This is a genomic window from Desulfobaculum sp. SPO524 (assembly GCF_044987625.1).
Classification (GTDB): Bacteria; Desulfobacterota; Desulfovibrionia; order Desulfovibrionales; family Desulfovibrionaceae; genus Desulfobaculum.
On record NZ_JBJDSB010000002.1, the window covers coordinates 680,341 to 737,214 of the forward strand.

A 56,874-nucleotide genomic window follows, 5' to 3' on the forward strand; every position below is an offset into this window, starting at 1 on the left:
AAGATAGCAAGGAGTAAGAGGCCTATGTCTGATTCCAAGATGAGCCTGCCACCGGAATTGTGCTGCTCCTTCTGCGGCAAAAGCCAAGAAGAGGTGCAGCGGCTCATCGCCGGCCCCGACGTTTACATATGCGACGAGTGCGTTTCCCTGTGCAATGAAATTATTGCCCAGGAGAGTCTCACCGAGGATGTTGAGGACGGCAAGCTCCTCACCCCCGAAGAGATCCGCAACCTTCTCGACGACTATGTGATCGGTCAGCACCAGTCCAAGAAGACCTTGGCCGTGGCCGTTCACAACCACTACAAGCGTGTGTTCTTTGCTGGCAGCCAGGCTGGCGATGTGGAGCTGGACAAGAGCAACATTCTGCTTATCGGACCCACCGGTTCGGGCAAAACCCTGCTCGCCCAGACCCTCGCACGCGTGCTTAAGGTGCCGTTCGCCATTGCGGACGCCACCACGCTGACCGAGGCGGGCTACGTTGGTGAAGATGTGGAAAACATCCTCGTCCAGCTGTTGCAGAATGCCGACTACGACATCGAATCCGCCTCCAAGGGCATCATCTACGTGGACGAGATCGACAAGATCGCCCGCAAGGGCGACAGCCCGTCCATCACGCGTGATGTGTCCGGCGAGGGCGTGCAGCAAGCGCTTTTGAAGATCATTGAAGGCACCGAGGCGAACATCCCCCCCAAGGGTGGCAGAAAGCACCCGCAGCAGGAATTCATCCGTCTGAACACGGGCAATATCCTGTTCATTCTGGGTGGTGCGTTCATCGGGCTGGAGAAGATCATCCAGCAGCGCGAAGAGGGCGGTGGCCTTGGCTTTGGCGCCAAGGTTGCTTCCAAGAAGGAGAAGGACTTCTCCACCCTTATCAGGGACGTGCACCCCGTGGACCTTATCCGCTATGGTCTCATCCCCGAGTTTGTCGGCCGTATCCCCATCGTCACCTCCCTTGAGGAGCTGACGGAGGACGATCTGGTCCGCATCCTCACCGAACCAAAAAACGCGTTGGTGAAGCAGTACAAGAAGCTCTTCGAGCTGGACGATGTGCAGCTGCGCTTCACCCAGAACGCGCTCAAGTCCATCGCGCGGAAGTCGCTGGAGCGCAAAACCGGCGCCCGCGGCCTGCGAAACGTGCTTGAGAACATCATGCTCGACATCATGTACAAGCTCCCTTCACTGACAGGTGTGAAAGAGTGCGTTGTCAATTCCGCCGTTGTGGATAGCGGTCAGGAACCATTGCTGATCTTCCGGCAGGAAGTGAAATCAGCCTAGCCAATACCGATATTCGCTGCGCCCCGCTCGGTCCCGACCAGCGGGGCGCACATGAATCGGACATTGGCGATTGACAATCCACGATACGGAGTTAGGTTGAGAAGAGTCCCATCCGTCCCGGATGGAGCAAGACCCTGTTGCCGAAACGGAGGAGTGCATGTCCGATTTCCCGATGGTGGATAACGATCCCCATTCCGCTCATATACAACTGCCTCTCATGTCGCTGCGCGAGGTGGTCATGTTCCCCCGATCCATCGTACCGTTGTTCGTTGGACGGGAAGCCTCTGTCAAAGCCATCGAGACCGCGCTGTCCGATTTCAACAAAAAGATTTTTCTCGTCGCGCAGGAGTCGCCGGAAACGGAAAAGCCCGAACCGGCAGACCTGTACGAAGTTGGTACCGTCAGCAAGATTCTGCAACTGCTGCGCCTGCCCGACGGCACCATCAAGGTGCTGTTCGAGGGGCTGTACCGCGCCCGCTGGTCCCGCGAGAAGGGCTTTGAGCCGCTCCCCGAGGACTTTCTGGAAGACGACGATGACGTGACGTTCCCGCTGGTGTCCGTCTCCCGCGTGCAGGAGCAGGCGGAGAGCACCTCCGGCGGCGAGGCGCTGGTGCGCGCCATGCACGAGTCCCTTGACGAGTACGGCAAGGTCAATAAGAAGCTCGCTTCCGAGACCATTATGGCCATCTCGTCCCTGGCGGACCCGGGCCGGCTGGCCGACGCCGTTATGCCGCACCTCAAGGCGGACTACGTCAAAAAGCAGACCCTTTTGGAAGAGCTGGACCCGGTCAAGCGTCTGGAGGAGACCTATACGCTCCTGCAGGGCGAGATTGAGATCGCCTTCCTTGAAAAGAAGATCAAATCCCGCGTGAAGTCCCAGATGGAAGGGAACCAGCGCGAGTATTATCTGAACGAGCAACTCAAGGCCATCAACAAGGAAATGGGGCGCGAAGAAGACCCCATGGCCGAGGTGGACGAGATTGAGCGCAAGCTGGCCGAAAAGGAGATGGCGGAGGAAAACCGCGAAAAGGCTCTCCGCGAGGTCAAGAAGCTCCGCCAGATTCCCCCGTCCTCCGCGGAATACACCGTGGTGCGTAACTACGTGGACTGGATTTTGGACCTGCCGTGGAACGTCTACAAGAAGACGGACCTCGACATCGACAAGGCCCGCGGCATCCTTGAGGCCGAGCATTACGGCCTGAAGAAGCCCAAGGAGCGCATCCTTGAGTACCTTGCCGTGCAAAAGCTGGTGGATACCATCAAGGGCCCCATCCTGTGCCTTGTTGGACCTCCCGGCGTTGGCAAGACGTCGCTGTCCAAGTCCATCGCCCACGCCACGGGCCGCGAGTTTGTTCGCCTGTCCCTTGGTGGCGTGCGCGACGAGGCCGAAATTCGCGGCCATCGCCGGACCTACGTTGGCGCGCTGCCCGGCAAGATTATTCAGGCGCTCAAGCGGGTGAAGTACAACAACCCGGTGTTCTGCCTTGACGAAGTTGACAAGATGAGCACGGATTTCCGGGGCGACCCGTCCGCCGCGCTCCTTGAGGTGCTGGACCCCGAACAGAACGGCACCTTCAACGACCACTATCTGGACATGGACTACGACCTGTCCAAGGTCTTCTTCATCACCACGGCCAACAGCCTGCATTCCATCCCCCTGCCGCTGCAGGACCGTATGGAAATCATCCAGCTGCCCGGCTATCTGGAGACGGAGAAGAGCAAGATCGCCAAGCAGTTCCTTGTGCCCAAGCAGGTGAAGGAACATGGCCTCAAGGACGACAACGTGGTCTTTTCCGACAACGCCATCCTTGAGATCATCCGTCGCTACACCCGCGAGGCGGGTGTGCGTAATCTGGAGCGCGAAATCGCCGGCATCTGCCGCAAGACGGCCATGAAGCTGGTGGAAGAGAAGGACCTTGAAAAGTCCATGCGCGTGACCATGCAGACGGTGTCCAACTTCCTTGGCGTGGCGAAGTACCGCTACGGCGAAAAGGAAGAGAAGCCGCAGGTCGGCGTCAGTTCCGGCCTTGCGTATACCGAACTCGGCGGCGAGATGCTTATGGTGGAAACCGCGCTTATGCCCGGTTCCGGCAAGGTGTCCATCACCGGCAAGCTCGGCGATGTGATGCAGGAGTCGGCCAAGGCCGCCGTCTCCTACCTGCGCTCCCGCTCCGACCTGTTCGGGCTGAAGTCGGATTTCTACAAGTGCATCGACATCCACGTGCATGTGCCCGAAGGCGCCATCCCCAAGGACGGTCCCTCGGCAGGCATCACGCTGGCAACGTCCATCATCTCCGCTCTGTTGAACATCCCGGTCTCCAACGACCTCGCGATGACGGGCGAGATTACCCTGCGCGGACGCGTGCTGCCCATCGGCGGCCTGCGTGAAAAGCTCCTTGCGGCGCACCGCGGTCTTATCAAGACCGTCATTATCCCCAAGGACAACGCCAAGGACCTCAAGGACGTGCCCGGCAGCATCCTGCGCGACCTCAAGATCATTGAAGTCGAAAACATGGATGAGGTGCTTGAGCATGCGCTTATCTGCCCCGACCCGGAGCAGATATTCAGTGGCCGGGGCGACAACGTCGGCCCCATCTCCCAGACCCTCATGAAGGAAAACTGTGAGAACGGTCACGCCCACTAACCGCCGCGCGCGGTAAGCGTCTAGCCAAAGCAAAGGGCCGGAACGAGAATATCGTTCCGGCCCTTTTTCTATGCGCGATGCGTGCTGGGCTTCCTCCTGAGCCAAAGAGTCGGGCGGATCGATAAGGCGATACGCCCGACAAGGCGGTGGAGCCGAAATGCAAAGGAGCGTTGACCGGCTGGCTCTGTGTGTGTTGGCGGTGGACTGGCCCCGCGTCGGAGCGTGGAGGTCTTGGAGCGGTGTGGTTATTTGGGCTGTGCGTCGTCGCCGGAGTCCGCACGTCGGACGCGCGGCAGGTGCATATTGGTGCGCATGGCAAAGATGCGCAGCGCGGTGGCACTGACGATGGTGCCGGTCACCTGTATGGATTCGCCAAACCCGGCCGCGCCGAGGGACAGAAAGACAAGGCTGCCGAGGATGGCGGCCGTGGCGTAGAAGTCCGTGCGGATAATGGCCGGTACCTCGCCCGCCAAAATATCGCGGATGGCGCCGCCGCCGACGGCGGTCAGGGTGCCCATGAAGACGATGCCCATGGGCCCAAGGCCGTAGTTTGCCGCTTTGGCCGCGCCAATGGCGGCAAACACGCCAAGGCCGAGGGCGTCGGCGGTCATGACCATATTCCATCGCCGCGCAACATAAGGCGCAACAAGGATGACAATCAGCGCGCCGGCCAGACAGGTAAAGAGGTACACCTCGTCGTGGAATGCCGTCGGTGGTGTTGCGCCCAGCAGCACGTCGCGGATGATGCCGCCGCCCACGCCAGTTGCCACGGCAAGGACCATGGCCCCGAGAATGTCGAGGCTGTTGCGCGAGGCTTTGAATGCGCCGGAGATGGCAAAGACAAAGGTGCCGAATATGTCGAGAGCGTAAAGCATTGGCGTCTCGAAAAGGTTGGAGTTCATACAAAAAAGCCCTGCGCCGCTGGTGGAGCGGCACAGGGCTTGTACGTGAAATGCGTCTGGTGTGCAATAACGGTTAATACGTGGTCAGATCAATGGTGTCCGGTCCCTGCGCCATGGAGTCCGGCACGATGAGCGGGGTTGGGCGGCGCGTGGTCTGTACATCGCCGGAGCGCAGAATGTGGGTCTCCACAGACGGCCTGATGCGGCTCATTTCCTCGCGCGCGTCCATATTGAGCAGTTCCGCCACCTCGTGGGTGAGGGGAAGGGTGGCGCTGGACATGGCCAGCACTTCGTTGGACGGGGTGTGGATAAGGCGCACATTGAAGCGTACGTGCTTGCTGGTGCGGGAGTAGGTCCCCGTCAGCATCACGGCGCTGTGCACGTAGCGGTTGTCCGCCAGTTGCACGTCGCGCGTCAGCAGCATTTCGCCGCGTCCGGGCTTGAGCAGGATGTATTTGCCCTTGCGGATTTCCTGCACCTTGTAGCCGGAGCCGACAAACCATGTTGCCAATTCCTCGGCGAGCTGGCGGGCGAGGGGCGAGCTTTGCTCAAGGTCGTCAAGGTTGGCGGGAGTGGTGACGATGAGCGCCGTGCCGCGCGCGGGGCCGTGTTCCAGACCAAGGCGTTCGGCCAGCTGGGCGTCCAGCGTGGTGGCGAGCGTGTCGGCGGTCTGCGGGATGCTTCCGGCCAGCGCCGGAGTGGCAAATATGCAGAGCGCGGCAAGTATCAGAAAGATGTGTCGCATGATGGTGCCGTCCTATCGTCTGGTTCTAATGAGCCTGTCGGTTGTTTCAATTTCTTCCGTCAGGGCGGCGCGCATGTCCTCGCGCTGCGCTGCGGCAAGCCCCTGCAGAAAAGTTTCGCGCGCCAGTTCAAAGCGCCCCTGTCCCTGATAGTCCCGGCCAAGGGCAAGGTTGCGCAGGGCCAGTTCATTATAGGGCAGGGCGTCGGCGCGGGTGGTGTCGATGAGCGGCGAAACCCCGCCCAGCGAACACCCGCCAAGCAGGACCCCGGCGGTCAGTAGTATGGGAAGCAGTCGTTTCATCTCATTCCTCCAGGGCTAGTGCAGGTCGTCCTGCTCCAGCATGAAGCCGAGGCTGGTCTTGTCCTTCATCTCGTCATAGGAGCGCATCTCCGTCTCCGCCGTGCGCAGTTGGCGCGCCGCGCTTTTGGCGAGCATCGCCTTGGTCAGCGGCGTCTGCTGGATAAGCGAAGATGCCGTGCGCGCCACCACGCCGTCCGTCGGGCGGAACAGGCGGGCGTTCACAAACAGCGAATTTTCGTCAAAGTAGTAGGTTCCGGCAAGGACAAGGCCCGGCTGAACCTGCGGGGCGGCGCGTTCCATGTCGCGGGTAAGCACAAACTCGCCGTTGGCGGGATAGGTCGCCACCGTGGGCATGGTGCGGTATTCGCGTACGGGGATGCCGCGCCGGGACAGCTCGTGGAACATCTGCTCCGCCACAAAACGCCCAAAGGACGAGGTGCGCATAAAGTTGTCCTGATTGACGAAGGAGACGGGAATGGTCACCGCTCCGCCAAGGTCAGGGCCATCGGCCAGCAACTGCGCCGCCAGCTCGCGGATTTTCAGCCGCAGTTCCTGCGCGGCGGCCACGTGCTCCGGCGGGGCGGACATGGGGTCGTTTGAGTGCAGCCAAATATAGCCGTCTTTGCCGTCGGAGACGAGCACGCCGGGATGGATGGTGCCTTGGTTGCGCAGGCCGTGGGTTTCCCCATCCTTATGGATGACGCCACCGAATTTGGAGGTGACGCCACTGCCCGGACCAAGCGTATGCTGGCCCGATGACGCGAGCATCTGCTCGCCCGGTGTCGGCGTCTTGTCTTCCGCATGAACTGGAGGTGTGGCCACGAGTAAGCTCAGCGCGGCCGCGAGTATCACATGTCTTTTCATCAGGTCCTCTCCTGGTGACGCCTGTTGGAAAAAGTGCATCGTAGTATCTAGATGCCCTATCGGACCCGTGCTGGATTTCTTTAGGATAGTTGAGGATTTTGGTGCCGGACGCGGCGGCAAAAGGTGAATGGTCGGGGGCGGATGCGCGCATGGGGAGAAAGTGAGCGTCAATGCGGCGCGGCGGCGCGCAAGTGCGGCTGGAGGAGGGCGCATGCCACTCGTGGGGGCAGGGGCCGCCCGGTGAGCAGGACAGGGGCGCAGGGCGCGGGCTGGGCGTGCAGGCGTGATTTTTTGCCGCGCGGCGTGGAACAACGAAGGGCGGCAGAGGGGCGAAGATGCTGGAGAGTGTGTGTCGGCTGACGGACAGGGCGCGCCAAAGGCGCAAGAAATCGTCGGGGCAGGCCCCTACGGGAGGAATTGTCGTGTATGCTGGCGGGTGACGAGCGTGGGCGACGTCAGATGCGATCGAAGGGCACGTTGGCCATGAATTCTTCGATTTGATCAAAGAATTCCATGTATTCTCCGAGGGCGAAGCGTCCGCCGCAGGTGTCGCAGAACATGTAGACTTCCTTGCAGGCGCGGATGACGCGGAGCGTGCCATTGCACGATTTGCACGTCATTTGGGTATTGGCTTCACGCGGGGCGTTGGTGAACACCGGCTGGTCGTGCATCAGGAGCTATCCTCCGTTTCGGTTCGAGAACGTGGCGCGGGCCGTTTGGCCGACGCAACAGGGTGAACCACCTTGTGCACCATTCTCGCGCCGAGGGCAACCCCGCTTTTGTCCGAGCGCCGCCCGCACAGGGCGCAAACCCGCGCCGGTACAGCTTTGCTTGCGATAATCGCAATCATGTGTATCCTTTGAAGAGTCGCCCATTTGGGCGAGAGCGCCGCCCGGCGCTTCTTTTGCGAAAACGAGCGGGGCACGCACCCCGCGGCATGGTCCCAATAGGAGGAAACCACATGCTGAGTGAAAAAATGGAAAAGGCGCTGAATGCGCAAATTAAGTGGGAGTTCTACTCCAGCTATCTCTACCTCTCCATGTCCAGCTACTTTGCGGACAAGGGCCTGCCCGGCTTCAGCCACTGGATGCGTACGCAGGCGCAGGAGGAGCTCTTCCACGCCACCAAGTTTTACGACTACGTGCTGGAGCGCGGCGGCAAGGTTGAGCTGCAGAGCATCGACCAGCCCCCGTCCAAGTGGGACGACACCCTTGATGTGTTCAAGGAAACCCTCAAGCACGAACAGCATGTCACCAAGCTCATTAACGAGCTGGTGGACACCGCCATCAGCGAAAAGGACCACGCCTGCAACATTTTCTTGCAGTGGTTCGTTGAGGAGCAGGTGGAGGAAGAGGACAGCGTGAACAACGTGCTGGACCGCCTGAAACTGATGGGCAAGGAAGGCAGCGGCCTGTTCATGCTTGATCAGGAACTCGGCAAGCGTGTGTTCACGCCGCCGACGACGGCGCAGTAGCGCGTCGTACAGGAAGGAACCGCCCGCAGCATGGGAGGAAAACGCCATGCATGACCGGACCACAATGCTCGACACCATCATCGAGATGAACAGGAAAAGCGCCGTGCTCTACGACAGAGCCAGCGCCGCCTGTAGTGACCCGCTCGGCAGTATGATGTTTGCCTTTCTCCACCGCGAGAAGGAAACATCCGTCTGGCGCGCTCATGTTGCCAAGCTGTCCCTGCGGGGAGAGCTGTGGACGGCGGCTCCTGATCCTGTGGGGGGCGGTGTGCCCCCGCGCGTTCTTTTTCGGCGGTTGGCGGCGCGGACTGAGCCCGCGCCGCCCCCGCTTGAGCGCGAGCAGGAGAGTGTGGAGCTTGCCCTTGATATGGAAAAGGCCGTCGTCGGCTATTATAGCGGACAGTTCGAGGCTGCCGCGCAGGATGAGGAGCGCCGGTTTATTGAAACAATGATCGCCTCCGGACAGGAAGTCATCCTGCTGCTTACGGATTTGCAATACTATTTTAGCGACCCGCACGGGTGGGTCAAAGCCGCCGAGACCGAAGGAATGGACACCGCCTGAGCAAAGCCCACCGCTTTGCCAACAAGGAGGCACTATGTCTGAACGGTTCGTAAATGTCGTAATTGGCGGAGCCGCCGGGCAGGGGCTTGTCACCATGGGCCAGCTCCTGGCCAAGAGTGTGGCCCGCGCCGGGTATCAGGTCGCCGTCACGCAAGTGTACATGTCCCGCGTGCGTGGCGGGCACAATACCTTTGCACTGCGCATGGGCACCTCTCCGGTTCCGGGACCGGATGAGGATATTGACCTGCTGGTGGCAATGAATCAGGAAACCGTCGATCTGCATGCTGCGCGCGTGCGGGCCGGCGGTTTTGTGATTTTGGGCGAGGGACTCTCCTCGGACGAGGCCGCCACCCTGTCCATGCCCCTTAAGGAGCTTGCGCCCAAGCCCATTTACTACAATGTGGTGGGCCTTGGCGTGCTTGGGGCGGTGCTGGGCATTGGGCGGCAGGTGATTGCCGACCTGCTGGAGCAGACCTTTGGCAAAAAGGGCGAAAAGATTGTGGCCCAAAACCACGAGGTGCTGGATGCCGCCTACGCCTGGGCCACAGAGCACAAACCGGAATTTGCCCCCCTTGGCGACGTGGGCGGCGGCAAGGACCAGCTACTGATGAACGGCAACGAGGCCATCGCCCTTGGGGCTATGGCCGCCGGAGCCAATTTCTGCTCCTTCTATCCCATGACGCCGGGGACCTCCATTGCGCAGAACCTCATCACCAAGGGCAAAAGCCTTGGCGTCGTGGTGGAGCAGGTGGAGGACGAGATTGCGGCCATCAATATGGCCCTCGGGGCGTCCTACGCCGGTGGCCGGGCCATTGTACCCACATCGGGCGGCGGATTCGCCCTGATGACCGAGGGGGTCAGCATGGCCGGAGTGGGCGAGTTGCCCGTGGTCTGCGCCATTGCCCAGCGTCCGGGACCAGCTACAGGCCTGCCCACCCACACCGAGCAGGCGGACCTGAACCTCGCCCTGTACGCCGGGCATGGTGAATTCCCCCGCGCCATCATGACGCCCGGAACCGTGGAAGAGTGCTTCCACCTTGCCTACCGGGCTATGGATCAGGCCGAACGCTATCAGACGCCTATCATTATCTTGACAGATCAATACCTTGCGGACTCCCTGCGCACCATCGCGCCCTTTGACCTTGAGGCGCTGCCCGAGGTGGCGCGCCCCGCGCGCCATGACGAGGTGCCGGAGAAGTACCAGCGCTATGCGGAAACGCAGACTGGCGTCTCTCCGCGCCTGTTGCCGGGATTCGGCGAGCATGTCGTTGTGGCGGATTCTCATGAGCATTTGCCGGATGGGCATATTACGGAGCGCCCGGACGTGCGCAACGCCCAGAATGAAAAGCGCCTGCGTAAGGAAGTGGGCCTTCGGGAAGACGCCGTGGCCCCCAGCTTCTACGGCGACGACGCGCCGGATTGCCTGCTGGTGTGCTGGGGCTCGTCCGTGGACGCCACGCGCGAGGCGGCGGAGGTCTTCCGCGCCCGTGGCGGCAAGGTTGGCGTGCTGCACTTTTCGCAGGTGTGGCCCCTGCGCCCCGGCGATTTCAAAAAGCGGATGCAGGATGCCAAGATGGTCGTCTGCATAGAGGCCAATGCCACCGGCCAGTTTGCCGCGCTGCTGCGCAAGGAAACTGGCCTTGTGTGCGACGCGCTGGTCCTGCGTTACGACGGTCTGCCGTTCACGGCGGAATTCATCGTGGGGCAATTGGAAGAGCAGGGGTGCACAGGCGAGAAGAAGGAGGGCTCCCATGGTTAGCGTTCAGGACTTTGGCGACGTTGAAACGGCGTGGTGCCCGGGGTGCGGCAACTTCGGCATCATCAAGTCCGTAAAGCAGGCCTTGGCGGAGGAAGGGTATGGCCCGCATCAGGCCATTATCGTCTCCGGCATTGGACAGGCGGCAAAGCTGCCGCACTATATGCGGGTGAATTTCTATAACGGTCTGCATGGGCGCTCACTGGCTTCGGCGCAGGGCGTGCGGCTGGCCAATCCGGAGATTCCCATTCTGGTCACCAGCGGCGACGGATGCAGTTACGGCGAGGGCGGCAACCACTTTTTGAATGCCCTGCGCCGGAATATGAATCTGACCCTCATCGCGCATGACAACCAAATCTATGGCCTGACCAAGGGCCAAGCCAGCCCCACCACCATGCTGGAGCATGTGACCAAGGCCCAGCCGTGGGGCGTGGCGGCCGAGCCGTTCAACCCCGTGGCCGTGGCCATTGCCATGAACGCCAGCTTTGTGGCGCGTGGTTTTTCCGGAAACGGCGAACACCTGACCAAGCTTATCCGGCAGGGTATGAACCACAAGGGCTTTGCCCTTATTGATGTGCTCCAGCCCTGTGTGTCGTTTAACAAAATCAATACCCATGCGTGGTACAAGGAGCGGTGCTACGAGTTGCCGGAGGACTATGACCCAACGGACCGCGCTGCGGCTATGGACAAGGCCTTGGAATTCGGCGACCGCATCCCCCTCGGGGTGCTGTACATGGTGGAGAAGCCCAGCTTTGACGAACGCTTGCCGCACTTGCACGGCGCGCCCCTTGGTGAGCAGACCGTGGACCGCGAGGCCCTGCGCGAGGTCATGATGTCCTACGCGTAGAATGGATACCGCGTGTAAAACAGGAGCCGGACCATTGGTTCGGCTCTTTTTTTGTGCGCTGTCTGTGGTAGAATAGCCCGATGAGAACAGGCTATTCCCCGGATTGCATAAAGAGCCGCCAGCGGCTTGTACGGTACGGTATATCCGTGCTGTGCGTTGCGGTGTGCCTTTGCGCCGCGCTGTGGATGAGCGCGCCGGCTTGTGCTGGGACGGGCGCCCTTGCGGCACCGGCGGGGCATGTGCTGGAGGGGAACCAGCCTACGCAAGCGGCCCTTGATATGGCTCGCATTTGGGAGACCTTTGCTCTGTTTGGCGAGCCGGACGCCCTGCACGGGACGGCGTCGCACCGTGTACCACAGACGCGGCTGCGGCATCTGGCGGTTGTTTTCTTTGGCATATTTGTGGTGCTTGGTTTCTTTCTCTTTACCCATTACCGCGCCGCACGCATCCGGCGCGAGGTGGAGGACCGTTTGCGGCGGCGGGAGCGTGAATATCGGGTGCTGGTGGAGAATATCCCCAGCGTTGTCTACCGCTGTGTGAATGACGAGGACTGGACCATGCGCTACCTGAGTGACCGCGCGGAGGCACTCACCGGGTACGCGGTTGCGGATTTGCTGGGCAACGTGCGGCGGAGCTTTGGCTCCATCATCCACCCGGACGACAGGCAAGCTGTGGCGGATGGCGTCGCCGCTGGCTTGGAGTATGACGGACGCTTTACGCTGGAGTACCGCATAATTACGGCCTCTGGCGGTGAAAAGTGGATATATGAGATTGGGCAGGGTGTTCGCGGAGATGACGGCGAGTACAGTGTGCTGGTGGGCACGCTTACCGACGTGACGGACCGCAAGCTGGCGACAGCGGCCCTGCAACGCAAGGCGCAGGAGTATGCCCGTGTTGTGGAGGAGCGTGAATTGCTCCTCAGCTCCATGCGCGATTTTGTCTATCGGCATAACCGCGATGGGGTGTTTGAGTATGTGTCCCCAAGCGTTGAGGCTGTGCTGGGGTACAAGCCTGAGGAATTTCGGGTGCATTACAGGCAAACGCTGACGGACAGCCCGCTGAACGCCAAGGTGGAAGAGCAGACAAGGCAGGCGCTGACCACAGGCATTGCGCAGCCGCCGTATTTGGCGGAAATGGAGCACAGGGATGGCTCCCGGCGCGTGATGGAGGTGAGTGAGCGGCCCATTATGCGTGATGGGGTGGCCATTGGAATGGTTGGTGTTGCGCGCGACGCAACGGAGCGCGTTCACGCGGCCAACGAGATTGAACGTCTGCGCAAGTTGCTGGCGAACATTGTCAATTCCATGCCTTCGGTGCTTGTTGGAGTGGATGGTGACGGCGTGGTCACGCAGTGGAACCGCCAAGCGGAGCGCGAAACCGGCACCAGTGCGGAAGAGGCCATTGGGCAGTCCATTGAGGCGGTGTTCCCGCGTATTCAGCGGCAGATGGACCGGGTGCGCAAGGCCCTGCGCGAGCGCGAGGTGCAGGCGTCCACCAAGACGGCCAGCATCTTCAACGGGCGTACCGTGTACGAGGATGTGACGGTGTATCCGTTGGTGACCAATGGCGTACAAGGGGCGGTTATTCGTATAGATGACGTGACCGAACGTGTGCGCATAGAAGAAATGATGATTCAGACGGAGAAGATGCTGTCCGTTGGCGGGCTGGCGGCGGGCATGGCGCATGAAATAAACAACCCGCTGGGCATCATCCTTCAGTCCGCACAGAATTTGGAGCGGCGGATGAGTCCGGACCTGGCGAAGAATATGGAGGTGGCGCTGGAATGCGGCGTGGATCTAGCCGCCGTGGAGCGCTATATGATGGAGCGCCGCGTGGATACGTACATTGCGGCAATCAAGGAGGCGGGGCAACGCGCCGCGCGCATTGTCCACAATATGCTGGACTTTAGCCGCAAGAGCGAGTCCGCCCTCGCGCCCTGCGATATCAACGCCCTGCTCGACCGGGTGGTGGAACTGGCTTCCAGTGATTACGACCTCAAGAAGCGCTATGACTTTAAGCTCATCGAGATTGTGCGCGAGTATCAGGAGGGTCTGCCGGACATCGTCTGCACGCAGACCGAGATTGAGCAGGTTATTTTGAACCTTTTGAAGAATGCGGCGCAGGCCATGGCGGAGACAACGGACGGACGCCAACCCCGCATCACCCTGCGGACGCGGCTGGAGGACGATACCGTCCGTATTGAAGTGGCGGACAACGGACCTGGGCTCAAGAAGGAGCACCGCAAGCGCGTGTTCGAGCCGTTTTTTACCACCAAGGCGCCGGGAGTTGGGACGGGACTGGGGCTGTCCGTGTCGTATTTTATCATCAGCCAGAACCATTATGGGACCTTTCATGTAGAGTCCACGGAGGGCGGGGGCGCGACCTTTGTCATCTGCCTGCCACGGGATAGGGAGGCCATGGCCCGGCGCATGAAGGACGCGAGGCCGCCGCAGAATATGTTTGGCGAGGGAGATGACGACTCGGCATAAAAAAAGCCCCGGCGAACCGGGGCTTTTGTGTATTTGTCATCAGCGCCGCATGGGCTGGTGGGGACGACGGACTAGTCGTACTTCACCGAGGAGAAGCGCATCAGCTTGTTCCAGCTGTGGGAGGCTTCAATGTGGCGGATGGTTCCGGTCTTGCCGCGCATGACCAGCGAATGGGTCGTCGCGCCGCTGCCGGAGTAGGTGACGCCCTTCAGGAAGGTGCCGCCGGAGATGCCCGTTGCGGCAAAGAAGGTGTCGTCGGTCTTCACCAGCGTACGCACGGTGAAGATTTCGCGGACGTCGATGCCGGAGTCCATCAGGGCCTGCTCTTCCTTTTTGGAGCGCGGGTCCAGACGGGCAAGCATTTCGCCGCCCATGGCGCGGATGGCGCAGGCGGACAGTACGCCCTCGGGGGTGCCGCCGGTGCCCATCATGCAGTCAACCTCAGAGCTGGGGTTGATGGCCATGAGGGAGCCAGCCACGTCACCGTCGGTGTGCAGCTGGATGCGTGCGCCTGCGGCGCGGATTTCCTGAATAAGCTGCTTGTGGCGGGGCTTGTCCAGTACGAAGACGACGAGGTCGTCCACGTCCTTGCCCAGCGCCTTGGCAATCTTGGTCAGGTTGTCTTTGACCGGGGCGTCGAGGTGAACGACGTCCTTGGCCGGTGCGGGGACGACCAGCTTCTGCATGTAGTAGCTGGGACCGGGATTGAACATGGTGCCTTCCGGCGCCACACCAACGACAGAGATGGCGTTGGGGCGGCCAAAGGCCAGCAGGTTCGTTCCTTCCACGGGGTCCACAGCGACGTCAACGCCGATGCCGCCGCCGGCGCCCACCTGCTCACCATTATAGAGCATGGGGGCTTCGTCCTTTTCGCCTTCGCCGATGATGACGGTGCCGTTGATGGGCAGGGCGTTAAAGGACAGGCGCATAGCATCCACAGCAGCCTGGTCCCCGGCCTCTTTGTTGCCTTTGCCGAGCCAACGACCCGAGGCAAGGGCCGCCGCTTCCGTGATGCGGACCAGATCCATTGCGAGATTGCGTTCAGGGGCTTCCACTGTGACTCTCCTTTCTAGCGCCGTATTCGGTTAGCCGAGCTTTTCGGTGATAATGCGGGACAGGTTCTCGGGAGTAAAGCCATATTCCTTGGCGAGTTCACCCGCGGGGGCGGAAGCGCCGAAGTGGTCCATGCCGTACACGATGCCGTCAATGCCTGCATACTTGTACCACAGCGCGGTGGAACCAGCCTCCACAGCCACGCGCAGGCCGCCGCCGAGAACGGCGTTTCTGTACTCTTCGGGCTGCTCGTCGAACAGCTCGTGGCAGGGGATGCTGACGATGCGGACCTTGCGGCCGGCCAGTTGCTTGGCGGTCTCCATGGCGAGGGAGACTTCGGAGCCGGAGGCCATGATGGTCACGTCGGGTTCGCCTTCGCAGTCCTCAAGGATGTAGCCGCCCTTGGCCGGGCCGTCCACCACGGAGGGGTAGGAGGCCGGAGCCAGCACGGGCAGACCCTGACGGGTCAGCAGCAGGGTGCTGGGGCGATCGGTCTGCGTGAGGGCGATTTCAAGGCTGGCACGGGTTTCGTACGCGTCGGCGGGCCTGAAGACCAACAGGTCCGGAATCAGGCGCAGGGAGCTGGCGTGCTCCACCGGCTGGTGGGTCGGGCCATCTTCGCCAACGTAGAAAGAGTCGTGCGTGAAGACATGCAGGACGGGCAGCTTCTGCAGGGCGGACATGCGCAGGGCGTTGCGTTCGTAGTCGGAGAAGACGAGGAACGTGGCGCCAAAGGGAATCACGCCGCCGTGTGCAGCCATACCATTGAGGATGGCGCCCATGGGGAATTCGCGTACGCCGAAAGAAAGGTTCCGCTTGCTGTGGTCGTCGGCGCAGAACACGCCCACGGTGTCGCGGAACTTGGCAGTCTGGTTGGAGGGATCGAGGTCGGCGGAGCCGCCAGCCAGCAGGGGCAACTGGTGCATGATTTCATTCAGGCATGCGCCCCAAGCCTTACGGGTGGCAACGGAGGAGCCGTCCTCGAACTCGGGCAGGTTCAGCTTCAGGTCGGTGCGTTCGGCGGTCACGCTGGCCCACAGGGCGTCGAAGTCGGCGTCGTTTTCGCGGCGTTCGACAATCTTGCGGCTCCACTTCTTGGCCTCGGCCTCGTAGAAGCCGAAGTTGGACTGGAAGTGGGTGAGCACCTCTTCGGGCACCTGGAAGTCGGCCTTGGGATCGAGGCCCCACTTTTCCTTGGTGGCGGCGATTTCCTCGGGAGGCAGCGGCGCGCCGTGGGTTTCGTGGTCGCCTTCGCGGGTGGCAGTGCCCTTGGCCATGACGGTGTGGCCGATGATGAGCGTGGGGCGCGAGCTGAGCTGCGCGTCGCTGATGGCCTTGCGGATGGCGGTGTGGTCGTGGCCGTCAATGTCGATGACGTTCCAGCACATGCCTTCAAACACGGCCTTGTAGTCGATGCAATCGCAGCGGTCGGTGGGACCGGCCAGCTGGACGTCGTTCTTGTCGTACAGCACGACCAGCTTGCCAAGACCCCACAGGCCGGCCAGAGAGGCCGCGCCAAGGGCGACAGGCTCCTGCAGGTCGCCGTCGGAGGCCAGCACGTAGGTGTGGTGGTCCACGGCGTCCTTGCCGGTTTTGGCGCGGAGCATGGCTTCGGCGACAGCTTCACCAACACCCATGGCAAAACCCTGGCCCAGCGGACCGGTGGTCACTTCCACGCCGGGAATTTCAATCTCGGGGTGGCCGGGGGTTTTGCTGCCAAACTGACGGAAGGCCTTCAGGTCCTCGATGTCGAGGTAGTCACAGAAGTGCAGCAGTCCGTACAGCAGGGAGGACTCGTGACCGGCAGACAGAATGAACCTGTCGCGGTTGAACCAGTCGGGATTGGTGGGGTCGAAGCGGAGAAAATCCTTGAACAGAATGTAGGCCATATCCGCGGAGGACATGGGGCCGCCGGGATGACCGGAATTGGCTTTGCGGGTGGCGTCCATGACCAAAGCCTTGAGGACGTTCACGGCCTTGGCATCCAGAGCGGGAATCACCTCGGTCTTCATGGTCTATTTTCCTTTCCGCCGGGGAGGCGTTTGGGTTTGTATCCGGATAAGCCGGAGAATCTTGCGATTAGCTCTTTTCAATGAGGTCGATGCGGCGCTGGTGGCGTCCGCCTTCGAACTCGGTGTCGATGAAGATGTCGAGAATCTGCTGCGCCGCGCCGGGACCGGTGACGCGCTCGCCAAGGCACAGGACGTTGGCGTCGTTGTGCAGGCGGGTCATGAGGGCCTGGTAGGAGTTGGCGCAGACCGCAGCGCGGATGCCGGGAACCTTGTTGGCCGTCATGGACATGCCAATGCCGGTGCCGCAAACGAGCACGCCGAGGCATTCGTTTTCCAGAACGTACTGGGAAAGCTGCTTGGCGTAGACGGGGTAGTCGACGCTGCAGGTGTCGAACGGGCCAACGTCGTGGACGGTGATGCCGCGCTCTTCCAGGTGCTTCTTCAAGGTCTCCTTGAGGGAGAAGCCTGCATGGTCAGAGCCGATGGCGACCGCTTTCTGTGACATGATGCCACCCTTTTCGTGATGTGAGTTTTGATGGTTCGTGGCAGACGGCCGGCTATTTGCCGGATTCCAGACCGAGGTCCTTGGCACGGGTCTTCAGGTCGTCCTCGCGGGCGCGGGTGCACTGGTCGCGGAGGTAGTCAATCTCTTCCTGAAGAAACTCGATCTGCTTGAGCGAGAGGTGAATCGCGGAGTCCGCGGCTGGGATGCTGCCTGTGGACTTGCGGCCGTCTTCGCCGGGGATGATGGTTTCGTGAACCTGTTTGCCTATGGCTGCGTACTCTTTGGCGAGCCGCTTTTCCAGTTGGCGGATTTCAATGGCGCGCAGGCCTTTGAGGACGAGCCACTTGAGTTCGCCCGTAAGGACCTTGAGGCCGGTGATCAGGTTGTCCGTCACGCTGTCGCTCTTCTGCCGAATATCCGTTCTGTCCATCTTGACGTCGGGCATCATTCAGTTCCTTGAGAAGTGTCAGAGTTCAAGCGGTGCAAGCGAGTCCAGAGGACGCATCACCGTTCCGGGGGGCAATGGAAGTTCCAGCGCGCCCCGGGGCCAAACATGAGTGGACGTATCCACGTGCTTCACCCTGAGAACCGCCCGGTCGCCGGGCTGAATGCGTAAGTCCAGACGACGGGCGCGGGGTGCCGCGTCCGCTTCGTCTGTATACCGCTCAAGGCGAAGGGTCCAGTTTTTGTTTTTGTGCCGCCCGGTCAGTTCCACAGGTTGGGCCATTGCGTCAAGGGTTATGCTTGACACTTTTCCCCCCGTAACGTGGTAACAAAGCCCGCCATCCGGTTGTATTTCAACGGAATCGTATGATTTAGCGACAAGTTTTGCGTATTGGCCGCTGAGCAGTTGCGAAAGCTCCGCAAGGCCAAAAGGCACGGGAACGCCAAGGGCGGCTGCGGTCCCGTCGCCTCCATGTTGAATATAGGCGGTGCGCTGGTCGGGTATGTAGCCGACAAGGGTGCCGGGGTCCTGCCGCAGGCTGGCCACAAGGGAGCCAAAGCCTGCGCTGACGTCCATACGCAGCGCGCCATCCGGCTGCCCCCACAGTTCAATGCGGACGCGTCCGGTGCGGCGGCCTTCCAGTTGTAGGCTGGCCGCGGCGCGGATGCTCTGGGCCTGCCGCGCGAGGGAGCGCTCCTGAAAGGTCGCCCACAGGGCTGGAGCGTCCACAACGGGCACGGCGGCCGGGCGGGGCTTCGCGCAACCGGAAACGAGCATGGCGGCCACAATGGCAGCCAGCATGACGAGAGCGGCCCGCGGCATGTGCCGCGGGCCGTTGACGGTTGGAATCATAAGGCGTCCAGCTTCTCCTGAACGGCAGGATTGCCGGGATTGAGTTCAAGACTGTTGCGGTAGCCTTCGCGGGCCTTGGTCATTTTGCCAGCCGCGCGGGCGATGTCGCCGTAGTGCTCCCAGATGGTGGGGTCGTCGGCAACGCGCTCCACGGCGCGGACGATGTGCTCCCATGCCTTGGCATAGTCGCCCTGCAGGTAATACAGCCACGCCAGCGAGTCGATGATGTAGCCGCTTTCGGGCTTCAGCTCCAGTGCGCGGTTGATGAGGATGGCGGCGCGGTCAAAGTCTTCGCCGTCCTCGGCAAGGGCGTAGCCCACATAGTTGAGGGCGTCCGCATGCTCCGGATTGATGGAGATGATGCGTTCCATGGTGGCGATGCCTTCCTGCCGCAGCCCCTGCTTGTCCTGAACAATGCCAAGAGTGTAGAGCAGGCCGGTATCCTTGGGCCAATGGCTCAGCGCGCCTTCAAGCACTTTGCGGGCTTCGTCGTTGTGGCCCAGGGTCTCGTGGATGCTGGCTTCAAGGAGCCAGTAGTCCTTGATGTCCGGGTTCTGCTCTTTTTCGTGTTCCACAAGGGAGAGGGCGGCGTCGCTTTTGCCGATGTCCACCAGTAGCTGTACGCGGAAGCGTATGGCCTTGTCGTGGTGCACGTCCTCGCGCGGGATACGCTCAAGGAAGCTCAGCGCTTTGCCGGGGTTCTGGTCGCCATCGTAGGCGAGCAGGGCTTTGTAGAACCACACGCGGGACGCAGCCTCGGACTCGTCCAGAGGTAGCGGGTCCAGCACGGTGTGGGCCTGGTCGAAGAACTTTTCCTCAAGGAACATGGTGGCGGCTTCCAGCGCGAACTGGGTGTCCTCCGGTCCCTGCTTGAACAGGCTGAGGGCCTTGTCCGGGTTGTTCATCTTGAGGTTGAGGTCAATAAGGCGCAGCCACACTTCGCCGCTGGTTTCGCCAAGCTCCAGAATGCGGTTGTAGGTCTCCTCGGCGGCGACGTAGTCACGCTCCACCTCGAAGAGGTAGGCCATTTCGGCCCATGCTTCCACGAATTCGGGCTTGAGCTCCACAGCGCGGTACAGCTTGCCGATGGCCTGACGGTTCAGGCCAAGGCCTGCGCTGGCTTTGGCGCTGTAGTAGAGCATGGAGGCGTCGCGGGAGTCGTCTGGTACGCGCTTTAAGACATCAAGGGCGCGGGCAAAGTGCTTGGACTCGATAAGCACGACAGCCAGCTCTTTCTGCGCGCCCCAGTCGTCGGGGTGGCGGGTGAGGTAGTCCTCAATGGTCACCGCCGCGGCGTCGAAGCGCTTTTCGGCAAAGTAGGTGGTGGCGAGGGTTAAAACGAGGTCGCGGTTTTCCGGGTGCAGCTCGATGCCCTGTTTGAGCAGCGTGCGCGCGGTGCCGACGTCGTTCTGGCTCCAGTAGAAGTTGGCGCCTTCGAGGAAGACGCGCGGAGTGGACGAGAGTTCGAGCAGCCTGTCGATGGCGGCAACGGCCTTGTCGTGCTGGCCGAGGCGCTGGGCTGTTTCGAACTGCATGAATCTATAGGATGCTTCCGCCTTTTGGGTCATTTCCCATGTGACGGGCTCTTCTGGCGGCGTCGCCGTTGGTCCGGCGGCGCAGGAGCAGAGCAGGGCCGCAGTTATCGCGGCGAGCGGAAGGTGTAGCAGTCGAGGCATAGCGGACATGTGTCTCCGGTTGGAATGAGGATGCTTCCGCAGGCGGCGCCACATGCTTGCGCCCCTTGCCTTTGGCAATGACGCAGCGTGGTCCGCCTTGGGCCGGGGGCCGACCACAGGGACCGTCTTGCACGGTATCGTGTTTCAGTATCCGCTGACAAGGGCGGACACTGCGGCCTAGGTGCCCAGCAGCTCCTGCTCAATTTCCTTGAGGCGTCGATAGATGGCCGGAGCGAGGGACAGCCCCTGCTCAATGAATTCCGGCCCGAAGGCCTGCCCGGTGCGCGTGCGGAACGTGGTGGAGATTTCCTTGATCTTTTCCAGCCCCACGGGGAACAGCTCCAGAATCTCCTTCACGGAGAGTTCGTTGTAGTCGCACATTTCCCAGAGGGTGGTGGAGAAGTTGTCTGGTCCCCAGCGGAATTTGTCCGCGTCGTACAGGGCGTTGGCCACGATTTCGGCCTCGGGGTCGTCGGTGGAGCGGCGCTCGCGAAAGGCCTCATGATCGCTGATGGCGAAAGTGATGATTTCCTTGTCACGGTCCGTGATGGGGTAGTCGTTGAGGATCATGAGCGCCACTTCCGCGCCCTTGGCGGCGTGGTCGTCCTCCAGGCGGCAGGTGTCGTGCAGCAGGCCGCTCATCTGTGCCAGATAGGACAGGTGGCGGTTGCGCTCCACGTCTTCGCCGCGGGTTTCGCACAGGACGATGGCTCCGGCCTCAATGGCGACCTTTTTGGCGTGGTAGACGCCGTGGCTCGCGTCGTCGTACAGGAAGGGGATAACGTCTTCCTGCAGGCGCAGCATAACCGGGTTGTCGAAGAAGTTGCGGTTGCAGTGGCTGATCTCGGCGGCGCATTCCTTGTAGAAGGCGGGCTGGTCCAGCTTGGCGGCGAGCACCTTCGCCTCATTTTTCATTCTACGGAGTGTTTCATTCATTCGTATGGATCCAGTCGTCTGAAAAGTCTGCGATGTGTTCGGCCATGTGTTCCCGGAGCTTCTTGAGCAGGCGCGCCTCAATTTGGCGCACCCGTTCGCGGGTGATGCCGTACTTCTCGCCAATTTCACGGAGTGTGACGGGAGAGTCCGACAACAGGCGCGAGGTCAGGATGTCCTGCTCCTTGTCGTTCAGCTTGGGGAGGATGGTCTTGATGTGTTCCCGGACCATGAGAGAAATCTCATCCTGGGCGACATCTTCTTCGATGGCGGGCTGCAGCGCGGGCAAAAAGTCCATGCGGGAGGCCCCGCCCTCTTCGCCAATAGGCATGTTGAGGGACATATCCTGCCGCGAGAGCCGCTGGTCCATCTCAATTACCACGTCCTCGGACACGCCGAGGTTCTTGGACAGTGTCGCCGAGTCCGGGTCGAACCCAAGGCTCTGCAGGCGCTGCCGCTCCTTGTTCAGATTATAGAAGAGCTTGCGCTGGGACTGCGTGGTGCCGATTTTAACCAGCCGCCAGTTGTCCATGATGAACTTGAGGATGTAGGCCTTGATCCAAAACGCCGCGTAGTAGGAAAACTTGATGCCCTTGTCGGGGTCGAACTTCTGCACGGCGCGCATCAGGCCAACGTTGCCTTCCTGCACGAGGTCCAAAACGTTCTGCATCCAGCGGCGCTGGAAATCCATGGCGATCTTCACCACAAGGCGCAGGTGCGACGAGACGATGCGGAAGGCCGCCTCGTTGTCGCCTTCATCACGCACGCGACGGGCGAGCTCCTGCTCCTCTTCCGGGTCCAGAAGAGGAAACTGGCTAATCTCGCGCAGATAGAGCCTGAGCGGGTCGCGCGGCATAAGGTCCGAGCTGCCCGCGGGCTTGAGAACAAGCTCGCCCGGCGTCTCGTCAGCATCCGGGGTGAACCCGTCGCCGTCCACGGTCTCTTCGCTTTCCAGCTCGATGTCGTTTTCGTCGATAATGGTGTGATCTTCCATTCTTTGTTATAAAACTCTTCAGCTTTGTTGTGTCTTTCCGGGCCGTGCCACCAGGCAGGGGTTGGGCGAGGGCGCAGAAGGGGGCAAAAGGCCTAAAAAAAAGGCATAATGCCTGCCACAGGGTTTGTGAAGTATAGAGTTTTTATTTGTCCTTTTCAATGTTTTTAAGTACACAACTCAGGCCCGGCAAGCCCCGGAATACGTGGTGGGCGGGCACATTCGGTCTTGGCCGCTTAACCAGCAAACACGGAGCACAACGTTGCCAGATTTTCGCCGTTTTCTCAAAGAACGCAACGTCTTTGCCTTTGACGGAGGCATGGGGACGCTTTTGCAGGCCCGCGGCCTGCAACCCGGGCAATCCCCGGAAGCGTTCGGCATGGCCCATCCAGACATCGTCGCCGACATCCATCGTGAATACATAAACGCCGGAGCGCGTGTTGTCACCACCAACACCTTCGGCGGAACGGATTTCAAACTTGATTCCGGTCTTGATGCCTTCTCCTTCAACCGCGAGATGGCCGCCGTGGCCCGAAAGGCCGCTGGTGACCGAGCCTTCGTTGCAGGGAGCGTAGGCCCCACGGGCCAGTTCTGCAAGCCGCTTGGCGACCTGACCTTCCGCGAGCTTGTGGAGGCCTTCGCCAAGCAGATTCGTGGCCTTGCCGAGGGTGGAGCCGACCTTGTCATTGTGGAGACGCAGTTTGACCTTGCCGAGTGCCGCGCCGCCGTCATTGCCGCGCGTGAGGTGGGCAATTTGCCCGTTGCCACGTCCATGACCTTCGAGGACGGCGTCAGCCTTACCGGCACGCGTCCGCTGACCTATGTGGACACCATGCAGAACCTTGGTGTGGACCTTATCGGCACCAACTGCTCTGCTGGTCCCGAGGGCATGCTGGAGGTCTTCAAGGCCATGATGCCGCGCCTGCGCACGCCGTTCTTTGCCGAGCCGAACGCCGGACTGCCCGAGCTTGAGGGCGACCAGACGGTGTTCCGCCTTGGCCCGGAGGACTTCGCGCGGCAGATTCGTCCCTTTGTGGAGATGGGCGCCAAGTCCATCGGCGGCTGCTGCGGCACCACGCCGGAGCACATCCGCTGTGCCTGCAAGGAATTCGAAAACGCCACGTGGACCATGCCCGAGGCGACGGAGGCCCGGAGCCTTGTCGTCACCTCGCGCTCGCAGTCCGTGGCCCTGCACCCGTCCCGCCGCAGCAAAATCATCGGCGAGCGCATCAACCCCACGGGCAAGAAGCAGCTCACTGCCGAGTTGCAGGCCGGGCAGTATACCGAGGCCTTTCGCCTTGCCAAGGAGCAGGTGGAGAGCGGCGCGCATATTCTGGACGTGAATGTTGGCGCGCCTATGGTCGAGGAGCACCGGCTGCTCCCGGACCTCGTCTCGTCCCTCGTTTCCCGCGTGCAGATGCCCCTGTGCCTCGATTCTACAAATATCGACGCCATCCGCGCCGGGCTTGAAGCCTACCCCGGTTCTCCGCTTGTGAACTCCATCAGCGGTGAACCCGGCCGCATGCAGGAGCTTGGCCCGCTGTGCAAGCACTACGGCGCGCCGTTTATCATGCTGCCGCTTCAGGGCCGCAAGCTGCCGGTTACGGCCAGCGAGCGCCTCGCCGTTATCGAGGAATTGCTGCAGGAAGCCGATTCCCTTGGCATTCCGCGCCACCTCATCATCGTGGACGCGCTGGTGCTGACCGTGTCGTCCAAGCCGGAGTCCGCCAAGGCGTGCCTTGATGTTATCCGTCACTGCCGTGACGAGTGGAATCTACCCACGGTGTGCGGCTTGTCGAACATTTCCTTTGGCCTGCCGGCGCGTGAACTGCTCAACGCCTCCTTCCTCGTGATGGGCATGGCGCAGGGGCTGTCGGCGTTTATTGCCAACCCCGGTTCCTCGCGTCTTATCGAGAGCGTCGCCTCCTCCGAGGTGCTGCTGAACCGCGACCCGCAGGCGCGCTCCTACGTGGCGAACTTTGCTGAGTGGAAGCCCACGGGCGGGCCGCTTCCCGGCCGCGATAGCCACCTTGGCGGCGCCAAGAAGGTGGAAAGCCTCGGCGACGCCGTCATTGCCGGCGTTGGCGACGAAATTCTGCCCCTCATCGACGCAGAGTTGGAGAAAGACCGCGACCCTTTTGACCTTGTTGACGCGGACCTCATCCCCGCCATCACCGAAGTGGGCGAAAAGTACGAGCGTAAGGAATACTTCCTGCCGCAGCTTTTGCAGTCCGCCGAGACGATGCAGACGGCGTTTGAGCACTTGCGTCCCCACCTTGAGGCCTGCTCCGGTGCCAAGGAAAAGCCCAAGGTCATCATGGCCACCGTTGAGGGCGACATTCATGACATTGGCAAGAACATTGTCATCCTCATGCTGCGCAACAATGGCTTTGAGGTTATCGACCTTGGCAAGGACGTTCCCGCCCAGCGCATCGTGGAGACGGCGCGAGAAGAGGGCGCGGCTGTCATTGGCCTTTCCGCACTGATGACCACCACCATGATCCGCATGGAGGAGACGGTTTCGCTGGTACGCGAGATGGGCCTTGATTGCGGCGTGATGGTCGGCGGCGCGGTGGTGACGCAGGACTACGCCGACAAGATTGGCGCAGACGGCTACTCCCGCGACGCCGTGGACGCCGTGAAGGTGGCCAAGACCCTTGCCGCGCGGCGCGCTGCGTCGTAGGACAAGCCGTTGGCCGCGCCGGACTGCTTGCCTCTGGGGGCGGCCCGGCTTTGCCCTTTGAGACAAAACGACCACCGGCGGCGCTTCCGCTTGGCCCGGACGGGCTGCGGGGCGTCGCCGGATTCAGGCCGCACATGCACCGGCGGCAAGGAGATACAGTATGCGACGATGCATGATGCGCTATGCGGCGCTTTTGGCGCTGGTGACGGTGTTGCTTCTTCCCGCGCGCATGGTCCGCGCTTCGGCGGATTTACCGGGAGCCACGGACGACACCGTGTCCGCCATGGATATCATCCGGACGGTGGGCAGCGCCGAGGGGCGCGTGGTTATCGTGAACTTTTGGGCCACATGGTGCCCGCCGTGCCGCCGCGAAATTCCCGAACTCAACCACCTGCGGGGGCAGTATTCCCCGGATGATGTGCTCCTGATGGGCATTTCCGTGGATGAGGACGAGGCGGCCTATACGGACTTTGTGGCCGAGCAGGACTTTACCTATCCCGTGCGCCGCGCCGAGCAGTCGGTGCCGCGTTTCTTTCGGATTTCCGGCATACCCCGTGTGATGGTGTACGACACCACGGGCAAGCTGGTGGTGAATCATGAGGGGATGGTCACCGCCGACCAACTCGGCGAGGTGGTCGATTCCCTCCTTGAACAGAAGTAGGACGACATGGACGTATATATTCGCAAGGCGCGGATGCAGGATGTGAAGAGCATTCACCTGCTGCTGATGGAATGCGCCGGACAGGGGCAGTTGTTGCCCCGCTCGCTCAGCTCGCTGTATGGGCATTTGCGTGATTTTTATGTGCTGGTGGACCGTGGGGACGAAACTGTTTTTGGCTGCTGCGCGCTGACTATTTTCTGGGAGGACCACGCGGAAATCCGTTCTTTGGCCCTGCATGAAAAGATGAAGGGGACCGGCTGGGGCCGCCGTCTGGTGGAGACCTGCCTGTCCGAGGCGGTGACGCTGGGGGTTTACAAGGTCTTCACGCTGACGTATGTGAGCGGCTTTTTCGCACGGCTGGGCTTTCAGGAAGTGGAAAAGGATGTGTTGCCGCAAAAGGTGTGGACCGATTGCATCAACTGTCCCAAGTTCCCGGACTGCGACGAAACGGCCATGCTCATCACGATGTAGCTGCCCGGGCCACGCGCCCGCGCCCACGGCTAGGACCGCAAACAAGGATGCAAGGTTTGAGCGACAAGACCAAGAATATGAAGGTAGTCATCTCCCCCGAGGAGATTCAGGAACGCGTAGCCACCCTTGGCCACGAAATTACGGAGCGCTACAAGGGCGAGCCTGTTGTCGTCGTCTGTGTGCTCAAGGGCGGCTTTTTGTTCTTTGCTGACCTCGTGCGCCACATCGACCTCGACCTGGAGTTGGAGTTTGTGCGTTTGGCCAGCTATGGCCGCGGCACGGAAAGCGGCGAGCTGGTGTTCACCAAGGACATGGAAATCTCCATCAAAGACCGCAACGTCCTCATCGTGGAAGACATTGTGGACACCGGCCAGTCCATGGACTTTTTGATGCGCACCCTTGAGGAACGCAAGCCCAGAAGCCTTGCCATCGCCGCGCTGGTGGACAAGTACGAGCGTCGCGAAGTGGACGTAAAGGTTGACTTTCCCGGGTTCCATCTTGATAAAGGGTACATCGTCGGCTATGGAATGGATTTTGCCGAACGATACAGGGAGCTTGACGGAATTTACGAGCTCGTCGAATAATCCACCGCCGGACGCGGCGGTAGCACATGGATTTGGCTCCGGGTGCGGAGGCTGAAGGAGAGTGATTCGCGTATGGTCGTTGAATGTCCCAGTTGTCACACGACATACAACTTTGATGACAGCGTTGCCCAGCCCGGGCAGAAGCTGCGCTGCACAGTATGCGAACATGTCTTCGCATTGCCCTCCGGTACCGACGGTGCGGGAGACGATGCGGACCAGCCGTCCGCAGACGACGCAGGCGCTGAGGTCTCCTCTTCTCAGGGACAGGAGGGCGATGCAGGGGGAAGTTACGACTTCAATCTGGATAGCTCACCTTCCGGGGAGAAGAAGGGCAAAAGCAAAACGCTGCTCATTGCCCTTATTGCCGTGGTTGTCCTTTTGGGCGGCGGCGCAGGGGTAGCCTATTACTTTGCGCCTCAGCTCCTTGGGGGCATTGTTGGCTCCTCATCGGACAACACCACCGCCGACGGCATGCCGGACCCTGCAAAAATGCAGGAGATGGTGAAGCAGATATCGCTGGAGAGCATCCGCCAGTATTACGTGGATAACGAAAAGGCCGGGAAGATTTTCGTCATCGAAGGCCGCGCCCTCAACGCCTCGGCCGCTCCTAAGGAGCTTATCGAGGTGGAGGCCAGCCTGTTTGATGCGAACAACGCCGTGCTGGATTCGTCCCGCCAATTCTGCGGGAACACGCTCTCGCTCTTTCAGCTTCAGGTGCTGGGGCAGGAGGAGATTGCCACCGCGCTGACCGACGAGGCCGGCATAGGTTCCAACAACGTGAACCTGCAACCCGGACAGGATGTGCCGTTCATGTTTGTCTTCTTCTCACCATCGGAGAATGTGTCGGAGTTTGTGGTCAAGGTGGCCGCGGTCCGGGACGTCGAAGACCTTTAGAAGCTTTACAGAGGGCCGCACAGGGTGCGGCCCTTTTCTTTTGCCATAGGGAATCATGAAGAAAAAGCTCATATACGTGTGCAACGAGTGCGGCAGCGTCAGCCCCCGTTGGCAGGGACAGTGCCCGCATTGCGGCATGTGGAATTGTCTGGAGGAAAAGGCCGCGCCTAAGAAAGCCACGGGTACGGGCGCACGCGCGGCGTCCGTGCCGGGCGGCAGTGTGTCGTCCATGCATGCGCCGGTGGCGCTGACGGAATTCACCGAGGAGAATGCCGAGCCGTACACCAGCGGGCTGGACGCGCTGGACCAGATTTTGGGCAAGGGGCTTATGCCCGGCGGCGTGGTGCTTATGGCGGGTAACCCCGGCATTGGCAAGTCCACGCTGCTTTTGCAGCTCACGGGCAGCGTTGGCAGCAGTGGGCGGCGCGCGTTGTATGTGTCCGCCGAGGAATCCCTTGGTCAGGTGCAGGGGCGCGCCCAGCGTTTGGGACTGCTGTCCCCCAATCTGCTCGCCATGTCCACCACGCGTCTGGAGGATGTGCTGGCCGCCATGGAGGGGGCTGGCCGTCCGGAGCTGATGATTGTGGACTCTGTGCAGACGCTGGCCTCGGACGAGGTGGACGGCCTGCCCGGAAGCGTCAGTCAGGTCCGCGCCGTGTCCACGTCGCTTATCGAGCGGGCCAAGTCCACGGGCATTACACTGGTGCTGGTGGGCCACGTGACTAAGGACGGGCAGATTGCCGGGCCAAAGCTCCTTGAGCACATGGTGGATACGGTCCTCTCGCTGGAGGGCGACAAGCGGCATCTGTTCCGCATCCTGCGCGTGATGAAGAACCGCTTTGGTCCCAGTCACGAGCTGGTGGTCTTTGAGATGCGCGGCAGCGGCATGCAAGTGGTACACGACCCGTCCACGTTCTTTTTACAGGACCGTGACCCCGGCCTGTCCGGAACCGCCCTTGTGATGGCCGTTGACGGGCAGCGGCCCTTTGCCGTTGAGGTGCAGGCGCTTGTGAGCAAGTCGTTCCTGTCCATTCCCCGCCGTACGGCGCTGGGATTTGACGCCAACCGCTTGCACTTGATTTTGGCGGTGCTGGAAAAGCGTCTGCGGCTGAATCTTTCCGGTGTGGACATCTACACCAAAATCGGTGGCGGCATGAAGATGACGGACCCGGGGCTGGACGCCGGGATTGTGGCGGCGGTGCTGTCGTCCTTTTATGACCGGCCGCTTCCCGAAGCCGCTGTGATGTGGGGCGAGATTGACCTTAACGGACAGGTCCGCCCGGTGGCGAGTCACGACATCCGCATGAAGCAGGCCCAGCGCCTTGGCTATGGGCCTATTGTTGCGCCGGAGTCCGGCGGCAAAGGGGCGAAGACTATCAACATGTTGCAGACGCGTCTGTTCGGCAAGGGCGAATAGCCCTGCGAGGGGTACGCGCCTCCGCCTCAAAAACGCATTGCGAAAGGGGCCTCACCGAGTGGTGGGGTCCCTTTTTGTGTGTGCGGACAGGGGACGCTAGGTGCCGCCGTTGCGGGCGCGGGCATGCAGGGAATTGATCATATCCTGCAGGGCCTCTGGCTGCATGGGATAGGTGATGGTGCCGGCTATGCCATTGTCCATAAGGATGCTGTGTTGCGCGCTGGCGTCGCGCTGAAGGATGCCGATGATGGGGGGCGGCGAGGGCGTGACCTCCTGAAGCGCCCGCAGGGCCTCAAGGGACTCCGACGCGCTTGGGCCTGCCACAAGCAGGATAAAGGCGAAGCTGTGCGCGCGAAGCGCTTGGAGGGCTTCGGCATGATTGCTGACCCGGATGGGCGAGTATCCCATGTGCCCAAGGGGCCGTTCAAGGGCGAAGTGGTTGACTTGGTCGTCCCCGACAATGAGCACTTGTTGCTGTGTCATGCGTGATGACGCCTTGCGGGCCGCGGAGGAATCTGGTGGGCCTTGGGGCGCTGCCGAGTCGGGTAGCTCGACCTGAATGGTGAAGTAAATGGCTGTGCCAACGGTTTCCTCGGAATCCACGGCGAGCGTGCCGCCGAGGCTCTCCACCATTTGCCGTATGATGCCGAAGCCCATTTCAGGAGGGCTTTGCCCGGCTGGCGTAAAGGGGAGAGTGGCGGGGCGAGGCTCAAAGCAGGTGTCGACCCGGTCGTCGGAGAAGCCGATGCCTGTATCCGTAATGACGAAGAGAATCACCTGATGTTTGCCGTCCGGGCGGTAGGGCAGAGGTGACACCTCCATGTCCACGGTTCCATGCTCCGTGAACTTGATGGCATTGCCAAGAAGGTTGAAGAGGATTTGCCGGATGCGTCGCGCGTCCCCAATGACGGAGCCTGTGGCTGTGTCCGCGATGGTGGTGCGGATTTCGATGCCCTTGACCTTGGCCTCGGAAACGAAGGAATCCACCACCGTGGTGATGATGTCGGGCAGGGTGAATCTGTCGTGCAATATTCCAGTGATGGGCGACTGCATCATGGAAATGTCAAAAATATCATTGAGCACGGTGAGCAGGCCGCTCCCCGCCCGGCGGGCAAGGGTCGTCGGCTCGATTTGCTCTGCGGAAAGCCGCGTACGCTCCAGCATCTGCAACATGCTGAGCAGACCGTTGAGAGGCATGCGGATTTCGTGACTCATGACGCCTACGAATTCGGATTTGACCCGGCTGGCCAGTTGCGCCTGCTTGTTGGCCTCCTCCAGCTCCGCGCGCAGGCGGGTGGATTCCGTGATGTCCATAATGCTGAGGAGCGTGGCCGTATAGGTGCCGTGCTCGTCGCTGACAGGGGCAAGGGACATCATAACGTCCAGCACCTCGCCATCCTGCCGCACGAGCTGTGTTTCCGTGGAGAGGGGGAGCGTATTCTTGATGGTGAGAAGATTACCCAAAAAGTCGGCGCGGTGCTCCTCGGGGAGGTAGTCGTCCGCAGTGCTTTGCAGCAGCTGGCTCTGCTTGACACCCAGCAGTTCAAACATGCGCGGGTTGGCGTAAAGGGTGTGCCGGTCCGGATCCACCAGCCAGATGCCTTCGTGCAGGTTTTCTACCACCAGCCGGTATTGCCGCTCGCGTTCGGCCAGCGCCTGTTGGGCGGCTTCGCGTTCGGCAATGCTTTCCTTCAGGCGCTTGTTGGTCTCGCGCGTGCCGAAATACTTCCAAAACACCATGGCAATGCCAAAGACCACCATTATGCTGAACATTGTGGTCACAAGGCGCTTGGACGCAATGGCAGACTCGTGCTTGCCGTACCACTTGGTGTAGATGGCGTTATAGTCCTTGCTCTTGACGAAATCGTGTATGGCGCTGTCGAGCCGCGTAAGAAGTTCCGTGCGGCCGCGGGCCACCCCGATGCCACGTTTTATTTCCTTTTGCGGGGGACCAATGGTTCGTATGCGGTCCTCAATGTCCAGCAGGCGCGCCAGCCGCCAAATAAGCGGCTCCGGATAGATGATGGCATCCGCTTGCCCGGAGATAAGCAGGCTGAGCAGATCCTGCGGGCTTTTGACAAGGATTATCTTGTGGCTGCCGAAGTCCTTAAGGATGGTATACCCCGCGTTGACCATGATTGCGCCAATGACCTTGCCCTGAAGGTCTTCAAGAGTCTCAAGGTCTGTGGATGCGGAGCGTACAAAGAAGGAAATTTTGAACGTTTCGATGGGTGCGGTGAATTCGAGGAAATCGGAGCGCCGCTGCGTGATGCCGATATTGGGGATGAGGTCGGCCTTGCCGGTGCGCAGGGCGTCGTGAACCAGGGTCCAGTTTTTGTAAATATCGTAGCGGATGTTCAGCCCGGTGCGCTTGGCAAGATGATTCATGATGTCAATGGCGAAGCCGGTGGCCCTGCCGGTTTCGTCCGTCATGTAATGCGGTGGAAAATGCTCGGGTACGGCGGCAATGATGGTCTCGTTGTCGCCTTGCGGGGCACAAAGTCCAGCGGGCGGCGCAAGGAGGAAGAGGGCGAGTACACACGCGGTCAGTAGAGCCTTGAGAGCCAGCAGAGAGGGTGCTGGCTTATGGCGCAGGCGTCCGCGCGGTATCCGCTTCAGTCCAAATTCCATAATTGTCCCGTAGCATAAGCCGATTACAGGTATAGGTTCCACGTAGAGAATACTATAAAGAGACCGTTTGGGACAAGCGGTGCAGGATGAAAGTGCGGGGGGAGAAGAGGCGCGCAGCAGGAGGCGTGCGAGGCGGGATGGAAGAGGGCGACAGGTGGCAGAAAGAAAAAAGGCCCATCCCCGGAGGGGATGGGCCTGAATCAGTGTGATTGTGGCGGTAGGACTACAGGACGTCCCACTGCTGTCCGGCGGCAGTGTCGTGCACATCCACATGCATGGCGGCCAGTTCGTCGCGGACGGCGTCGGAGGTGGCGAAGTCCTTTTCCTTGCGGGCACTTGCGCGCTTTTCGAGCAGTTCGTCAACCTTGGCGGTATCGATGCCGTAGCGGCGGACTTTCACGTCGCGCAGTTCACCCAGGAAGGTTTCGGGGTCCTGATTGAACACGCCAAGCGCCGTGCCCCACGAGGCCAGCAGATACAGGGCGCGCGTCCACAGAGCCTTGGCCCCTTCGCTCTTGCGCCAGCTTTTGTTTTCCGCAACGCGGCCAACAAGGCGGATAAGGCCGAACACGTGGCCCAGAGCGCCAGCGGTGTTCATGTCGTCGTTCATGGACTTGTTCCACTCGGCTTCGAGGGTCTCAAGTTCTTCGGTCAACTCGGCGGGCAGTTCTGCGCCGCTCCACTTGCTACGCTCCAGAGCGGCCTGGATGTCGCGGCGGGTGGTGTAGATGCGGCGGAGGTTTTTTTCCGCTTCAAGCATGTTGTCCGGGGTGAAGTCGATGGGGCTTCTGTAGTGCTTGGTCAGCAGGAAGTAGCGCAGGGTCTCGGGATGGTAGCTCTTGAGAATGTCGCGGATGGTGGAGAAGTTGCCAAGAGACTTGGACATCTTTTCGGAGTCCACCTGAACGAAGCCGTTATGCACCCAGAAGCGCGCCATCTCGGTCTGCGTGGCGGCCTCGGACTGGGCGATTTCGTTTTCGTGATGGGGGAAGATGAGGTCCTGCCCGCCGCCGTGGATGTCGAAGGGCAGTGCAAGGTGCTTGTCGCTCATGGCGGAGCACTCAAGGTGCCAGCCGGGGCGGCCGCCGCCCCACGGGCTTTCCCATTCCGGCTCGCCGGGCTTGGCGGCCTTCCACAGGGCGAAGTCCAGCGGGTCTTCCTTTTCGTCTCCGGGTTGAATGCGGGAGCCGGAGCGCATTTCGTCAATGTCGCGGCCCGAAAGCTTGCCGTAGCCGTCAAAGGAGCGGACGCGGAAGTACACGTCGCCAGATTCGGTGGCGTAGGCGTGCCCGTCGTTTATGAGCTTTTCCGTCAGGGCGATCATCTCGCCGATGTGTTCCGTTGCTCGGGGTTCAAGGTCCGCACGCAGCACGTTCAGCTTGTCCATGTCCTCATGGAACGCCTCGATAAAGCGCTGCGCCAGTGCGGAAGGATCCTCGCCGTTTTCGTTGGCACGGTTGATAATCTTGTCATCCACGTCCGTGAAGTTGCGGGCGAAGGTGACATTGTAGCCAAGGTGGCGCAGGTAACGAACCAGAACGTCGAAAACAACGGCGGAACGAGCATGGCCAATATGACAGTAGTCGTAGGCGGTGATGCCACAAGCGTACATGCGGACATCGTTGTCCCTGAGCGGTGTGAATTCCTCTTTACGACGTGTCATTGTGTTGTAGAGCTGCATTGGCCGTACTCCAGTTTTGTCCTCAAACGGATTGATAATGTTGATAAAACCCCGGCAGGATACACTATCCGGGCGGGGTGGAATCATGCCTCAAATGAAGTGGGGCGTCAAAGACCTTTGGGCCTAATTTTCCGCGCCCTGCGGCTGCCGCATGCCGGTGACGCAGGCCACGGCCTTGATGCCGTGCTTCTTGCCCGTAAAGCCGAGGCCTTCTTCAGTTGTGGCCTTCACGTTGACGCGGGCGGGGTCCACCCGCAGCAGCTGCGCGACGTTGTCGCGGATGCGGCGGCGGTAGGTGGACAGCTTGGGCGTCTGCGCGATGATGGTCAGGTCCGCGTGGGTGATGGTCAGGGCCTCGCGGTGGGCGATGTCCAGAACCTCGGTCACGAGGACGGCGGATTCGATGTTGTCAAAGGCGGGGTCGTTGTCCGGGAAGTGCTGGCCGATGTCGCCTTTGCCAAGGCAGCCCAGCAGGGCGTCCGCAAGGGCGTGCAGCAGCACATCGCCATCGGAATGCGCAACCACCTGCAGGTCGCCGTCGATGGGGATGCCGCCAATTTTCAGCGGGCGGCTCGGGCCGTATTTGTGTACGTCGTAGCCCCAGCCCACGCAGGGGTAGGCGACGGGCGCATTGGTGGTGAGCATGCGCAGGTCCTCCGGAGTGGTAATCTTGATGTTGCCTGCCTCGCCGGGGACGGTGGCGACGCGTTCGCCGATGGCTTCCACCATGGAGGCGTCGTCGGTGACGGCGAGGCTCTTTTCGCGGCAGATGGCGTGCGCGCGCTGGAGTAGGGGCACGGCAAAGGCCTGCGGGGTCTGACAGGCGCGCAGTTCGGCGCGGGGCAGGGTTTCGGCTATGGTGCCGTCCTCGGCCACGCGCTTGATGGTGTCCGCAACGGGGATGGCGGGGATGACGGCGTCGTGCCCGCCGTCCATGGCGGCAAGCAGTGAGGCAATGAGCGGAGCACTGGCAAAGGGGCGCGCCGAGTCGTGCACGAGGACGTGGGTGCAGTCCTTGGGGAGCATGGCGAGGCCGTTGTGGACGGAATCCTGCCGCCGCGGGCCGCCTGTGGCGACGAGGCAAGGCAGGGAAAAGTCGTCCTGCGCGGCAAGCTCCTTGACGGTGCGCGCGCCGTCCTCGGCTTCGCCCTCGGGGAAGACGAACACGAATCCGGCGATGCGGGGCACGCGGACCATGGTCCGGGCGCTTTTCCAAAAGAGCGGGGCGCCCTCATAGGGCAGGAACTGTTTCTTGGTAGCAAGCCCCGATGCGGCGAGGCGGGAGCCTTGTCCCGCGGCGAGAAGTATGGCCCAGACTGACATAGCGGTCTTCTTTGCGGTGGAAGGTGATGGATACAAAAGGGGCGCGAAGGCGATAACGCCTCCGCGCCGCCTGTCCTTGCGGAGATGGGAGTCGGACGGTAAGCCGGGTTCTGTCTCCCCTTACGGGGCGGTCATCATTCCTCTAGGGCCATGGTTGCCCATGGCCTCCAGCAACCTACCCGGAAGCATCAGTCGGGCCGACCTCAAACGCTTCCCTATTTGGTCTTGCTCCGAACGGGGGTTACCTAGCCCGCCGTGTCACCACGGCGGCTGGTGGGCTCTTACCCCACCGTTTCACCCTTACCAGCACGGTGTGCTGGCGGTTTGCTTTCTGTGGCCCTGTCCATGGGTCACCCCACCTGGACGTTATCCAGCGTTCTGCCCTGCGGAGCCCGGACTTTCCTCCCCGGCCCTTGTGGGCCGCGACGATGACCTGTCCAACTCCCGAATATTGTACGCCCGGCCATGGCCGGACTGCGGGACGCTACGCGGCGTCCGGATCGGTAAAGTGGTTCGTCCAGTAGACCAAGCGCTGGCAGTTGGGGCAGCTCATGATCTGTTCACCCTTTTGCAGGTCGTTGAAGGCCTGCGGGGGGATGAGGATGTGGCAGCCGCTGCAGACAGCCTCGTCCACGGGGACGATGACCGGATGGCTGATGCGGGCGCGGATGAACTCATAGCGGCCAAGCACGCGCGGCGGGACGACTTCGCACGCGGCGGCGCGGTCCTTCTGCAGCTTGTTCAGGCGCTTTTTGGCGGCAGTGGTGCGCTTTTTGAGCGTGGTGCTGTTTTCGTCCAGCTGCTTTTTCAGCTCTGCGCCTTCTTCCTCCATGGACGTCTGGAGTTCTTTCTGACGTTCCAGCTCCTCGGCGAGGGCGACTTTTTCTTCCTCGCGGGTGCGGTTGATCTTCTCCATGTTGTCCATTTCGCGCATCATGGCGTGGTACTCGCGGGAGTTCCCGGCCATCATCAGCTTGTCCTTGCTCTTCTTGATCTTTTCTTCGTTGCTTTCGATCTCGTCGGCAAGAACGCGCTGCTGGTGCAGAAGGATGTCGGTCTTTTCCTTGACCTGGTTCAGGCGCTCATTGAACTTTTCATACTTGTCCTCGAGCGCGGCGAGTTCCTTGGGCAGGCTCTCCAGTTCATTTTCCAGGGTGATGATCTCGTCATCGACTTTCTGCAGAACGATGAGCTGCTCGATTTGCTTGAGGTACATGCTCAACGGGGTATCCTCCTCGGCAGTTGCCTTTGGCGGCCGGCTGCCGGCTGCCGTGAATGTATTCAGTCCCTTGCGTAAGGGCTGTGATCACTTGTGTCGCGTGGGCCAGGGGCCCGTATGCAGAGAGAACGGCTCCGCCCCCGGAAAGAAACGGACGGTGGTGCCATCCTTTTCCATATCGGGGGCAAGCTCCTCGGCAAAGATGCGGGTCATAATCTCCTCAAGGGAGAAGTGCCCCACATCCACGGTGAATATATCCGATTCAAGCGCCAGATGGTACTTGATGTCGCCAGTGATGAAAACGTCGGCTCCGGTGGCTGCCGCTGCGTCAATGAGCGAGCCGCCGGACCCTGTGCAGTATGCCACGGTTTCCACGCGCTCGGGCGCAGCGCCGATGGACAGCAAAAAATCACGCTCAATCAGCCCGCCAAGGGTGGCGGCGAAGTCGTCCCAGCCAAGGGGCTGGGGCAGGCGTCCGGCAAAGCCGAAACCGGCGGGGTGCGCTTCGTCGGCGATGGTGGTCTCAATGATGGAGAGGTCCGTCAGGCCAAGGGCGCGAGCCAGCCATCCTGCGGGCCCTGCGGGCTGCACATCCAGCGAAGTGTGCGCCGCATAGAGCCACGCCCCGCGGGAGAGCACCCCACGGGCAACGTCCAAAAAACGGCCCGGAGTGTCCAAAAAGCGGGGCTGCATGCACAGGGGATGGTGGGTCAGGATGCACTGCGCGCCCCAGTCGAGGGCCTCGGCCACGGCGTGTGGGGTTGGGTCGAGGGTTACGGCGAGCTTGGTGATGTTGCGGGTTGTCCCGGCAATCTGCACGCCGCTTTTGTCCCATTCGGCCGCGCCGCAAAGCGGGGCCGAGCGTTCGATGCGGGCAATGACGTTCTGGATGTCCATGGTATCCCTCAAAAATAAAGGTGCTTCCCCTCTCTTCGCCAGGAGGAAAGCACCTGCTTATCGCATAGTGCCAGGGGAGGGCGCGGCGTTTTGGTCCTGCCTACGCGGCTTGGCCGGGGGCGGAGCCTGTGCGGGATGCAGCGCGTTGATGCTGGGCATCAGTCTCCCGGGGCATGGTGCGTCCGGTTGCACGTATTTTTGTCAACGCACCCAAAAAGCGAAAGATTCTTCAATCGGAACACCCTATCTCATAGCAAAAAGAAACCACCCACGCAAGCTGGCCGGGGACGCTGTGTGGCGTTTCCGGTGGCCTGTGCTGCGGGCGGAGGATGCCGAGCGGACGGTGTCTATGCCATACGCGGCGGGGCGTGGTCAAGGAAAGTGTGGGATTTCGGGCGTGGGGATTGGGCTGGGGAGCGGGCACGCGCAGGGAGGGCAGCGCAGGATTTCTTTGGCATATGGCACATGTGCATACATCCGGAAATCCGCCATGGCACAACTGGCCGCAAAGCGCAGGGGCGCTGTGGTCCCACGCGTGCAGCCAAACCCCAGACAAGGAGCAAAGGACACATGAGTGTTGATTCCACCATCGGCAAGGTCCGCTATGAGGGAAACGGGAGTGCCCGCCGGTTTCCCGTGGGCTTTGTCTACGACGATGCCGACCACCTGCGGTGCTATCTGCGCCGCCCTGTGGACAGCGGCAGTGGCGTTATGGAGCAGGTCGAACTGGTGCGGGGCGTGGATTATGCCCTTGAAGGCAACGGCGAGGCGGGCGAAGGGCTTGTGGAATATCCCCTCAGCGGCGACCCCATGCCCGCGGGCGAGTTGTTGACCATTCTTCAGTTTGTGCCCATCACGCAGGACCGCTCGTGGTCCAATGCCGACGCCATTGATGTGCGCGAGATTGAAAAATCCGACGACAAGCTCACGCGCATTTGCCTGCAGCTTCAGGAGGAGCTTGAGCGCTGCGTTAAGGTGGAGGTGACGTCCGATGACAACCCCCGTGAATATTTGAGCAAAACCCAGCACGCTTACGCCTCGGCCCTTGCCGCTGCGGACAACTGCGCCAGCGACGCCGCCACGGCCCGCACAGCGGCGGAAACGGCCAGCCTCGCGCAGGAATCGTGCACCAAGGACAAGGCGGAGGCCCGCCGCGCCAGCGATGTGGCCGCCGCAAGCAAAGTGCAGGCCCGTGTGGCGCAGGAGCAGGCCGCGCACGAGGCGGACTCGGCCCGGCAGGCCGCCGAGGCGGCAGCCCGCGCCCTTGCTGATGCGGGCGGCGCAGGGGAGCGCGTTCTGCACGAGGCCGTAACGGACCTTGTGACGGGCACGGCCTCGCGCCCGGCGGAGACGATGTGGTGCGTCACCGGATTGGATGCACGGGCCTGCGCGCGCAAGGGCACCATGGAAACGCCCTTCGGCACGGCGCTGTGCATCTGGCTGGAGGGCTTCCTGCACGGGTATGCCCCCGGCGACGAGATTGGCAGTCTGGAGGGCTTTGACGGCGACAAGCAGATAACGCTGTCGTGGGGCGGGCACCATTACCGGGTTATGCACTGCCTGTTGCACGAGCGGTTCCGCCAGACCCGTGTGACCCTGCACCCCATGTACACGTCCTATGGCTCGAACTACCCGACCAGCAGTGAAAATATGGTGCTGACGACCTGTGAGCGCCGCGCAGTGGGCAATGTGCCGCCGCATCACCGCATCCACCGTGAGCTGTATACCTCGGACCCGGTGCGGCTGTGCCTGCTTGGGGATACGATTTGGGACGATCTGTCGCGGAACTTCGTCTGGACCACACCGCCTGACGGCATCACCATGGATGAGGACCTGACCCTGCACCTGAGCGCCGATGGCGAGGTTGAAGTGACGGCCAAGGGCACGGCGTACAGGACGCAAAACCTTATGGAGCTGGACGTTCAACTGACGGCGGGTTCCATTCATGTGCTGATGCGGGATGCGGACGGGAACCTGCGCACGCGGGTGTGCGATATCCCGGCGGATGTAACGGGCAAGGTGCCGGTGATGCTGCCTGTTGGAGACAGAGAGGGCAGTATTGTCATCCGGACCGGCGCAGGGGGCGCGCAGGGGGCTGTGAAGGTGCTTGGCATTTGGCAGACCCTAGGCAAGGACGTCAGCCCCATGCCGCTTCTGCAGGGCGAGATGGAGCTTGAGTGCTCCGAAGGCGTTGTCTGGCACAAGGGCGACGGGGAGTACTACGCCGACTATGCGACAGAAGGCCCGCACATTGTGCGCCTGCCCGGAGCGCAATGGGGGCTGAGTTCCGGCACAATGTATTGTATGCAGGTGCGCATGCCAAAGTGCCCCGGACGTGCGAATCTGCGGACATCTCAGGCGCAAACTCTGGGCCGCCAGTTCGGAGAGGACATGCTGTTCACCTATACCCTTGAGTGTCCGCCGGACAAGGACATGTATCTGTGGCTGGAAGGTCCGGGGCGGTATAGCATCAGCGAGTTCCATTTCTATAAGGCGCCCGCCTTTCCCTTTGCCATGCCGGGGCGGCTCAATGCGGGGGGCTTCCTCGGCGGGGAGCTGGTCCCCGCAGCCGTCGCGCCCTGCGCCGACGAGGGCGGCACTGTGCGTCTGCGTCCCGGCCGCGGTATGGACCCCGCAGCCGCTGGAGCGCTTCGTTTTGTGGGCAACCGCGGGCAGGCATGGCAGGGGAATCTGGATGGTACGGGCGCTTTGGCCTGTCGCCGCGACCTTGACGCGGCAGAGTTGGAGTTTGCCGTTGGGGAGACGCTCCCGCGGCTGGATTTCGATACGCTGGACCATGCCCTGCGAAGCTGCGTGCTGTCTCATGAGGGGCGGGCGCGGCATAGGGCGCACCAGCCTGTGGACGTTCGGGACTTCCCGGTGCTGCTGCCGGGGCGCAGCGTGTGCGGCGTGATGGATGCCAGAGACGGTTTTGGCGGCGGCCTGCTGGCGGAGTTGTTTGACGTCCATCCCTCACCGCAGGGGCAGGACAATGCCGGTCTGCGCAGCGCGGCGGTGCGCCATACGCGGCTTGGGGCCGGGAAAAGACTGCCCTGCGACGGCGCGCCGTGTGTGGAGTATGCCGCTATGCCCGGCGGCGCCTTTGAGGCAGGTGTGGCCCTGTGGCCGTATTTGTCGGTGAAGGACGGCGAGTATTGGCTGGTGTGCCTATGGAAGGAGGTCCGCTGCGCACCCCTTGGCGGCGGCGACATTGCCGCGCATGAGGCGGGTGTGGTGGTTGTGCCGGACAGTGGTCCCCTGCAGGGGCAGAGCATCTGGGCGGGCACCGCGGCGGCAGCGGCCACCAACGCGACGCTTTTCCCTTTGCCGGATGGAGGCGTTGGCGTGATGAAGAACGGCCTTCTTGAGCCTTTGGCGGAGCACCGCATTATTGGGGGCAGAGCGCTGGACACGGGTACGATGACCGCGCGGGCGGGGAGCCGGGTTGTGCTTGTGGATGACGGCTTTGGGCACATGGTGCACGCGGGCAGCCTTGGCGTGCCCCTTGGCATTACGGCCACATCATAATGCGGGAAGGCCCGCACCGTACAAATGGCAACGCCGGACTGGAGCGAGGAACTCCAGTCCGGCGTTTTTTCGGGGGAGGACGTGCCCGAGGTTAGAACGTGCCAGTCAGCTTATAGATGCCGAACTCATGATGCCCAAGGCTTTCGGCCTTGGTCTTCACGCCGTTGCAGGCCTTGACCACAGCGTCAAAGAGCTCCTCGCCGATTTCCGGCAGGGAGGCGCCGTCGGTGATGATGCGGCCAGCGTTAACGTCGATGTTGTCGGGCATCTTGGCGTAGGTTTCGGGGTTGCCCGTCACCTTAACGACCGGCGCGATGGGATTGCCGGTAGGCGTGCCACGACCGGTGGAGAAGACGACGACCTGTGCGCCGCCGGCCACCATGCCGGTGATGGAGTCGATGTCCTGACCGGGGGTATTACCGCAAGATAGCCCTCCTAAAAAGGGAGGCCTACTGTAAGTGCTTTTTTGTGCCGGAGTATACGTCTTGGTACACATTTGGGGATATGGGGAGATCCTGGGGGCGGGATGTATAGCTAAAAAAACATAATCAAACCGGACGGATGGAGCATTCCTTCAATCAAAAACTAGCCTCCAACTATGTTCACTTGGCTTTCGGCCTAGGAAAGACTATATTTTAATTTCTAAAAAGAATCTAAACCCGGTTAGTCGATTATGAATTGCGCACCATTTCTACCGAGGGAGTCTATAAAACGTGAAAGGGAAAGATATCGTTGTATTCCTCAAGAACAATATCTCTGCATTGTTTATAATCCATTATTCCTGTCAAAACCTGAATGACGCAAACGAGGGATATTCTCCCCGAGTAACATCAATCGCTGTACTCCACATCGACAGCGACACCATGCACAGTTTCTCTATACATCTCGTTGCTGAAATTGAGAAAATCGAGCGCGACAAAATTTCTGATCACTATGATGAGCTTGAAGCCGAGATGCTCAAAAAATTCTTTACATTTGTCGGGGAACACCAAGATGCTTATTGGGTGCATTGGAATATGACCAACATCAACTATGGCTTCGAGGCGATCGAGCATCGGTATCGAGTGTTGACCAAAGAAGACCCACCACACATTGAAGACTCTAGACGCTACAACCTCTCCTCATTAATTCAAGCCGTATATGGAAAGAACTGTGTCGATCATCCTAAGATGGCCAAACTCATGGAGTTGAATGGAGGAAAGAATCGTTACTTTCTCACTGGGCAGGAAGAGGTGCAGGCCTTTGTCAATAAGGAATATATTAAGCTGCACAAATCTACCATGGCGAAAGCATACTGGTTCAAGAACATGTTCCACCGTTTGACGAAAGGGAAGGTGAACACGAAGCGATCCAATTGGCGGACCAAAATAAGCAGAGCGACAGAACATTGGTCAGCCAAACTACTAGGATTTGTTGCAGTCTTGTATACGATTATTCAGCTACTGGCATCAACATTTGGCTCTCTTAATGGGAGCTAGCACGACACCCCATAACGTGACCTACTAGGTTAGTCCTCAGACAGATTTTGGGGTACAGTCTCACGATGGAGGCCCCATGAAAGCTGCAGAGAAAGTCGCCCGCCAGCGTATGAGTGTGCTTGAGCTTGCAGAGAGCTTGGGAAACGTCAGCGAAGCCTGCCGGCGACGCGGCATGCATCGTAGTCAATTCTACGAGTATAAGCGGCGTTTCCAGACTCATGGCCTTGAAGGGCTCAAAGATCTGCCGCCTATTCCGAAGTCCCACCCTTTCACCACCTCCGAGGAGGTGGTCAAGCAAATCTTGGAATTGAGCCTGGCTCATCCTGCTTGGGGGTGCGTTCGCCTTTCCAATCAGCTCAAACTCATCGGTGTTTCGGTGAGCTCCCCTACCATTCAGAACATCTTGATCAAGAATGGCATGGGCACCAAGTACGACCGCTGGCTTAAGCTAGAGCAGAAGCAATCTGGCGAACCCATTGAATTATCGGGCGAACAGGTCGCTTTCATTGAAAAACAAAATCCCGTTTTTAAAGAACGACACGTCGAGAGTTCTCGCCCTGGGGAGCTGTTGTGCCAAGACACCTTTTACGTGGGACGTCTCAAAGGGGTGGGGCGAGTTTACCTGCATGTCGTCGTCGATTCCTTCTCAAGCTATGCCTTCGGCTTTCTGCATACCAGCAAGCGGCCAGAGGCTGCCGTTTCCGTCCTGCACAACGACGTCATGCCGTTCTACGAGGAAAAGGAAATTGTCGTTTCCGCTGTCCTTACTGACAACGGCAGGGAATTTTGCGGAACCGAGACCCATCCATATGAACTCTATCTGTCCCTCAACGAGATTGAACACCGCCGTACCAAGGTGCGGTCACCTGGGACAAATGGCTTTGTCGAGCGGTTTAATGGCACTGTACTTGATGAGTTCTTTCGAGAAGCCTTCAGAACAACGCTTTATGAGACCGTAGAAGCACTCCAGGCCGACCTGGACACCTAGCTGACCTACTACAATACTGAACGCTCGCACCAAGGGTATAGGAACATGGGACGTCGTCCCATAGAAACCATTAACGAGTACCTCGAATCTGTCAGAGAAGAACGTTAGTAGGACAGATGAGCAAAACTCGCAGGACATATCGGGAAGAAGTTCTGGATTTCTATCTCTTCAATACGTTGAACGAGGTCCAAGAAGTCACGGGGAACTGGATCAAGGAGTATAATGAAGAGCGTCCTCACGGTACCCTTGGCAAGATTATGTCGGTGGAGTTTACAGATACACGTTCTTCCTAGAATGTATCTACTTATGGGCGGCACTAACTTGGGGAGGTTTACAATTGTCTGTTTGTTTTTAAAGGCAGTCCCGTTAGGGGCTGCCTTTTTACGTGCCCATGCCATATAGCATTCTTTGGATTAATCAAAGATTGAGAGATGAGCTTTTAATGCGTTGTGAACAAAGATGTTTAAATTAAAAAGAATTTCATCGTCGCCACGGAATGAAAACCTCATTCTATTTCTGTTCGTATTGATATTCCCTATGACACCAATTCTGAAAAGATCTTTAAGTACGTCTTTGAGTTTATGCTTTTTAAGTAATTCATAAACATCAGTATAGTCATCGGCAGCTTTTTTAGATCTTGTTTCGATTTCAGAAAAGGTCAATATTTGCCTAAAGCCATAGAATATGTATTTAATGCCATCAATTTCTTGTGATTGGTATTTTGTCTTTAACTCTTCAGTTAATTCCACCCAAGATGAAGTAGAGTAGGTTTTTCTTACAGTTTCTAAGCTTTGAATATCAAATTCGGTGTTGTCGGGATATTGGTCTTGAATAGATATAAGTAAGCGGACAATGTCGCGAGGCCTATACCATGTGTTGTGTAAGATATAAATTTCCGGTGTTTTGCCATGGATTTCTTCGGGAAAATACTGCTCCCATACTTCCTGTGAGGATAAGGGAGGTAGTTCGTTTTCAACCCTTGCGGCATTTATTCGTTTTTCAATTATTGAAAGCAAAGGTTGTTGGGCGGCGGACAATCCTGGACGGTTCCAAAGGATTGTGGCACCAAAATCACCTATAGGTTTGTTTATTTCTTTGCCTAGCGAATGAATTGAGGTGAGAACCTCGGAGCGAATTGCCGCATAGAGACAAAGCTCAATGCCCTTAGATTTTGCTAGTGCGTTGATTTTTTCAACAGACACTATTAAATCTCTAACTAATTGTGTATCGCGTTGAAATTTCTTTTTTGTTTCATAGTTTAGTTCCAGTTCATCGAAAAAGATATTCAATCGTTGTGTGTCAGGCTCAAGTTGTTCAAAAAAATGGTCCGCTTTGCGAACTAGATCGTTAAATTTGATTTTAGCTTTCTCTTCGTGGTCCCACTCTAAGTCAAGTTGCAAATGGGGGGTTCGCGAAATTTTAACCTGGCCTCGACGAATTTTGGGAATAAGTTTAGAGAAACCATTGTTCTCATCATCAGTTTTTGTCTCAACAAGCGATAAAAATTGGGAAAGAGTGTTGTTGTTCTGGAAAGTTTTTACATTGTCCTCGCGAATCGTTTGGGCAATTTTTTTATATATAAGCCAACGCCATATTGTTTCGAAGTCATTTCCTTCGAAGGATTGGCTGTTTTCTTCAACAAGTTGAACGCGAACCGCATTTGCAAAGCCTTTTCTTGTGTCTTCATCAATTTGAGATTTAAAAAGAACGAATTTGCAGATAGAATTTTCCCTTTCTTCTAATGAAATTGATATGTAACGTAGCAATGCTGTTTTACCTGTGCCCTTAAGGCCTACAACATAATATTTTTCTTTTGTTAGAAATTTGGGAACCGAGAGTGATGGAGGAGTAACAAAAGAGTCTGTGAAGCGTCTGATCTCTTGAGGTGAGTAGGTAAGTAATTCATTTTTGGCATCAGTGTTGCCAAAATGGAAGTCGTTTAGGGTAAGTCGTTTGTAAGTCATGCTTTCTCCAATATAGCTAGTGCAGTCATTTTGTTATATACCCTTGGGCGTTTTAATAATAAAAGCCACCTTAAGCAAGGGGCTGCAGTATTTAAAAAACTATGTCTAAGGGGAACAATTCGGGTGGTTGGCTTTTCTGTCCTTTGATTTGTCGAAAAAAGGTAGCGGAAACGAAAAAAAGCGCGAGTCGGAAGAGGTCCGGCGCGCGCTTTTTCGTGGTCGTGGGGAGGGGTGATCCTGCCACACAAAAGTGGGCCATCAGTTAATATAACCCCAAAAAAGTGGAACGGAATTACGATAAGGAGAATAGGCTTTGTAGATTGGACTGCACGTCAGGGTAGCCACAGGGTAGCTAAAAAAGGGTTTAGAAAGATTTGCATCTCTCTAAACCCTTGGGATTGCTGGTGGACCAAGTAGGATTCGAACCTACGACCATCCGGTTATGAGCCGGGGGCTCTGCCAACTGAGCTATTGGTCCCTTTGATGTGCGAGCGGGTTCTATAGCTGCAAGAATTCCGCTATGTCAAGGATTTGGTCGCGAGGGGCAGGAGTTTTCCTGCTAGGAAGCGGCTTCCTTGGCGGTTTTCTTCACGTGGTTTATGGCTTGGCGTGCGGCAAGCGCGCCTTCGCCAACGGCCACGGCTATTTGCAGAAAACGCCCAACGCAGTCGCCCGCCGCGTAGACGCCGGGGAGGTTGGTGCGCTGGTTCTCGTCGCTCTTAATATAGATGCCCTCGCGCTCAAGGCCAAGGGTCCATGCAAAGTCACTGGCCGAGGCCTCGCCCATGGCGATGAAGATGCCGTCTACGGCAATGCTTTCGCCGTCGTCAAAGATGGCGCGTTCCAGGGCGGGGGAGCCTTCAAGGGTGGTGACTTTCTTTTCAATGATGGGGATGCCCGCTTCGTCCAGCCGGGCGCGGAAGTCGTCGGTCATGGTCAGCGCTTTGCCCTGCGAGCACAGGGTGACGTCGCTGGTGTAGTTTTTCAGCTCAAGGGCTTGGTTGACGGCGTAGTTGCCTTCGCCCAGCACCATCACGGGCTTTTGCTTGTAGAAAAAGCCGTCGCAACTGACGCAGTAGGAGATGCCCTTGCCGTCGTAGTCGTCCAGATTGGAAATGCCGGGGCGCACGCGGGAAACGCCAGCCGCAAGGATGACGGAGCGCGCCATAAAGGTGCTGTGCTCGGTTTTGACCTCGAACGCGCCGTCCATGCCATGGTGGATGCCCAGCACGCGCTCGGTGACGAGGTCCGCTCCGAACCGCTCGGCCTGCTGCCGCCCGCGGGCCATGAGTTCAGAGCCGGTGACCGTCTCGTCAAAACCAAAGTAGTTGTCGATGTCGTATTCCCCGTCAATTTTCGGGGGCATGCCGACAACGACTGTCTTTATGCCTGCGCGGGCCGTGTAGATGGCGGCCGAAAGACCGGCCGGACCTTGGCCCACGATGAGCGTGTCCACAGATTGTGCAGTCGGGAACATGTCAACCTCCCGGAGTTGTTTGTCAAAGGTACCGGATAGGATAAGACATGCCCCGCTTCTGTCAACCGCCTTCCGCCGCAGGGCACCGCGCCGCGCGCGGCGGAAGGGAGCCGAGACGCGCTAGGCGTACTGCTGGGTCTGCGGCAGCGGCTTCACGCGCCGCGCAAGGTAGATGAAGGGCGTGTCCAGCGCCGCCACAAAGGCCTTGAACAGGTACGTCGTAAACACGATTTCCCAAAAGACATTCATCTCAAACACGCCCCAGAAGGCGATGAAGCAGAACACCACGGAGTCCAGCAACTGGCTGACAAGGGTGCTGACGTTGTTGCGCAGCCACAACAGCTTGCCGCCGGTGCGCTCCTTGAGCCTGTGGAAGGCCCAAACGTCGTGGGACTGGGAGATGATGTAGGCCGTGAGGCTGGCAAGGGCCAGACGCGGCATGAAGCCGAAGATGGCCTCAAGGTGCGGCTGGGCGAAGTCCTGCGGCGAGGGAGTAAACTGCAGCGCCAGCTGCATGTAGCCCGTCATAATGACAAGCGACACAAAGCCGAGCAGAACGCCGCGTTTGGCTTCCTGCTTGCCGTAAAACTCGCTCAGCAGGTCGGTGGACAGATAGACGCTGGCGTACAGAATGTTGCCAAGCGTGGTGGTCAGCCCGAAAAGCTCCACGGTCTTGATGACCTGAAGGTTCCCGAGGATGAGGTTGAAAACGATGAGGGCGTACAGCCCCGGACGACCAAAATGCCGGAACAGGAGGACCACGAGAGACAGGTCAACCACGGCAAAAGAGAGCCAAAGAATCTCGTTCATTGTTGTCTCCGGAGTTAGATTTAGAAGGAGGGCGGCCTCCTTCCCGGCGGGATTGCCGGACGGCGGGAGTAGTATCCCCCTTGCCGCTGGTGGTCAAGTCTTTGCTTGCCTCTGCACGCACTGTACACGAAAAGGGCCGCGACACGAAGTGCCGCGGCCCGGTGTGGTTTTGTGAGGGATGAAAGGGTTAGTAGCCCGTTTCGCTCTGTTCCTGCCCGTCGTCCTTGGGGCAGCCGCGCGTGGTGCAGACCATGTTGCGGCCCGAGGCCTTGGCCAGATACAGCGCGCGGTCGGCCTGACGCAGTATGTCGATATTCTTGCGGAATCCGCCCGGAGCGAGGGAGGCGACGCCGATGCTGGCCGTCACCGTAAAGTCCCGCCCCTTGTGCGAAAAGCGCATGCGGGCAATCTTGTGGCGCAGGCGTTCGGCAAGGTTCCACGCCTTGTCCTCGCTGGTGTGCGGCAGGATGACCGCGAACTCCTCGCCGCCGTAGCGTGCGGGAAAGTCCATAGAGCGCAGCGTTTCCTGAAGCAGGGCGCCAACCTCGCGCAGGACAAGGTCGCCCGCCTGATGGCCGTAGGTGTCGTTGATGGCCTTAAAGTGGTCAAGGTCCAGCATAAGCAGTGAGATTTCCTGATTATACCGCTGGGCGCGCTTGAGTTCATCCACCAGATGCTCGTCAAAATACTGACGATTGTAGATGCGGGTCAGGCCGTCGTGGTCCGCGCGGATTTTGACCTCGCGGTAGAGCAGGGCGTTTTTGAGGGCAAGGCCAAGGTGGTTCACGGCGGAGTGCAACACGTCGCGCTGTTCCTTGCCAAGGCGGACCGGCTCCTTGGTGAGCAGGGCCAGACAGCCGAAGTCGATGCCGCCCGCCTTGAGCGGCAGCAGCACAACCTGTCCGGGGCGCGGGGAGAGGTCTTCGCCCTCGTCGGTTGTGGCGGCGTCCATCAAAAAGGTGAGCTGGTAGCTGTCCACATGGCTGCCGGACAGCTTGGCCGCCGTTTTGAGCATAAGCTCCACCCACGCTTCCTGCACGCTGTTGTGCTCATGAAAGGCGAGGAACAGCTCGGCCTCGATGTTCTCGCGGCCGTTTTCGGTCCAGAAGATACACTGCGCGGCCTGTACCGGCATCAGCATGTTCAGGTCCTGCCGGGCCTGCGCAAGGATGGTTGCGGGGTTCAGGCTTTCCACGGCGCGCGTCATGATGCGGTTCAAAAACAACAGGTAGCTGTTCTTGCGGGAAAGAATCTCGCGTTCGAGGGAGATTTCCCGCGTCATGCGCATAATGTCGTCGTAGAGGTTATGTACCTCAATGCCCTTGACGAGGGTGTCCTGAATGCTGGCGGCCTTCAGCGGCGAGGTGACCATGGACAAAAATCCGTGGTCCAGAAAGACCTCCGGCGAGGGCGCGTCCGCATTGGCACCGACAACCATGACCTTCTGCGTGGTCTCCCAATCAAGGATGGCGGCCTTGCGGTCGTCGTCCAGCGTGGTCCAGACGCCATAGTCAATCCAGACGAGAAAGGGCTGTTCGCGTTCAACCTGTCCGTTTTCGGGTAAGGCAGTGCCGGGCCAGTTGAGCAGTGTGTAGCTGTCTCCAGCTTCGGCTTCTATTTTTTTACGGTCAATGTCGTTGAGGCCAAAGCCCCAGAGGACGGTGCGGTTGTCATTATGTTGCATGTGCGGTCCCCGCTGATGATGGAATGGAGTTCCTGTCTGGAGGCCAACGAAGCAAAAACGGGGCCAATGGCGGGGAATGCCGCATAACGCGCGGGCTTGGCGGGGGCGGCGGCGAGGGGCCTAGTGTCGCAGAGTCCGGGGAGCGTTGAGTTTTTGACGCTGGGGCGCGGTGAAAAGGTGCGTTTTTCTGGTATGGTGGACGGGAGGAGTCGTCACCATCCGCCGGGACGGGGCGGACGGATTTGCCCCATACCCCTAGGCCAGAATGAGGAGAACCCGCGTGAGCCCACGCATTTCGGTCATTATCCCCAACCACAACTATAGCCGGTACCTGCCGGAACTTTTTGCCTCCCTGCGCGCTCAGAGCGTGGGGCTTGGCGATGTGGAGGTGCTGTTTGTGGACGACGCCAGCACGGATGATTCCGTTACCGTGGCGCGGCGCCAGGGGGAGACGCTGGGCGCGCTTGATTTCCGCCTGCTGCGTATTGCGCGGCAGGGGCGGCCCGGCCCGGTGCGCAACGTTGGCCTTGCTGCGGCCCGCGGGCGGTATCTTTTGTGCATGGATTCCGATGACGTGCTGGAATCCCGTTTTTTGGAGGCAACACTTGCCGCCCTGAAGCAGGACCCGCGCGCCGGGCTGGCGTACACGGACCTTGTGCGCATAACGCCGGACGGGATGCACCATGTGGCCTTGCCGGAGTGCACCCTTGACCTGCTGCGCCAGCAGAATGTGGTGTCGTCCATGGTGCTGCTGCGCCGCGAGGCGTATGAAGCCTGTGGCGGCTTTCGGGGCGACACGCTGTACGAGGATTGGGACATGTGGCTGCGCATTGTGGCCGCCGGGTTCACGGCGCCGCATGTGCCCGAGGCGCTGTATGTCTACCGCGTGCACGCGGACAGCTTCACGTCCGGCGCGGTCATGCGCGATGCACAGGCCAAGGCGGCCATTGTCCTTGCCAACCGGCAGGTGTTTCCGGCCACGGTGGCGGCGTGGGCGCGCGGCGTTATGCGCGGCGAAGCGTGGGCGGCGCCGTTTGGGCGCGGGCTTATTCCACGGCCGGAAGATGTGCGGCGGCTGAGGCAGATAGCGCAGGACGTCCTGCGCAGGCGGCTGGAGCAAAAGCCCAAGCCGGAGAGTGACCATTATCCGCGGATGAACAATCGGGGCGGATGACAAAACCGGAGCGGCGCGCCAGACGGCCTTGACGTCGTCGGTGCTCTGTGCTCCTTGCAGCTTCATGAAATCACAACGAATATGGGGAACCCTCGACCCCTTTTATGAAGGGGGAGCCATCATGGGGCGCAGTGTGGCCAATGTGGCCTTTCTGCGCGCGCTTTTGCGGGCCGACCCCTTTGACGAATACCATTTCTTTCTGACGGGCAAAAAGCAGGTGGACAGCGTATCGGCGCGGCTGGCGGAGGACTTTCCCGCTATGGCCGAGGCCGGGCGCTTTTGCGTACGCCGGCGCGAGGCACTTCCCGCCGCGCTGGCGCAGACGGATTACCACGCCTTTCACCTGTCGGACTGCATCAACTATCCCGCCTACCTCGCCGCCCTGCGTAACGCCGAAAGCCGCGAGATATTCCCCATTACCGGGCCGACGCATTCCCTGAGCTATCAGCGCTATATGCGCGATTTCCTTGCCCACTTATGGCCGGGGACCACCCCGCGCGACTGCGTGGTGGCGACCTCGCGCACCGCCGTGGACGTTGTGGACGGCTTCTACAGCGCGCTTGAGTCTGGCTACGGCCTGCGCGGCGGTATGCGGCCGAGTGTGCGGCGCATCCCCCTTGGTGTGGACGCGGACTACTACCGCCCGGCCACGCCGCAAGAGCGCGCCGCGGCCCGCGCCAGCGTGGACATGGACCCCGACGGGGTGATGCTCCTCGTGTTTGCGCGGCTGTCGCCGTATTCCAAGATGGACGTTCTGCCGCTTATCCGGACGCTTTTGCGCGTGCGGCGGGGCGGGATGGACCTGTCCAAGGTCACCTTATGCCTTGGCGGCTGGAACGACGGCGTGGGGAACTTTCCCAATATGTTAAGGGAGATGGCGCGCAATATCGGCGTGGGCTGGCTGCTGGAGGAAAGCCCGTCGGACACGCGAAAGCGCGAACTCTTCTGGGCGAGTGATGTGTTTCTGTCGCCTGTGGATAATCCGCAGGAGACCTTTGGCCTGACGCTCCTTGAGGCCGGCGCCATGGGCGTGCCTGTGTTGGCCTCGGCCTATGACGGCTACCGCGACCTTGTGGTGGACGGCGCGACGGGATTCCTTGTCCCCACGGTGGGGCCGGTGCGCAGTGGGAGCATCGACAGAACGGCGCCCCTTGTGGCTGACGCCGAGGCGCACCTGCATATGGCGCAGCAGACCGCTGTGGATGTGGCCGTGATGGCGCAGCGGCTGGAGGCGCTGATGGTGGACGCAGGCCTGCGGCAGCGCATGGGCGCGGCGGCGCGGGAGCGCGTGGCGCGTGATTTTTCCTGGGATGAAGTGGTCCGCCAGCATTGCGCGTTGTGGGACGAATTATGGACCACCCCCGTGGACCGCGAGGCCCTGCGCGGCGTACGCCACCCCATGCATTTGCCTTATGCGGAGCTGTTTGGCGGTTACACGACGCTGCGCGTGGACGGCGACCTGCGCCTTGTCTGGTCCCAGTCCGGGCAGGCCGTGTACCGTGGGCGCGACTTTGTCACCATGTATGAGGGCATAGAGCGGCGCATTTCGCCGGAGGCCCTGCGGCGGCTGGTCTTTTTTGCGCGGCGCCCTATAGACGCCGCAGAGCTTGTGTCCCGCTACGCCGAGGCCGAAGGGCTGGGTGCGGAGGACGCGGAATTTGGCGTGCTGTGGGCGCTGAAGCATGATTTTCTGGAGCGGACCGATGTGTGATGCGCCCCCTGTGCATATTCATAGTGTGTTGGAATCGCGCGGCGGGGCCACGGCCATTGCCCGCGCGCTGCACGAGTCGCTCCTGCGGGAGGAGGCCGACAGCACCTTTGGCTACGAGATGGCGGAACTTGGCGACGCCAGCCGCGCGGCGCTCTGCGCGCCGCAGGATGTTGGCGCGCAGGCGACGCCCTCGCGCCTTGTGCACCTGCATGCCACGCGTGATTGGGCGGCGTGTCTTGGCGGTGTGGCCGGGCATCCGGCGGCGTTGGTGACGCTGCACGACTTTTCGCTTCTGACCGGCGGGTGCCATGCCCCGCTGGAGTGTCAGCAGTGGCGCACTGGCTGCGCCGGACCGTGTCCGCAGGCCTACCCGGAGACTGGGGCGGAGTGCCGGCGCCGGCGCGGGGCCGTGGAGCGCGTGGCCCCGGTGCTGGTGTCGCCGTCGCGGTACCTTGCCGCCAGCGCGCGCGAGGTGTTTCCGCAGACGGATGTGCGCGTTATCCCCAACGGCGTGCCATGGCCGCGGGGGCATATCTCCCGGGCGGAGGCGCGGCGCATTGCCGAAGTGCCGCAGGATGCGAAGCTGGTGCTCTTTGTGGCTCATGGCGGCACCAAGGCGGCGTTCAAGGCCGGGGGCAAATGGCATGACGTGTGGCGCAGCATCAAGGCCGCGGTGCCGGAGGCGCAGTGCTTTATGGTTGGGGGCGAGCGCTTTGAGCGGCAGGGCGATGTGACGCATTGGCCCTACGTGGACCGCCGCACCATGATGTGCTTTATGCGCGCGGCGGATGTGTTGGCGTATCCGACCATGGCGGACAACCATCCGCTGGTGGTGCTGGAAGCCATGAGTATGGAACTGCCCTGCGTGGCGTTTGGCGTTGGTGGCATACCGGAGCAGATGGTGCACGGCGAATCGGGCATGGTGCCCGCGCCCGGACGCTGGAATGACCTTGCCGCGCAGGTGGCAATGCTCTTAAAGCGCCCCCGCCTTGCGCGCGGCATCGGCCGGGGCGGCTACGAGCACGGGCAAACGCGCTTTACGCGGGAACGGATGGTTGCGGACTATCTGCGGCTGTACCGGCGTCTTGGCGGGCGTCTGCGCACGCCTGTGTGATGAACGCCGTTGCGGCCCGAGCGGCCTTTGCGTCGTACAGCAGGCCAATGTGGCTGACGGGGCGGGTCATCTGCTCTGTCCAGCCCGGCAGGTTGATGCGTAGGGCGCGCCCCGGCAGAACCATGGCGTCCACAGGCGAATACAGGCTCAGGCACGGGCACGGCGGTGTAGGTTCCGCATTGCGGATGGCCCGTATGGCCGGGCCGTCAAGGCGGATATCCTTTGCCAGCGTGCCAAGGGCGAGGGCCGCCAGCTTACTGCCCTGATGCGGCGTGCCCAGTGTGACCACCGCGTCCGTGTGACGGGCGATTGTGGGATATTTGAGCAGGGCGCGGATGAGCAGGCCGCCCATGCTGTGCCCCACAAGGACAATGCGCCGCTGCGGCTCCTTGTCCAACTCCCGGACAAGGCGCAGGGCAAGGCGGTCGGCCGTGGCGGTGAAGTCGCGCCCAAAGCTACAATAGCTCAGGGTGCGCTGGTCCGTCAGCCCCGCCCGCGCAAAGCGGCGCGAGGCTACAATCCACGCCGAAGCGTTGTGATAGATGCCGTGGATGAAGACCACGCGCGGCGCGCCGTCGGCACTGGCCTTTGGCAGCCAGAGTTTGGGAGCGATGGCCGCAGGTGATGTGAGCAGGATGGTCAGTTGACTGCGCACGCTGTTGAGCGCGCCCCGCAGGGTCCACGCCAGAGCGCGCGGCCCGCCAAGGGGATGCAGGGGCGAAGCGTCGCCCTCGTTGATGGCCTCGTACCAGAAGAGCAGTGTTGTTGCGGCGATGAAGAGCGCGACAAGGGCAAGAACCGTGGCCAGCAGCGTGATAAGAAGCGTTGTGAGCATGGGGAAATCTTTCCAAAAAGGCGAAAAGGCCGCATCCGGGTGATGCGGCCTTTGTGTTTGTGTCGTGATGCAGGGCGTTAGCCGTCGGCGGTGATTTGGTCCACGATTTCCTTGAGCTTGGCTTCGGATTCCTCAACGGGAACCTGACAGGTGCCCACGGCTTCGTGCCCGCCGCCGCCGTAGCGGAGCATGAGCTTGCCGACGTCGGTTTTGGACGTGCGGTTGATAATGCTCTTGCCCACGGTAAAGACCACGTTCTGGCGGTTCAGCCCCCACAGGATGTGCAGGCTGATGTTGATCTCCGGATACAGGGCGTAAATCATAAAGCGGTTGCCCGCGTAGATGATGTCCTGATTGCGCAGGTCGATAACGCCGCAGTTGCCGTGGACGGTGGTGTTGTCCTGCAGCATTTGCTTGAACAGTTTTTCCTGCTCATAGTAGCGGTCCACGCGTTCCTTGACGTCCGGCAGGGCCAGAATCTTTTCCACCGGCATGGCGCGGCAGTATTCGATGAGGTCTTCCATCAGGCGGTAGTTGCTGATGCGGTAGTCTCGGAAGCGGCCAAGGCCTGTGCGTGGGTCCATGATGTAGCCAAGCAGAATCCACCCGGACGGGTTGAGGATTTCTTCGCGGGTCAGGTTGGCGCTGTCCACCTTGTCCACGGCTTCCATCATTTCGTCAAAGTCTTTGGGGAATTTTTCATGCCCACCGTAGTACTCCCAGATCACGCGCGCCGCGCTGGGAGCCATCTTGTACATGCCTTTGTACTCGAAGTCCGCCCCAAGGCGGGCTCCCTCACTGGAGTGATGGTCGAACCACATTCCCGCGCCCTGCACATAGGGGACATTGGCGAGGATGTCGTTCTCCGTGACTTCGATGGTGCCGTCCTGCAAGTCCTTGGGATGGGCGAATTTCCATTCGTCAATCAGCCCGAGTTCGTTGAGCAGGACCGCGCAGATCAGTCCGTCGAAGTCGGATCTGGTAAGCAGTCGCATGAAAGTTCCTCCTTGCTGGAGCTTGCCGTGGTGGCTCTGCGCCGCCATGGGGTAAGCGGAGATGCATGTATGCTATACATTCAATCTTATAGCCAGAACGGTTAAAATCTGTCAAAGATTTTGGGTGAAAGTGGACGCAGTGAATTCGGTTTTTTCCTCAACATATGGTTTTCAATGAAAACGGTCATGCAGTTGGCTCTTTCTGTCATAATCGCCGTGGGCGCGTATTTGGGGTGGCTTTACGTTACGCAGGAGCGTTTGGTGTACTTTCCGGACGCCGATGTACGGGGCACGCCCGCCGATGTGGGCCTGCGTTTCGAGCGCGTGTGGCTGACGACATCCGATGGCGTGCGGTTGCTCGCGTGGTACATCCCCCATGCGTCGCCGCGTGGCGTGGTGCTGTTTTGCCACGGCAACGCGGGCAACATTTCCCATAGGCTGGACACCGTGCGTGTGCTGGCGTCCATGGGGCTGTCCGTTTTGTTGTTCGACTACCGGGGCTATGGCGAGAGCGAAGGCGAGCCGACGGAGGAGGGCACCTACAAGGACGTGCAGGCCGCGTGGGAATACTTGACCATTGCGCGTGAAATTCCGGCGCGGGAGGTCATCGTCTGGGGGCGCTCCCTTGGCGGGGGCGTGGCTTCGTGGCTGGCGGCGGAGCATGCGCCGCGCGCTCTTATCCTTGAATCAACCTTTACGTCCATCCCGGACCTTGGCGTGCGTGTGTACCGTTGGCTGCCGGTGCGGCTTTTGGCGCGCATCCACTACGCCACGGAGCGCCGCCTTGCCGCTATTTCCTGCCCTGTGCTCGTCATACACAGCCCACAGGATGAGGTTGTCCCCTACGACCTTGGCCGCCGCCTGTACGACGCCGCCCGCCCGCCAAGGCGGTTTGTGGAAATAGAAGGTCCGCACAACGACGGATTTCTCCGTTCGCTGCGCAAGTACACGGACGGTGTAGAGGCGTTTTTGCGCGATGAGGCGCGGACGCGAGGAGGCTTTGAAGGGGGAGAGCGCCTTGCTCGGTGAAGGGGCGCATTGAGGGGCCGCGCAGGCGCCCGCCGTTGTCCTCATTGCGGCGAGTCGGCGGGAGAGGCGGAGGGGCAGACAGACGAGGTTGCCGTGGCCGGAGGCCTGCGCTGCTGGCGGAAGGTGCGGGCGCGGGCGGTGCCTCGCGGAGGCTTTGCCACTAAGGAGGACGCTTCGAATCCATGAGGAGATGGATGGTTGACCAGTGTCGTCTCCCCCGCGTTGCCGGGGGCGAGCACAACGCGCCGCGCGGATGAGTCCGGGCGGCGCGTTGGCGTTTAGTTGTCCTTGGGCGGCGCGCTGGCGGGCTTCTTCCCACCACTCTGCCGCAGCACGCGGGCGAGGGCTTCGGAGCGGAGCATGCGGAGTTTATCGCCGGAGGCGGGGCCGTTGTCTTGGTCTTTGTCGTCAAGGTGCACGGCAAGGATGGTCTTGAGGTCGCGCCGCGCGGTGGGGCCGTGGTCGTGGTGTTTGTCGGCTTTGACCACGGCAAAGAGTTCGGATGTGAGCTGCTTGGCATGGGCAGCGGTGAGCAGGTCCACGCGGGTGCCGGGACGAAGCTCCGCGTAGCGGCCCGCCGTCATGTGCAGGCGCGCGCTCAGGCCGCCAGCGTGGATGAAGCGCGTAGGCAGGGCAAGGCGTTCACCAAGGCGCAGGGCCGGGGATTCGCCAAGGTCGTCGTGCCCGTGGTGGCTGGGGTGTTTGTCTGCGGGCGTCATTGTTTTGCCGAGGTCATGGCACAGCGTCATCCATGCCGCCACCTCCCGGTCCGCAGGTGCGGGCGGGAAGTCCTCGTCGCCAGCCAGCCGGTCCAGCGCCTGCGCCGTATGCTCAAGGACGTCCTCGTCATGCCACGGCAAAGGCCCTGCCGGGATGCCCGGCGCGGAGAGGAATTCCTGAAACCACACGCCAAGCGCGCCGCCGCTGTGCAGGGCGCGTAGAAAGTTGCCCGGAGCCGGGGAGCGCAGCGCCTTGCGCACTTCCTGCGCGATGCGCGGGGCGGCAAGGGCCGCAAAATCCGGCGAGGCCGCGGCCTCGCGCATGGCGGCGAGGGTTTCCTCGTGCAGAGTGAAGTGGGGCAGTTGAGCCGCAAAGCGCGCGGCGCGGAAGACGCGGAGCGGGTCATCCTGAATGGCGCGCGCCGAGGCGGGCCGGATGGTGTGCTCGCGCAGGTCGCGCGCGGCGCGGGGGTGGCCAATGACCATGGACAGCGCTGTGCCCGGAGTGGGGATGCGCGGATAGTCCGGCAGGGGCAGGGCGAGGGCGTTGATGGTGAAGTCGCGCGCGTCGAGGTCCGCCAC

The 56,874-nt window shown here is 60.6% G+C and carries 47 protein-coding genes, 1 tRNA gene, 1 other RNA gene and 1 pseudogene (2 of these 50 cut by a window edge); 22 read left to right on the forward strand and 28 right to left on the reverse strand.

What is annotated here, in order from left to right; translation table 11 throughout:
• The 3 genes from clpP to lon all read left to right on the forward strand — a co-directional run.
• Window positions 1–17 carry the 3' portion of an ATP-dependent Clp endopeptidase proteolytic subunit ClpP gene (clpP, locus tag ACI3L3_RS08695; protein ID WP_404844720.1) on the forward strand. Its footprint begins 592 nt before the window's first position, so the window shows 17 of its 609 coding nt (coding positions 593–609); the start codon falls outside the window, past its left edge; its stop codon occupies window positions 15–17.
• Window positions 18–24: 7 nt separating this feature from the next.
• Window positions 25–1,275 carry an ATP-dependent Clp protease ATP-binding subunit ClpX gene (gene clpX, locus ACI3L3_RS08700; protein ID WP_404844721.1) on the forward strand — a complete coding sequence of 417 codons (1,251 nt, stop codon included), beginning with the start codon at window positions 25–27 and terminating at the stop codon, window positions 1,273–1,275.
• A gap of 157 nt (window positions 1,276–1,432) precedes the next feature.
• Window positions 1,433–3,919: an endopeptidase La gene (gene lon / locus ACI3L3_RS08705; protein WP_404844722.1), complete on the forward strand. Its 2,487-nt coding sequence runs from the start codon at window positions 1,433–1,435 to the stop codon at window positions 3,917–3,919.
• A gap of 245 nt (window positions 3,920–4,164) precedes the next feature.
• Here lon and ACI3L3_RS08710 read toward each other — a convergent pair whose 3' ends face one another.
• From ACI3L3_RS08710 to ACI3L3_RS08730, 5 genes are all read right to left on the reverse strand, one after another.
• Window positions 4,165–4,794, reverse strand: a complete 630-nt coding sequence (locus ACI3L3_RS08710; protein WP_404844723.1) for a trimeric intracellular cation channel family protein — start codon at window positions 4,792–4,794, stop codon at window positions 4,165–4,167.
• Window positions 4,795–4,894: 100 nt separating this feature from the next.
• Window positions 4,895–5,566 (reverse strand): FlgO family outer membrane protein, encoded by a 672-nt coding sequence (locus ACI3L3_RS08715; RefSeq protein WP_404844724.1) that lies wholly within the window; start codon window positions 5,564–5,566, stop codon window positions 4,895–4,897.
• Between the two features lie 12 nt (window positions 5,567–5,578).
• Entirely contained in the window at window positions 5,579–5,866 is a 288-nt protein-coding gene (locus ACI3L3_RS08720; protein ID WP_404844725.1) for a hypothetical protein, read from the reverse strand.
• Between the two features lie 15 nt (window positions 5,867–5,881).
• Window positions 5,882–6,730, reverse strand: coding sequence for a FlgO family outer membrane protein (locus ACI3L3_RS08725; RefSeq protein WP_404844726.1), 849 nt, complete (start codon window positions 6,728–6,730; stop codon window positions 5,882–5,884).
• Between the two features lie 455 nt (window positions 6,731–7,185).
• Complete coding sequence (locus ACI3L3_RS08730; protein WP_404844727.1) at window positions 7,186–7,401, reverse strand: dual CXXC motif small (seleno)protein; 216 nt, start codon at window positions 7,399–7,401, stop codon at window positions 7,186–7,188.
• A gap of 290 nt (window positions 7,402–7,691) precedes the next feature.
• Here ACI3L3_RS08730 and ACI3L3_RS08735 point away from each other — a divergent pair, with 290 nt between their 5' ends.
• From ACI3L3_RS08735 to ACI3L3_RS08755, 5 genes are all read left to right on the forward strand, one after another.
• Window positions 7,692–8,204, forward strand: a complete 513-nt coding sequence (locus tag ACI3L3_RS08735) for a ferritin (RefSeq protein ID WP_404844728.1) — start codon at window positions 7,692–7,694, stop codon at window positions 8,202–8,204.
• A gap of 46 nt (window positions 8,205–8,250) precedes the next feature.
• A complete protein-coding gene (locus ACI3L3_RS08740) occupies window positions 8,251–8,766 on the forward strand; it encodes a hypothetical protein (RefSeq protein WP_404844729.1) in 516 nt (171 codons plus the stop codon).
• A gap of 34 nt (window positions 8,767–8,800) precedes the next feature.
• On the forward strand, window positions 8,801–10,525 hold the full coding sequence (locus ACI3L3_RS08745; RefSeq protein ID WP_404844730.1) for a 2-oxoacid:acceptor oxidoreductase subunit alpha: 1,725 nt from the start codon (window positions 8,801–8,803) through the stop codon (window positions 10,523–10,525).
• Window positions 10,518–11,369: a thiamine pyrophosphate-dependent enzyme gene (locus ACI3L3_RS08750; RefSeq protein ID WP_404844731.1), complete on the forward strand. Its 852-nt coding sequence runs from the start codon at window positions 10,518–10,520 to the stop codon at window positions 11,367–11,369. Before ACI3L3_RS08745 ends, ACI3L3_RS08750 begins: the two co-directional genes overlap by 8 nt.
• A gap of 278 nt (window positions 11,370–11,647) precedes the next feature.
• Window positions 11,648–13,858, forward strand: a complete 2,211-nt coding sequence (locus tag ACI3L3_RS08755; RefSeq protein ID WP_404844732.1) for a PAS domain S-box protein — start codon at window positions 11,648–11,650, stop codon at window positions 13,856–13,858.
• Between the two features lie 71 nt (window positions 13,859–13,929).
• Here the strand turns inward: ACI3L3_RS08755 and glpX are convergent, their stop codons facing one another.
• The 8 genes from glpX to ACI3L3_RS08795 form a co-directional block, all read right to left on the reverse strand.
• Entirely contained in the window at window positions 13,930–14,913 is a 984-nt protein-coding gene (glpX, locus tag ACI3L3_RS08760) for a class II fructose-bisphosphatase (RefSeq protein WP_404844733.1), read from the reverse strand.
• A 30-nt stretch (window positions 14,914–14,943) separates the two neighbouring features.
• On the reverse strand, window positions 14,944–16,923 hold the full coding sequence (tkt, locus tag ACI3L3_RS08765; RefSeq protein WP_404844734.1) for a transketolase: 1,980 nt from the start codon (window positions 16,921–16,923) through the stop codon (window positions 14,944–14,946).
• 67 nt (window positions 16,924–16,990) lie between these two features.
• Entirely contained in the window at window positions 16,991–17,428 is a 438-nt protein-coding gene (rpiB, locus tag ACI3L3_RS08770; RefSeq protein ID WP_404844735.1) for a ribose 5-phosphate isomerase B, read from the reverse strand.
• Between the two features lie 52 nt (window positions 17,429–17,480).
• Window positions 17,481–17,876 (reverse strand): hypothetical protein, encoded by a 396-nt coding sequence (locus tag ACI3L3_RS08775; RefSeq protein ID WP_404844736.1) that lies wholly within the window; start codon window positions 17,874–17,876, stop codon window positions 17,481–17,483.
• An 18-nt stretch (window positions 17,877–17,894) separates the two neighbouring features.
• On the reverse strand, window positions 17,895–18,725 hold the full coding sequence (locus ACI3L3_RS08780) for a LolA family protein (RefSeq protein ID WP_404844737.1): 831 nt from the start codon (window positions 18,723–18,725) through the stop codon (window positions 17,895–17,897).
• Complete coding sequence (locus ACI3L3_RS08785; protein WP_404844738.1) at window positions 18,722–20,260, reverse strand: tetratricopeptide repeat protein; 1,539 nt, start codon at window positions 20,258–20,260, stop codon at window positions 18,722–18,724. Before ACI3L3_RS08785 ends, ACI3L3_RS08780 begins: the two co-directional genes overlap by 4 nt.
• Window positions 20,261–20,578: 318 nt before the next feature.
• Entirely contained in the window at window positions 20,579–21,337 is a 759-nt protein-coding gene (locus ACI3L3_RS08790; protein WP_404844739.1) for a hypothetical protein, read from the reverse strand.
• The gene (locus ACI3L3_RS08795; protein ID WP_404844740.1) at window positions 21,330–22,328 is read right to left on the reverse strand and encodes an RNA polymerase factor sigma-32; all 999 of its coding nucleotides are present in this window, start codon (window positions 22,326–22,328) and stop codon (window positions 21,330–21,332) included. Before ACI3L3_RS08795 ends, ACI3L3_RS08790 begins: the two co-directional genes overlap by 8 nt.
• A 259-nt stretch (window positions 22,329–22,587) precedes the next feature.
• Here ACI3L3_RS08795 and ACI3L3_RS08800 point away from each other — a divergent pair, with 259 nt between their 5' ends.
• The 6 genes from ACI3L3_RS08800 (at window position 22,588) to radA (ending at window position 29,035) form a co-directional block, all read left to right on the forward strand.
• A complete protein-coding gene (locus ACI3L3_RS08800; RefSeq protein WP_404844741.1) occupies window positions 22,588–25,008 on the forward strand; it encodes a homocysteine S-methyltransferase family protein in 2,421 nt (806 codons plus the stop codon).
• 160 nt (window positions 25,009–25,168) lie between these two features.
• Window positions 25,169–25,669: a TlpA family protein disulfide reductase gene (locus ACI3L3_RS08805; RefSeq protein WP_404844742.1), complete on the forward strand. Its 501-nt coding sequence runs from the start codon at window positions 25,169–25,171 to the stop codon at window positions 25,667–25,669.
• Window positions 25,670–25,675: 6 nt separating this feature from the next.
• Entirely contained in the window at window positions 25,676–26,140 is a 465-nt protein-coding gene (locus tag ACI3L3_RS08810) for an N-acetyltransferase (protein ID WP_404844743.1), read from the forward strand.
• A 77-nt stretch (window positions 26,141–26,217) separates the two neighbouring features.
• On the forward strand, window positions 26,218–26,724 hold the full coding sequence (gene hpt / locus ACI3L3_RS08815) for a hypoxanthine phosphoribosyltransferase (RefSeq protein ID WP_404845213.1): 507 nt from the start codon (window positions 26,218–26,220) through the stop codon (window positions 26,722–26,724).
• A 72-nt stretch (window positions 26,725–26,796) separates the two neighbouring features.
• Window positions 26,797–27,618, forward strand: coding sequence for a DUF3426 domain-containing protein (locus ACI3L3_RS08820; protein ID WP_404844744.1), 822 nt, complete (start codon window positions 26,797–26,799; stop codon window positions 27,616–27,618).
• Window positions 27,619–27,673: 55 nt separating this feature from the next.
• On the forward strand, window positions 27,674–29,035 hold the full coding sequence (radA, locus tag ACI3L3_RS08825) for a DNA repair protein RadA (protein ID WP_404844745.1): 1,362 nt from the start codon (window positions 27,674–27,676) through the stop codon (window positions 29,033–29,035).
• A 96-nt stretch (window positions 29,036–29,131) separates the two neighbouring features.
• Here the strand turns inward: radA and ACI3L3_RS08830 are convergent, their stop codons facing one another.
• The 6 genes from ACI3L3_RS08830 to ACI3L3_RS08855 all read right to left on the reverse strand — a co-directional run bounded on the left by ACI3L3_RS08830 (window position 29,132) and on the right by ACI3L3_RS08855 (window position 36,786).
• A complete protein-coding gene (locus ACI3L3_RS08830; RefSeq protein ID WP_404844746.1) occupies window positions 29,132–31,666 on the reverse strand; it encodes a transporter substrate-binding domain-containing protein in 2,535 nt (844 codons plus the stop codon).
• A gap of 223 nt (window positions 31,667–31,889) precedes the next feature.
• Window positions 31,890–33,347, reverse strand: coding sequence for a cysteine--tRNA ligase (cysS, locus tag ACI3L3_RS08835; protein ID WP_404844747.1), 1,458 nt, complete (start codon window positions 33,345–33,347; stop codon window positions 31,890–31,892).
• Window positions 33,348–33,470: 123 nt separating this feature from the next.
• Window positions 33,471–34,670, reverse strand: a complete 1,200-nt coding sequence (gene ispD / locus ACI3L3_RS08840) for a 2-C-methyl-D-erythritol 4-phosphate cytidylyltransferase (RefSeq protein ID WP_404844748.1) — start codon at window positions 34,668–34,670, stop codon at window positions 33,471–33,473.
• An 83-nt stretch (window positions 34,671–34,753) separates the two neighbouring features.
• An RNA gene (gene rnpB / locus ACI3L3_RS08845) (RNase P RNA component class A) lies at window positions 34,754–35,115 on the reverse strand.
• 39 nt (window positions 35,116–35,154) lie between these two features.
• Window positions 35,155–35,886, reverse strand: a complete 732-nt coding sequence (locus ACI3L3_RS08850; protein ID WP_404844749.1) for a zinc ribbon domain-containing protein — start codon at window positions 35,884–35,886, stop codon at window positions 35,155–35,157.
• Window positions 35,887–35,976: 90 nt separating this feature from the next.
• Window positions 35,977–36,786, reverse strand: coding sequence for a Nif3-like dinuclear metal center hexameric protein (locus tag ACI3L3_RS08855; RefSeq protein ID WP_404844750.1), 810 nt, complete (start codon window positions 36,784–36,786; stop codon window positions 35,977–35,979).
• A 570-nt stretch (window positions 36,787–37,356) separates the two neighbouring features.
• On the opposite strand from ACI3L3_RS08855, the gene ACI3L3_RS08860 reads away from it, so the two are divergent.
• Entirely contained in the window at window positions 37,357–40,314 is a 2,958-nt protein-coding gene (locus ACI3L3_RS08860) for a hypothetical protein (protein WP_404844751.1), read from the forward strand.
• A 91-nt stretch (window positions 40,315–40,405) separates the two neighbouring features.
• Here the strand turns inward: ACI3L3_RS08860 and ACI3L3_RS08865 are convergent, their stop codons facing one another.
• Window positions 40,406–40,810, reverse strand: a complete 405-nt coding sequence (locus tag ACI3L3_RS08865; RefSeq protein ID WP_404844752.1) for a hypothetical protein — start codon at window positions 40,808–40,810, stop codon at window positions 40,406–40,408.
• Between the two features lie 217 nt (window positions 40,811–41,027).
• Here ACI3L3_RS08865 and ACI3L3_RS08870 point away from each other — a divergent pair, with 217 nt between their 5' ends.
• The 3 genes and pseudogenes from ACI3L3_RS08870 (at window position 41,028) to ACI3L3_RS08880 (ending at window position 43,073) form a co-directional block, all read left to right on the forward strand.
• Window positions 41,028–41,792: a hypothetical protein gene (locus tag ACI3L3_RS08870; RefSeq protein WP_404844753.1), complete on the forward strand. Its 765-nt coding sequence runs from the start codon at window positions 41,028–41,030 to the stop codon at window positions 41,790–41,792.
• A 76-nt stretch (window positions 41,793–41,868) separates the two neighbouring features.
• Window positions 41,869–42,888: pseudogene (locus tag ACI3L3_RS08875) on the forward strand (IS481 family transposase).
• Window positions 42,889–42,896: 8 nt separating this feature from the next.
• The gene (locus tag ACI3L3_RS08880) at window positions 42,897–43,073 is read left to right on the forward strand and encodes an integrase core domain-containing protein (RefSeq protein ID WP_404844754.1); all 177 of its coding nucleotides are present in this window, start codon (window positions 42,897–42,899) and stop codon (window positions 43,071–43,073) included.
• A gap of 120 nt (window positions 43,074–43,193) precedes the next feature.
• On the opposite strand, the gene ACI3L3_RS08885 is transcribed toward ACI3L3_RS08880, so the two are convergent.
• The 5 genes from ACI3L3_RS08885 to ACI3L3_RS08905 all read right to left on the reverse strand — a co-directional run bounded on the left by ACI3L3_RS08885 (window position 43,194) and on the right by ACI3L3_RS08905 (window position 48,715).
• Window positions 43,194–44,744: a P-loop ATPase, Sll1717 family gene (locus tag ACI3L3_RS08885; protein WP_404844755.1), complete on the reverse strand. Its 1,551-nt coding sequence runs from the start codon at window positions 44,742–44,744 to the stop codon at window positions 43,194–43,196.
• A 402-nt stretch (window positions 44,745–45,146) separates the two neighbouring features.
• Window positions 45,147–45,222: transfer RNA gene (locus ACI3L3_RS08890), tRNA-Ile, on the reverse strand.
• A gap of 81 nt (window positions 45,223–45,303) precedes the next feature.
• Window positions 45,304–46,221 (reverse strand): NAD(P)/FAD-dependent oxidoreductase, encoded by a 918-nt coding sequence (locus ACI3L3_RS08895; RefSeq protein ID WP_404844756.1) that lies wholly within the window; start codon window positions 46,219–46,221, stop codon window positions 45,304–45,306.
• Window positions 46,222–46,341: 120 nt separating this feature from the next.
• The gene (locus ACI3L3_RS08900) at window positions 46,342–47,031 is read right to left on the reverse strand and encodes a queuosine precursor transporter (protein WP_404844757.1); all 690 of its coding nucleotides are present in this window, start codon (window positions 47,029–47,031) and stop codon (window positions 46,342–46,344) included.
• Between the two features lie 187 nt (window positions 47,032–47,218).
• Window positions 47,219–48,715: a GGDEF domain-containing protein gene (locus ACI3L3_RS08905; RefSeq protein WP_404844758.1), complete on the reverse strand. Its 1,497-nt coding sequence runs from the start codon at window positions 48,713–48,715 to the stop codon at window positions 47,219–47,221.
• Window positions 48,716–48,995: 280 nt separating this feature from the next.
• On the opposite strand from ACI3L3_RS08905, the gene ACI3L3_RS08910 reads away from it, so the two are divergent.
• From ACI3L3_RS08910 to ACI3L3_RS08920, 3 genes are all read left to right on the forward strand, one after another.
• Entirely contained in the window at window positions 48,996–49,889 is an 894-nt protein-coding gene (locus ACI3L3_RS08910) for a glycosyltransferase family 2 protein (RefSeq protein WP_404844759.1), read from the forward strand.
• Between the two features lie 64 nt (window positions 49,890–49,953).
• Window positions 49,954–51,600 carry a glycosyltransferase family 4 protein gene (locus tag ACI3L3_RS08915; protein ID WP_404844760.1) on the forward strand — a complete coding sequence of 549 codons (1,647 nt, stop codon included), beginning with the start codon at window positions 49,954–49,956 and terminating at the stop codon, window positions 51,598–51,600.
• Window positions 51,593–52,714 (forward strand): glycosyltransferase, encoded by a 1,122-nt coding sequence (locus ACI3L3_RS08920; RefSeq protein WP_404844761.1) that lies wholly within the window; start codon window positions 51,593–51,595, stop codon window positions 52,712–52,714. The genes ACI3L3_RS08915 and ACI3L3_RS08920 overlap by 8 nt, the downstream gene beginning before the upstream one ends.
• On the opposite strand, the gene ACI3L3_RS08925 is transcribed toward ACI3L3_RS08920, so the two are convergent.
• Together ACI3L3_RS08925 and ACI3L3_RS08930 are read right to left on the reverse strand one after the other, a co-directional pair.
• Window positions 52,638–53,549 (reverse strand): esterase/lipase family protein, encoded by a 912-nt coding sequence (locus ACI3L3_RS08925; protein WP_404844762.1) that lies wholly within the window; start codon window positions 53,547–53,549, stop codon window positions 52,638–52,640. The genes ACI3L3_RS08920 and ACI3L3_RS08925 overlap by 77 nt on opposite strands.
• Window positions 53,550–53,626: 77 nt before the next feature.
• On the reverse strand, window positions 53,627–54,544 hold the full coding sequence (locus tag ACI3L3_RS08930; RefSeq protein WP_404844763.1) for an exopolyphosphatase: 918 nt from the start codon (window positions 54,542–54,544) through the stop codon (window positions 53,627–53,629).
• 186 nt (window positions 54,545–54,730) lie between these two features.
• Here ACI3L3_RS08930 and ACI3L3_RS08935 point away from each other — a divergent pair, with 186 nt between their 5' ends.
• Entirely contained in the window at window positions 54,731–55,573 is an 843-nt protein-coding gene (locus ACI3L3_RS08935) for an alpha/beta hydrolase (protein WP_404844764.1), read from the forward strand.
• Window positions 55,574–55,851: 278 nt separating this feature from the next.
• Here the strand turns inward: ACI3L3_RS08935 and ACI3L3_RS08940 are convergent, their stop codons facing one another.
• Window positions 55,852–56,874: the 3' portion of an HD domain-containing protein gene (locus ACI3L3_RS08940; RefSeq protein WP_404844765.1), read on the reverse strand. 243 nt of this gene lie beyond the right edge of the window; the window shows 1,023 of its 1,266 coding nt (coding positions 244–1,266); its start codon lies beyond the right edge, outside the window; its stop codon occupies window positions 55,852–55,854.

What these genes read in the sequence shown, in the direction of transcription:
- ACI3L3_RS08900 (WP_404844757.1), bottom strand. Translation starts at nt 47,031, where the DNA reads ATGAACGAGATTCTTTGGCTCTCTTTTGCCGTGGTTGACCTGTCTCTC.
- ACI3L3_RS08860 (WP_404844751.1), top strand. Translation starts at nt 37,357, where the DNA reads ATGAGTGTTGATTCCACCATCGGCAAGGTCCGCTATGAGGGAAACGGG.
- ACI3L3_RS08925 (WP_404844762.1), bottom strand. Translation starts at nt 53,549, where the DNA reads ATGCTCACAACGCTTCTTATCACGCTGCTGGCCACGGTTCTTGCCCTT.
- ACI3L3_RS08720 (WP_404844725.1), bottom strand. Translation starts at nt 5,866, where the DNA reads ATGAAACGACTGCTTCCCATACTACTGACCGCCGGGGTCCTGCTTGGC.
- tkt (WP_404844734.1), bottom strand. Translation starts at nt 16,923, where the DNA reads ATGAAGACCGAGGTGATTCCCGCTCTGGATGCCAAGGCCGTGAACGTC.
- ACI3L3_RS08855 (WP_404844750.1), bottom strand. Translation starts at nt 36,786, where the DNA reads ATGGACATCCAGAACGTCATTGCCCGCATCGAACGCTCGGCCCCGCTT.
- cysS (WP_404844747.1), bottom strand. Translation starts at nt 33,347, where the DNA reads ATGCAGCTCTACAACACAATGACACGTCGTAAAGAGGAATTCACACCG.
- radA (WP_404844745.1), top strand. Translation starts at nt 27,674, where the DNA reads ATGAAGAAAAAGCTCATATACGTGTGCAACGAGTGCGGCAGCGTCAGC.
- clpX (WP_404844721.1), top strand. Translation starts at nt 25, where the DNA reads ATGTCTGATTCCAAGATGAGCCTGCCACCGGAATTGTGCTGCTCCTTC.
- ACI3L3_RS08785 (WP_404844738.1), bottom strand. Translation starts at nt 20,260, where the DNA reads ATGCAGTTCGAAACAGCCCAGCGCCTCGGCCAGCACGACAAGGCCGTT.
- ACI3L3_RS08795 (WP_404844740.1), bottom strand. Translation starts at nt 22,328, where the DNA reads ATGGAAGATCACACCATTATCGACGAAAACGACATCGAGCTGGAAAGC.
- ACI3L3_RS08930 (WP_404844763.1), bottom strand. Translation starts at nt 54,544, where the DNA reads ATGCGACTGCTTACCAGATCCGACTTCGACGGACTGATCTGCGCGGTC.
- ispD (WP_404844748.1), bottom strand. Translation starts at nt 34,670, where the DNA reads ATGTCAGTCTGGGCCATACTTCTCGCCGCGGGACAAGGCTCCCGCCTC.
- ACI3L3_RS08755 (WP_404844732.1), top strand. Translation starts at nt 11,648, where the DNA reads ATGGCTCGCATTTGGGAGACCTTTGCTCTGTTTGGCGAGCCGGACGCC.
- ACI3L3_RS08745 (WP_404844730.1), top strand. Translation starts at nt 8,801, where the DNA reads ATGTCTGAACGGTTCGTAAATGTCGTAATTGGCGGAGCCGCCGGGCAG.
- ACI3L3_RS08775 (WP_404844736.1), bottom strand. Translation starts at nt 17,876, where the DNA reads ATGATGCCCGACGTCAAGATGGACAGAACGGATATTCGGCAGAAGAGC.
- ACI3L3_RS08865 (WP_404844752.1), bottom strand. Translation starts at nt 40,810, where the DNA reads ATGTGTACCAAGACGTATACTCCGGCACAAAAAAGCACTTACAGTAGG.
- ACI3L3_RS08730 (WP_404844727.1), bottom strand. Translation starts at nt 7,401, where the DNA reads ATGCACGACCAGCCGGTGTTCACCAACGCCCCGCGTGAAGCCAATACC.
- ACI3L3_RS08935 (WP_404844764.1), top strand. Translation starts at nt 54,731, where the DNA reads ATGCAGTTGGCTCTTTCTGTCATAATCGCCGTGGGCGCGTATTTGGGG.
- hpt (WP_404845213.1), top strand. Translation starts at nt 26,218, where the DNA reads ATGAAGGTAGTCATCTCCCCCGAGGAGATTCAGGAACGCGTAGCCACC.
- ACI3L3_RS08915 (WP_404844760.1), top strand. Translation starts at nt 49,954, where the DNA reads ATGAAATCACAACGAATATGGGGAACCCTCGACCCCTTTTATGAAGGG.
- ACI3L3_RS08710 (WP_404844723.1), bottom strand. Translation starts at nt 4,794, where the DNA reads ATGCTTTACGCTCTCGACATATTCGGCACCTTTGTCTTTGCCATCTCC.
- lon (WP_404844722.1), top strand. Translation starts at nt 1,433, where the DNA reads ATGTCCGATTTCCCGATGGTGGATAACGATCCCCATTCCGCTCATATA.
- ACI3L3_RS08850 (WP_404844749.1), bottom strand. Translation starts at nt 35,886, where the DNA reads ATGTACCTCAAGCAAATCGAGCAGCTCATCGTTCTGCAGAAAGTCGAT.
- ACI3L3_RS08905 (WP_404844758.1), bottom strand. Translation starts at nt 48,715, where the DNA reads ATGCAACATAATGACAACCGCACCGTCCTCTGGGGCTTTGGCCTCAAC.
- ACI3L3_RS08920 (WP_404844761.1), top strand. Translation starts at nt 51,593, where the DNA reads ATGTGTGATGCGCCCCCTGTGCATATTCATAGTGTGTTGGAATCGCGC.
- rpiB (WP_404844735.1), bottom strand. Translation starts at nt 17,428, where the DNA reads ATGTCACAGAAAGCGGTCGCCATCGGCTCTGACCATGCAGGCTTCTCC.
- ACI3L3_RS08820 (WP_404844744.1), top strand. Translation starts at nt 26,797, where the DNA reads ATGGTCGTTGAATGTCCCAGTTGTCACACGACATACAACTTTGATGAC.
- ACI3L3_RS08830 (WP_404844746.1), bottom strand. Translation starts at nt 31,666, where the DNA reads ATGGAATTTGGACTGAAGCGGATACCGCGCGGACGCCTGCGCCATAAG.
- ACI3L3_RS08725 (WP_404844726.1), bottom strand. Translation starts at nt 6,730, where the DNA reads ATGAAAAGACATGTGATACTCGCGGCCGCGCTGAGCTTACTCGTGGCC.
- ACI3L3_RS08805 (WP_404844742.1), top strand. Translation starts at nt 25,169, where the DNA reads ATGCGACGATGCATGATGCGCTATGCGGCGCTTTTGGCGCTGGTGACG.
- ACI3L3_RS08740 (WP_404844729.1), top strand. Translation starts at nt 8,251, where the DNA reads ATGCATGACCGGACCACAATGCTCGACACCATCATCGAGATGAACAGG.
- ACI3L3_RS08780 (WP_404844737.1), bottom strand. Translation starts at nt 18,725, where the DNA reads ATGATTCCAACCGTCAACGGCCCGCGGCACATGCCGCGGGCCGCTCTC.
- ACI3L3_RS08880 (WP_404844754.1), top strand. Translation starts at nt 42,897, where the DNA reads ATGAGCAAAACTCGCAGGACATATCGGGAAGAAGTTCTGGATTTCTAT.
- ACI3L3_RS08885 (WP_404844755.1), bottom strand. Translation starts at nt 44,744, where the DNA reads ATGACTTACAAACGACTTACCCTAAACGACTTCCATTTTGGCAACACT.
- ACI3L3_RS08810 (WP_404844743.1), top strand. Translation starts at nt 25,676, where the DNA reads ATGGACGTATATATTCGCAAGGCGCGGATGCAGGATGTGAAGAGCATT.
- ACI3L3_RS08790 (WP_404844739.1), bottom strand. Translation starts at nt 21,337, where the DNA reads ATGAATGAAACACTCCGTAGAATGAAAAATGAGGCGAAGGTGCTCGCC.
- ACI3L3_RS08715 (WP_404844724.1), bottom strand. Translation starts at nt 5,566, where the DNA reads ATGCGACACATCTTTCTGATACTTGCCGCGCTCTGCATATTTGCCACT.
- ACI3L3_RS08735 (WP_404844728.1), top strand. Translation starts at nt 7,692, where the DNA reads ATGCTGAGTGAAAAAATGGAAAAGGCGCTGAATGCGCAAATTAAGTGG.
- ACI3L3_RS08750 (WP_404844731.1), top strand. Translation starts at nt 10,518, where the DNA reads ATGGTTAGCGTTCAGGACTTTGGCGACGTTGAAACGGCGTGGTGCCCG.
- ACI3L3_RS08895 (WP_404844756.1), bottom strand. Translation starts at nt 46,221, where the DNA reads ATGTTCCCGACTGCACAATCTGTGGACACGCTCATCGTGGGCCAAGGT.